Origin of the sequence: Ensifer canadensis (assembly GCF_017488845.2) — a bacterium.
GTDB classification, from domain to species: Bacteria; Pseudomonadota; Alphaproteobacteria; order Rhizobiales; family Rhizobiaceae; genus Ensifer; species Ensifer canadensis.
Genome location: NZ_CP083370.1, coordinates 3,811,747 through 3,868,170, shown reverse-complemented (window position 1 = coordinate 3,868,170; position 56,424 = coordinate 3,811,747). Strand labels below are relative to the sequence as shown.

Here is a 56,424-nt window from a genome sequence, read left to right as displayed (position 1 = left end):
GGCCGGCTGTGAGTTCGCGGGTCTTTTCGGCCTGGACGGCCTCGGCCTTGTCCTTGGCGTCCTTGTGGGCGGCGACGATCAGGTCTTCGAGGATCTCGACATCGTCTTCCTTGAACAGCGACGGGTCGATCTTCAGGCTCTTCAGAGTGCCCTTGCCATCGAGGCGGACGGTGACGAGGCCGCCACCGGAGACACCATCGACTTCGAGCGCAGCGATTTCCGCCTGCATCTTCTCCATCTTGGCCTGCATTTCCTTGACCTTGCCCATCATCCCCATGATGTCGCGCATCGTCGTCTCCTGTTCTCTAGAAATTTCCGGTCGTTCGTTCCGACCGACTATTCGATATCGTCGCCGGGGACGATATCGCCATCGGCAGATTCGGCTGTGGCCGGAGCTACGCTCTCGGCCTCTTCCTCCTCGACGGCGCGAATGCGCACGTCGGTGATCTTGGCGCCCGGGAAACGGGCGAGGATGGCAGCCACATCCGGATCCTGGCGCGCATCGCTGACACGCTTTTCCTGGGCCTGCTGTTCGGCTTCGATCATGGTCGGCTCGCCGGGGTCACGGCTGTAGCTGACGATCCAGTGAATGCCGGTCCATTCCTTGAGCTTGACGGCGAGTTCGCCGAGCAGCGTCTTCGGCGCATCATCCGGGACGTTGACGTCAAGCCGGCCGGGCTCGATGCGCACCAGCCGCACGAAGCCGCGCACCAGCGTCTTCAGCTTGATGTCTTTATTCTTGGCGCAGAGGTCGGCGATGTCGCTGACCGAATTGACCGGCACCGACGGCTGAGCCTTTGCTGAAGGCGCGGCTGCCGGCCGCTCCTCGGTGTGTCCGACGCTGATCGGCTGCGGGCTGACATCGGGAACCGCGCGCAACATCGTCGCGCCGTTGCCGGTCGGCCGTCCCATCGATGTCGACTGGGCCGCCTGCGCCTGCACGGGCGCGCCGACTGACGCCAGCATGCCGCCGCCACTTCCACCACCGGGCGCCGGACGGACGCTGCCATTGTCGCTGCCGGACAGTTCGAGCACGCGTCTCGCCGCGTCTTCGGGCGACGGAAGATGGGCCGCATGGGCAAGCCGGATCAGCACCATTTCGGCAGCACCGGCCGGGCGCGACGAACTTTCGGCTTCAGGAATGCCCTTCAGCAGCATCTGCCAGATGCGCGACAGCGTGCTGACGGCGACATTGCCGGCAAACTCCGCTCCGCGCGTCCGCTCGATCTCGCTCAGGGACTGATCGCTGGCCGCATCCGGCACGTATTTCAGCCGGGTGACGAGATGGGTGAAATCGGCAAGGTCGGTCAGAACCACCGTCGGGTTGGCGCCGGCCTCGTATTGTGCCGAAAATTCTGCGAGGGCTGCGGCAACGTCGCCCCTGACGATATGTTCGAACAGATCGACGATGCGGGCGCGATCGGCAAGTCCGAGCATCGAACGCACCGTCTCGACCTCGACGGAACCGCCGCCATGGGCGATCGCCTGATCGAGCAGCGACAGGCCGTCACGGGCAGAGCCTTCGGCCGCACGCGCGACCATCGCCAGCGCTTCGGGATCGAAGGAAACGCCTTCCTTGCCGAGAATGGTCGAAAACAGGCCGACGAGGTCGGAGCCGCTGATGCGCCGAAGATCGAACCGCTGACAGCGCGACAGCACCGTGATCGGAACCTTGCGGATTTCGGTGGTGGCGAAGATGAACTTCACATGTTCCGGCGGCTCTTCCAGCGTCTTCAACAGACCGTTGAAGGCCTGCGTCGACAGCATGTGCACTTCGTCGATGATGTAGACTTTGTAGCGCGCCGAAACCGGGCGGTAGCGCACCTGCTCGATGATCTCTCTGATATCGTCGATGCCGGTATGGGAAGCGGCGTCCATCTCGATGACATCGACATGGCGGCCGTCCATGATCGCCTGGCAATGCTCGCCGAGAGCACGCAGGTCGATCGTCGGCCGATCGATTTCGGGTGTCTTGTAGTTCAGCGCACGGGCGAGAATGCGGGCGGTGGTGGTCTTGCCGACCCCGCGCACGCCGGTCAGCATATAGGCTTGAGCGATGCGGCCGGTTTCGAACGCGTTGGTCAGCGTGCGCACCATCGGCTCCTGGCCGACCATCAGGTCGGAGAAATCCTTGGGGCGATACTTGCGCGCCAGAACGCGGTAGGCGGCTGGTTTCTGTTCGGATGAAATGGACGTTTCGTCGCTCATCGACCCTGCCGCTGCTTGAACTCGTGTCCCGACAGGACGGATTTACGGCACCGCGCGTCGCATGGGATGCGTCTGGACGCCGCAACATTCTGTGATGCTGCCTGATTGCTGAGAGCTATCTCGATCTCAGCAATCAGGCAGGTGGGAGGCTGGCACGATGACCCGTGCCGGGCTCGTTAGGGCTGCTTCCTTCCGGACCTGACCCGGTTGGCGAGTGGCTCGTCCACCACCAACCTCCCGGCTCCCATATCGGCAATATCGCAACCAAATGCAAGCCAAGCCATCAAAAAACTGATATCGATATGCAAAACAAGGCGAATCCGCTCCCGGCACAAGGAGACCTTCTTGACGACATTCACCCTTGACGAGCGGCTTGAACGCGACGGCATCCCGATCGCCTCGATCGGCCTCTGCCAGATGCGCCTGATGAACGATCGCCGCTGGCCCTGGCTGGTCCTCATTCCCCAACGCGGGGACATTTCCGAGATCTTCGATCTCACGCCGCTCGACCAGACGATGCTGACTTTCGAAACCAATATGGTGGCGACCGCCTTGAAAAAGGTCACCGGTGCCGAGAAGATCAATATCGGCGCGCTCGGCAACATCGTCCGGCAGCTCCATGTGCATATCATCGCCCGCAGTGACGGCGACCCGAACTGGCCCGGACCCGTCTGGGGCTTCGGCAAGTCGGAGCCTTGGGGCGAGCAAGACCATCAGGCATTTGCAGCCCGCATTCTGGAAAATCTCTGAACATGACGAAATCGATCTTTGACCTTCGAAGCCCTCATCCGGAGCCGAGCACTCTCGTCGCCTTTTCCGAGAACCACCTGGATCGCCAGTCCGAGCACCGGGCCGACGACTGCATCGAAGTCGCGCTCAAACATCCGGGCGCCCATTTCCTCGCCTTTTCCGGACCGAAGCTGATCGTCAAACACGACGAGAAGATCATCGACCCGCTGTTTGCACCCTATGAGCTCGACGGGCTTGAGCCGGTGCTCGACGACACCATCCTGCTCGGCTACCTGCCGAACGGCGAGCCGCGGCTCGCCGTGCCGACCGGCCTTACCGAAGACAACATGGCCGAGCCGTTCAAGATCGCCGACGGACGCACGCTCTACCGCCAGCAGATGCTGCCGGAAGAACTTCTCGGCCAGTTCGCCCAAGGCTCGAGCCTCATCACATGGAACGCCAACAACCGCTTCTGCGGCCGTTGCGCCGGGCCGATGGAAGGCAAGGCCGGTGGCTATCGCCGCGTCTGCACAGCCTGCGGCCATATGGTTTTCCCGCGCACCGATCCCGTCGTCATCATGCTGACCATCGATCTGGAGCGTGATCTCTGCCTGCTCGGCCGCAGCCCGCATTTCACGGCCGGAATGTATTCGTGCCTCGCCGGCTTCGTCGAGCCGGGCGAAACCATCGAAAACGCCGTGCGCCGCGAAACCCACGAGGAATCCGGCATCCACATCGGCCGCGTGCGCTACCACGCCTCGCAGCCGTGGCCGCTGCCGCACTCGCTGATGATCGGCTGCTATGCCGAGGCGAAATCGACGGCGATCAAGCGCGACGAACAGGAGCTCGAGGATGTCCGCTGGTTCACCCGCGCCGAAACGGCAGCAATGCTGGAACGCACGACCGGCGTGGCCGATACCGGCGACGAGCATATTCCGCCGCCGAAGGGCGCCATTGCCCACCGGCTGATGCGCGACTGGCTGGCCTGGGACGAGCACGGCTGAGCACAGACCTGCCGATACGAGGAGACTTAAGGTGTCCCGCTCCGAACGGCTTCTCGACCTGCTGCAGGTTCTCAGACGCTACCGCCAGCCCGTCAGCGGACGGCGTCTGGCGGAGGAGACCGGCGTCAGCCTCAGAACGCTCTACCGCGATATCGCCAGCCTGCAGGCGCAGGGCGCCCATATCGAAGGCGAGCCGGGGCTCGGCTACATCCTGAAACCCGGCTTCATGCTGCCGCCAATGATGTTCTCGCAGGAGGAGATCGAGGCGCTGGTGCTCGGCTCACGCTGGGTGGCAAAACGCGCCGACACCCATCTGGCGGCGGCCGCCGCCGATGCGCTCGCCAAGATCGCCGCGGTGCTGCCGGCGGATCTGCGCGACGAGCTCGACGCCTCGACACTGCTCGTCGGGCCAAGCCCGCCGGTGGCCGACGGCATCGACATTGCATTGTTGCGCAAGGCGATACGCCACGAGCGCAAGCTCGACCTCGTCTATATCGACAACGACGGCAGCGAGACCCGCCGCACGGTCTGGCCGTTTGCCCTCGGCTTCTTCGAGAATGTTCGAGTTCTGGTTGCCTGGTGCGAGCTGCGCCAGGGCTTCAGGCATTTCCGGACCGACCGCATCAGGCAGGCTGACATGAGCGAGAGCCGCTATGCGCGCCGGCGGCAGGTGTTGCTTCGGGAATGGCGCACGACGCAGAATATTGCTGCGCCTGAAGGCAGGCGGGTCGGTTCGGCATAAGGCATAAAAACCGGAAATCGATGCTGACAGAAATTGGCAGTGGTGCGCGCTAATCTGCAACTCCCAAACAAGGAGACGGATTATGGCCAAGGCAAATCTCACTATTCTCTATGTCGAAGATCCGCTCGCAAGCGTCGAATTCTATCGCAAGCTGCTCGGCAAGGAGCCGCTCGTCTCCTTCCCGACCTTTTCGTCCTTCGAGCTGCAGGGCGGCTTCGTGCTCGGGCTTTGGGCACAGGATAAGGTGGCGCCACCACCGCCGTCGAAGACCGGCAGCCGCTCGGAATTGGCATTCATGGTGGAAAATGAGGAGGCGGTTCGCGCGCACTATGAAAAATGGAAGGACGCTGGCCTGCCGATTGCGCAGGAACTGACGAAGATGGATTTCGGACCGACCTTCGTGGCGCTTGACCCGGATGGACACCGCCTGCGCGTGTGCCTTTTTGACGAGTAGCGCCAGTTTGACGCGCGGCGCTGTAGTGCATTGCGCGTATCCCGCCAGCTTGGGTGGCGGGATACGGCGAATTGTGCTGATTAGCGGCCGTAAACGGCGGCCTGGATCTGCGAACGGGAAATACCGATATCGCTCAGGGCGTGGTCATCCAGCGAATTCAGCTCGCGGATCGCACGGCGCATTTTTGCATATTCAACGATCTTCTGACGGATCTTCATTTTTAACACTCCATATGTGAACGAGTGTCAAATAGGCATTTGCACATTGTTTAGGTACCGCCGCGATTGCAGATTAGGCATGCACCAGACGCGTAGCGAGTTAACGCATTGGTAAGCCTGATCTGCAGTGCGGCCGGAGCCGCCAGAGCGTCTCCGGTTTAGACGGGTCGTAGAAACGCTCTGTCTCTGAGATGCTTAAAGCACACCACGCATCGGATGCGCCTTGTAGGTGCCGAGAATGCGGACCTTCTCCGAGAAGAAGCGCAGCTCCTCCATCGCATGGCGCACCGACGTGTCGTCCGGATGACCTTCGATGTCGGCGTAGAACTGCGTGGCCACGAACTTGCCGCCGAGCTGGTAGCTCTCGAGCTTCGTCATGTTGATGCCGTTGGTGGCAAAGCCGCCCATCGCCTTGTAGAGCGCGGCCGGAATGTTGCGCACGTTGAACACAAAGGTGGTGATGATCAGTTCGTCATCGGCGCTGCGGGAGAGCATCTGCTCGTCACGCGACAGCACGACGAAGCGAGTCACGTTGCTTTCGGTGTCCTCGACATTTTCGGCAACGATCTCGAGGCCGTAGAGGTCGGCGGCAAGCCGCGGCGCGAGCGCCGCCATCGAGCGATCACCCTGCTCCGACACCAGCTTGGCGGCTCCTGCGGTATCGCCGGCAACCACCGGCTTCCAGCCATTGGCGCGCACGATCTTGCGGCACTGACCGAGCGCATGGATGTGGCTGTGAACGGTGCGGATTTCGTCGCGCGTCACGCCCGGCAGCACCATCAGCTGGAAGCGGATCGGCATGAAATATTCGCCGACGATATGCAGCCGCGATTCGGGTAGCAGGTGGTGGATGTCGGCAACACGGCCGGCGATGGTGTTTTCGATCGGGATCATCGCGAGATCCGCCTCGCCATTCTCGACCGCCACGAAGGCGTCTTCGAAGGTCTGGCAGGGAAGCGGCTCCATCGACGGAAACATGTCGCGGCAGGCCATGTCGGAATTGGCGCCGTAATCGCCCTGGAAGGAGATCCTGTTGGTCTTCGTGGTCACACTGTCTTCCTTCTCAGGCTTTTTCGGAAAGGATGCGGCGGGCTTTTTCGAGCTCGACCGGAGTGTCGACGCCGAGCGGTACGGTGTCGACGATTTCGACATCGATGCGCATGCCAGCTTCAAGCGCGCGCAATTGCTCAAGCGATTCGCGCTTTTCCAGCGTCGACGGCTTCAGAGCGACGAATTTTTCGAGCGCCTGGCGGCGGTAGGCATAAAGCCCGATGTGGTGGTAGAGCGGGCCCTGTCCGTAGGGCGCGGTCGCGCGGGTAAAATAGAGAGCGCGCAGGCGCGTCGCCGACAGCGGCGAGCCGACGATCTTGACGATGTTGGGGCTCTTCTTCTCTTCCTCGTCGGTGATCGCCACCGTCAAGGTGGCGATATCGGTCGAGGCATTTTCGACAAGCGGCCTCAGCGAGGCACGGATAGGAGCCGGCTCGATCGTCGGCAGATCGCCCTGCACGTTGATGACGAACTGCGCCTCACTGTCCGGATCGGCCTTCGACAGCGCCTCATAGATCCGGTCGGAACCGGACTGATGGTCGACCCGCGTCATGATCGCCTCGAAACCGGCGTCGCGCACGACATCGAAAACACGCGGGTCGTCGACGGCGACGACGACCCGTCCGACATCGGCTTCCGCCGCGCGCTTGGCAACCTGGACGATCATCGGCAGGCCGCAGATATCGGCGAGCGGCTTGCCCGGCAGACGCGTGGAGGCCATGCGCGCCGGAATGAGCACGATGGCTTTGCCTGAATTTTCGCGATTCATGATGTGGCCTTCAAAAACCCCGCCCAAAGTGTCAAAAAGTCTCAGTTGGGGGCCCATAATCTCTGTTGCAACGCAGAGCCAAAAGACATAGGTTCCGCGCGATTTCAAGATGGGCCGGGTTTTTGTTTACGCCGGTGGCAAAGGGAGCGTTTGCAGATGAACTCATATGTGAACATGGGCGTGGGTGCCTTTCTGGGTACGGTTTTCGTTCTGATGTCCGTATCCATTGCGTCGGAAGGCATTTTCCATTCCGAGGCTCCCGAGAAGGAAGGCTTCGCGATCGTTGCCGAAGAAGGCACGGCCGAAGCTGGCGGCGGCGCCCAGGAAGCGGCTGAAGTCGACATCAAGCCCTTGCTCCTCAAGGCAGACGCTGCAGCCGGCGGAACCGTGTTCAAGAAATGCGCAAGCTGTCACACCGTGGATAAGGGAGGGGCCAACAAGGTCGGCCCCAACCTGTGGGGTGTCGTCAACCGCCCGATCGCCTCGCACGAAGGTTTCAGCTACTCGGCTGGCATGAAGACCTTCTCCGAAGGCAGCAAGGTCGTCTGGGACTACGACCACCTCAGCTTCTTCATCGAAGCGCCGAAGAAGCACGTTCCGGGCACCGCTATGGGCTTTGCCGGCGTGAAGAAGCCTGACGAACGCGCCAACCTGATCGCATATCTCCGCGAACAGGCCGATGCTCCGGCCGCTCTCCCGGATGCAGCGGCCGCAGAAGCTGCTCCGGCTGCCGCTACCGAAGGTGCTGCCGAGAAGCCGGCCGAAGCGCCCGCAACGGAAGCCAAGCCGGCCGAAGGCCAGGCTGCGCCGGCTCAATAAGCCCCAAGCTCCGTTACGATCGAATTTCGCAAAGCCCGGCCATCGCGCCGGGCTTTTTGCTGTCTTCACCGGACCCGCCGGTCACATCAGGATGTAGGCCCAGACCGAAACGCTGGCGACACCCAGCGCTGTGGTCAGCGTGATGGTCGAGGACGCCAGCGCATGGCCGACGTTGAAATGATTGGCGATCAGCCATGCGTTGACGCCGGTCGGCACCGCCGAGGTCAGCACAAGCGCGGTCGTCCAGTTGTCGTTGAGGCCGAGCAGGTGGCAGGCGGCAAAGACGACGCCCGGCAGAACCACAAGCTTCAACAGGCTCGTCACCGTCGCCAGCCCGAGATTGCCGACAAGACCATATTTGTCGAGCGCCATGCCGATCGAAACCAGCGCCGCCGGCGCGGCAATGGCGGCAAGCTGATCGACGACGCTCTTGACCGGACCGTCGAGCGGCTGGCCAAGCAGATGGAAAGCGGCACCGAAGGCAAGGCCTATGACCAGCGGATTGCGCAGCAGGTTGCGGGCAACGCCGCCCAGGAGCTTCAGCGGGCTTTGGCCCGGCTTGCCGCTTACCCTGCGTTCGGCGCGCTCCATCAGCACGGTGCCCGCGATCATCATCACCGGCAGGTGCACCGACAGCAGGATCGACAGCGCGACGATCCCCTCCTCGCCGACGATGCGCGAGACCAGCGGCAAGCCGATGAAGACGGTGTTGGCGAAGGCCGAGGAAACACCGGCCAGCACGCCCATGCGCGCATCGCGGCCAAAGGCGAGCGTCGCCGCCAGATGGCCGATGGTCCAGGTGACGGCGACGCCTGAGAAATAGGCAACCCAGAGCGGCCAGGGCGAGCCGTCCTTGAAATCCGCCTCGGCGATTGTGCGAAACAGGAGAACAGGCACCGCGACGCGGAAAACGAAATCACCGAGCGCGTCGCCAACGGTCGGTTTCAGGTAGCCGAGCCTGACGATCAGCCAACCGGTGAGGATCAGGATGAAGATGGGCAGAACATTCTGGAAAATATCGGACATGCGTGAGCCTTGGGAACGGTCCGATAGAGATAGACCCGTTCCGGCGACCGCCGCAAGGTTGCAGGACCGGATCCACGCCCCTGACGAAGCCGTCGACCAAGGTAAAAAAGACCGGAACATTCGCTTGTCCGGGGCGTTCCCGAACAGCAGTGGGAAAACGACCATGCCAACAGAAAAGCCCATCTACTCCCATAAGGACGACGATCCTCATCTGAAGGATGACGATCTGGCGGGCAAGGTTCTGCGCTTCATCCGCTACGCCACCTTCGTCGACACCACCGATATCTCAGTGATCGTGCTCGGCGAAATGGTCGTGCTGTCGGGCCAGGTCCCAAGCGATTCCGATGTTGCCTGCGCCGGCGACGCGGCGAGATCGGTAATCGGCGTCACCAGCGTCGAGAACCGCCTGACGGTGAAGCCGGGCAAACATTCATGATCTGCTTGCTTGACCGCAAGCGGTTGTTGTTGGCAGCTTGGGCTGGTAAATGGAGACGGCGCCAACCACAACGCGCGCGATTTCCTATGGAGACCGGAATGGGGACGCCTGAGTCAGCAACCAAGTAAGCCGCAACAACACTCCCAATCGTTGTTGCGGCGTCTGTCCGGTCATTTCACACTACCGATAAGAAGGCAGAGCGCCGCTGAATGTCATTCATTTGAGCGGATGTTCAATCGTGCCCAATCATAAATCATCAACCTGGAACTATTCAGTGCCGGCAGCGCTGTTGCTGATGGCCCCCTTCGACATTCTCGCCTCCCTGGCGATGGATATCTATCTGCCGGTCGTGCCTGTCATGCCGGGCATTCTCGCCACGACGCCAGCGATCATCCAGCTGACGTTAAGCCTCTACATGACCATTCTCGGCGTCGGCCAGATCGTCTTCGGGCCCATCTCCGATCGCATCGGTCGGCGTCCGGTCGTCATCTGTGGGGCGCTGCTGTTTGCGGTCGCATCGCTGCTGATGGCCGCCACCGTGTCGGCCCCCGCCTTCCTCGCCCTTCGCCTGCTGCAGGCGATCGGCGCCTCGGCAGCGCTCGTTGCCACCTTTGCCACTGTCCGCGATGTCTATGCAGACCGGCCCGAAGGCGTGACCATCTACGGCCTCTTCAGCGCGATGCTCGCCTTCGTGCCGGCCCTCGGCCCGATCGCCGGCGCGCTGCTTGCCGATCGCTTCGGCTGGCGGGCGATCTTCCTGGCACTCGGCCTACTCGCCATCGCGGCCATGGCGAATGCGATACCGCGATGGCGGGAAACCAGGCCAACCGGCACCGAAGGCGAGAGAAGATCCTTCGGCCCGATCCTGCGCAACGGAGCGTTCTGGACCTACACGCTCGGCTTCAGCGCCGCGATGGCCTCGTTCTTCGTGTTCTTCTCGACAGCACCACGCGTGCTCATCGATCGAGCTGATTATTCCGAACTCGCCTTCAGCCTGGTCTTTGCGACGGCGGCCCTTGTGATGATCGTCACGACCCGTTTTGCCAAACGCTTCGTGGCGCTCTGGGGCATCACCGGCAGCCTTGCCCGCGGGATGGCGCTGCTCATCCTCGGCGCGGTGCTGCTCGTCGTCGGCCAGAGCGTCGCCGCACCGTCGTTCTGGACCTTCATCCTGCCGATGTGGGTCATCGCCGTCGGCATCGTCTTCACCGGTTCGGTCACCCCCAATGGAGCCCTCCAGGCTTTCGGCCATGTGGCAGGAACGGCGGTCGCGCTCTACTTCTGCATTCAGAGCCTGATTGTCGGGGTGCTCGGCACCCTGGCTGTGGTTCTGCTTGGTGGAGATACCGCATTTCCATTAGCCGGCTATTCAATGACAATGGCGATCGTCACGCTGGTCGCGCTCGGTGTGCTGGCGAGGCAACGCCCGGCGGAAGCCTGATCCGATGAACCTGCCACAGGGCGTATCGACCATCTCGGCACGCCCTGCGGCACCCCTTGTTTACCCCCCGACAGCGCTGGCAAAGCGAATGCGAGTACAAGGCGTGCACATCGACAACGATTGCCTCTTGACCTCGCCCCAGGGGCAAGCCTCACAGTCAGATCCATGAGCGAATCTTATCTCCTTGCGGGCCGTTTTGGCGCCGCCACACGACTGTCACCAAAGGCGGCGGCTTTATGCCGAGCAGGGCCTGCTGGTGCCCGCCTATACCGATCCGACGACGGGCTATCGCTACTATGCGCCGGAGCAGGCCGCCCGGGCACGGCTTATCGCGCGCCTTCGACGCCTTGGCCTGTCGGTGGCGCGCGTCGCGCAATTGGTGGAACTGGATGCGCAGAGCCGCCTTATCGAATTGCGGTCCTGGCTGGACGCTCAAAACGAGCGGCTGAGCGAGCAGACCGAGCTGGTGGAGGCGATCGCGCGGCAGACGGACGGCGGTGATGCCGACCTAATCTCGGCGATTGCCGTACGCGAGGTGGCAGCCTGCAAGCTGATCTCCTGCCAACGTCAGCTCGATATCGAGGCGCTTGATGCATTCCTGGCAACCGCCCAGGCGGAGATCCGTGGTTACCTGCGCCATTGCGGGATTGCCAGCGACGGCGCCATGACCGTGCATTTCCATGAAACCGTTAGCCGCGACAGCGAGGGACTGGTGGAAGTCGCCATCGCCTATGAAGGCGGCATCGAGCCGGTCGACGACCTGCGCATCCGCCTTCAGGCCGCGCGGCGAGAGGTCTTTCTGCCGGTGCCGGCGGCTTGTGAAAACTTCCCGCTGATCTTGCGCGTCTACGACGCCATCGAAACCTGGCTGGATGCGCGAACCGACATCAACAGCAGCGGCAGCCCCTACGAAATCTACCCCGGCAGCAACGGCGCGTCCTTCGATGTCGCCTACCCCATAATGTTTCCGTCTTAGGCGGAATCAGAACCACTCTATCTCTTTGTTTTATCCGCATTTCCTGACGGAAGACCGCTCCGTACTTTTCCTGGAAATGCTCTAACAGGACAGACGATCATGATGCATTTCGCCTATACGGGCTCCGGCCCCTATTGCTACGCCAACTCTTTCGCAATGATGTTCGGCGCGCAGGCCCCCTCCACCGCGGTGATCGAATTTGCCACCAGCAGTCCGTTCGGCATGCAACTGCTCGGCGGCACCCTGCCGTTCTTCGACCCCTATGGCTGGGATCCGGAAGCCGGCTCTGAAGGCGCGCTTGCGGCGCTCGGCTGGACATCGACGCTCAGCAAGGGCGGCGATGCGGACGACGCGCTTTCCCGCCTGCGCGCAGCCCTCAAGGACGGACCGGTCTGGATCGGCCCCATCGAGATGGGGCATCTGCGCCACCAGCCGGGCATGAACGGACCGATCGACGCCGACCATTACGTCGTGGTGCTCGACATGGACGAGGACAGCGTGCTGATGCACGACCCGCAGGGCTACCCCTATGCGCGCCTGCCGCTCGCCAACTTCATGGCCGCCTGGCGCGCAGACACGCTGAGTTATGGTGACGCCTACACCATGCGGACCGACTTTGTCCGTATCGCCGAGATATCGGAAATCGAGACGATACGGGCGTCGATCCCGGCCGCCATCCACTGGCTGTCGATGGAGACGGACCTGCCCGTTCCTCCCGGAACCCTCGGCAATGCCGAAGCAGCCGAAACGCTCGCCGCGCGCGTCGCGACCGGTTGCGACAAGAACTTGCGCGCGCATCTGGTCCACTTCGCCATCCGGACCGGCGCCCGCCGCGCGGCCGACGCGGCCGCCTGCCTCGCACGGGCGGGTTACAACGAGGCGGCCCGCATTGCCGATGAACAGGCACGGCTCATCGGAGCGCTGCAGTATCCGCTGGTGGTGCGCAAGGACGCAGTCGCGGCGGCCACCTTGCGGGCACTCGCCCCGACCTATGACCGGATGAAGACCGCGCTGGAGCACGGTTGCTGATCTGCGATCGACCGCCGCTCGGGCCGTCGGCGCGGCCGGAGCGGCGGGACACGCGGTTATACGAGCAGTTCGGAAAAACTGCTTGCCCGTTCCGCGTTCTCACGCTTGAGCGGTTCGTAGTGCAGGCCGACCACGCCATTCTCGTAGGTGTCCGTGCCCATCAGCCGCAGATCATATCTGTCGGGAAGCTCATCGAACCAGGCGGCACCCGGGGACGTGACGGGATAGACGAAGAAGTGGAAGATATCGACGAGGCCGAGACCGATGACCGTCTGGGCCAGGCTGGCGCCGCCGGAAAGGTGAATATCGCCACCGGCGCGCGCCTTCAGATCCAGGAGATAGGCTGCCAGCAATTCGTCATCGTGGGCAACGACCTGCTCGACATTGTTCCATTCGGTCAGCGTCTGGCGTCCCGAGCGCGAGAAGACCAGTTTGCGATAGTCGTGCATCCTCCGCGCCATCTTGCGGTTGGTTTCGGTTCCCACGTCCTCCGACAGGGCGCCCGGCCAGTAGGATGCCATTTCCTCGTAGGTCACGCGGCCGACGAGTACGGTGTCATAGGTGGCGTAGAGCCGGTCGATCGCCCGATATTGGTCGTCGCCGACGCTACCGAGCCAGGCCAGCGGATCGTCGAGGCGACCGTTGAGCGTCGTCATCATCTGCAGGACAATCTTGCGCATGTCGACCTCCTCTACTGGGTTCTGCCCTCCACGAGCCGGGCAAGCTGCGCGATGACCGTGCCCCAGCCATCGTGAAAACCCATCTCCTCGTGCATGTTTCGGTCGGCGTTGCTCTTGTGCATGACGTGGGCGGCATAGTCCGTGCCCTCAGGATGATCCTTGAGTGTGATGATCGCCGTCATGAAAGGGTTTTCGGCCGGGCGCCACCCCGCGACCAGCGAATTGGTAAAGACAATGCGCTGGATGTCGTCGACCGCCAGAAAGCACGCATCCAGATGCGGCGTGAACGCACCGCCGCCTTCGCTGATCCTTGTGACGAAGGCGCCGCCCGGCCGCAGGCCCATATCGACCACCTGGCATCTGGCCGGCGCCGGAACCCACCATTGCTCGAAGCTGGCGGGATCGGTCCATGCATTCCAGATCGTCGGCCGCGGCGCCTTGATCAGGCGCGATATCGTCAGGTCGAGATCGGGGTTGTGAGATCGGATCATGTCATTTCTCCTTGTTCTCAGCTGATATCACGAACTGTTCAAGCCGATCGGTGCGGCCTTCCCAAAGGGCGCGCTGCTCCGACATCCACGCTTCGATGGCGGCAAACCGGCTCTTCTCGATGGTGCAGGTGCGCACCCGGCCCTGCTTCTCGGTGCGGATCAGGCCGCTGCCTTCGAGAAAATGGATGTGTTTCATGAACGACGGTAGCGCCATGTCGAACGGCTCTGCCAGATCGCTGATGCTGGCTGGCCCTCGACCGAGCCTCGCCAGCACGGAGCGCCTCGTGGGGTCGGCCAGGGCCTGAAAAATTCCGTCCAAAGGGCTCGAATACTGTTCCATAAGGCTAAGTATCATGACGAAACACTTAGCGCAACGGCTAACTGTTTGCCCTCCGCCGGCGACGCACCAACACCCGCGCAAGCTCCGCGCACATCAATGATCTGGGTCAGCGCACAAGGTTGCGACTAGCGACGGCTGAGTACGATGAAAAATTAACCCTTGGTGAAGAAATGGCGGACAGAGAGGGATTCGAACCCTCGATACGCTTTCACGTATACACGCGTTCCAGGCGTGCGCCTTCAACCACTCGGCCACCTGTCCATCCGTCAACAGCCGATGGTCATGCGGCTGGATGGGAAGGGCAAGGCCCTTCGTGTCATCCGGCGCGAACCGGCGGACGGGCGGGATATATACCGATGATTTGCGCGGGATCAACTGCTTTCTGACAGATTGTTGACATCTTATGAAACTTGGCAGCGAACGGCTGCCATTGCGCTTGTCGAACACGGGGCCTATCTCTTGCGGCAGAGTTGTTCGGCGCCTCCTTTCGAAGGCCGCCGGAACGTTGCACCATCCCGGATTGCCACGTTCTCCCCTCGCGCCGGCTTTGCCCTCAAGCAGGGGAACTGATGCCGTAAGACGGGAGCGACGGTTCGATCTGGGGCGATAGAGTTTGAGAAATGAGGGACCGATGCGCTTCGTGCTGCGACTGGCGAGCTTTGTGGTGCTGCTTGCGGCCGTCCTTGCGGGGGCTGTCGATGCCATCCAGTCCGTCGCAGCCTCCGAGCTGGTGATGACGTCGCTCGGCGACGATCTCGAAGCGCTTGGCCCCGACACCGCTAGCTGGGTGCTGTTCGCGCAGCGGACGGATACCGGGCCGATCCTCTGGCACACGGTGCTGCACTGGTTCTTTACGCAGCCGGCGTTTGCGGTGCTCGCCCTTCTCGCCCTCCTCCTGTGGATGGCCGGATACAAGAAGCGGCCGGCGGCCGGCCGTTTCGCTGCCTGATCATCGCGGGGTGCTCATCCCGCGTCGACCGACAAGGAGTTTCGTGATGTTCCTGATCGACATGTTCAACAAGAAGACCATCATGCCCGACGCGCAGACGGCACTGCGCGGGCGCGAGGACGCCATTCCGACCGCCGCCACGCATTTCGTCTCGGGACACCCGCTGAAGGGCCCCTACCCGGAAGGCATGGAAAAGATCCTGCTCGGCATGGGATGCTTCTGGGGCGCGGAGCGGCTGCTCTGGAATAAGCCGGGCGTGTATGTCACCGCGGCCGGCTATTCCGGCGGCATGACGCCGAACCCGACCTACCAGGAAACCACCACGGGACTGACCGGCCACACCGAGGTGGTGCTGGTGGTCTACGATCCGGAGGTGGTTCCGTTGTCGAGCCTGCTCAAGACCTTTTTCGAGGAACACGACCCGACCCAGGGCATGCGTCAGGGCAACGATATCGGCACGACCTATCGCTCCGCCATCTATGTCTATGACGACGCGCAGCTGAAGGAAGCGAAGGCCGCGCGCGATGCCTTCCAGGCGGCGCTGAAGAGATCGGGCCACACCGGCAAGATCACCACCGAGATCGCGAAGGCCGGCCCGTTGTATTTTGCCGAGGACTACCACCAGCAGTATCTGGCGAAGAACCCTGTTGGTTATTGCGCCCTGCGTGGCACCGGCGTCAGCTGCCCGATCGGCGCCTAGGGCCTATCGCGATCAGCGGGATCCGCCTGCTGCGTTTCAGGCTTTCGCTTTTGCGCATGTCGCGCACAACCCACTGTATACTCTTGCGCGATATGCTCTTGGCCTTTTACATGCTGCTGGTGTCCACCCCCCGCGCTAAAAGGTCAAGCGAACCGGCATTTTAACCCTGCTTGTGAATGCCGGTCGACATTTTTACCATCCGAAAAATTTTGAGTGTTTTTTTGCCGTGACCGTGCAAGGATGCGGCCACCCTAGCCCCCACGAGAGGGGTGGGTTCCGCAGACAGGTTCCATCCGGGGCCCGCGGGAGGACCCGATAAAGATCAATAGCGACAACAGGGCTGCACGATGAAAAAAACCATTCTCGGTCTCTTTGCCTTTTCCATGATGTCCGCGACGGCTCTGGCCGCCGACATCAAGCCGGCCATCATTTACGATCTGGGCGGCAAGTTCGACAAATCGTTCAACGAAGCCGCTTATAACGGCGCCGAAAAGTTCAAAACCGAATCGGGCGTCGAATACCGCGAATTCGAAATCGCCAACGATGCACAGCGCGAGCAGGCCCTGCGCCGCTTCGCCAGCGACGGCAACAACCCGATCGTCATGGCCGGCTTCAACTGGGCGGCACCGCTCGAAAAGATTGCCGGCGAATATCCGGACACCAAGTTCGCGATCATCGACATGGTGCTCGACAAGCCGAACGTGAAGTCGATCGTGTTCAAGGAACAGGAAGGCTCCTACCTCGTCGGCGTGCTCGCTGGTCTCGCTTCGAAGTCGAAGACCGTCAGCTTCGTCGGTGGCATGGACGTGCCGCTCATCCACAAGTTCGCCTGCGGCTATGTCGGCGGCGCGAAGTCGACCGGCGCTGACGTGAAGGTTCTCGAAGCCTACACCGGCACGACACCGGACGCCTGGAACGACCCGGTCAAGGGCGGCGAAATTGCCAAGTCGCAGATGGACCAGGGTTCGGACGTGGTCTACCACGCAGCCGGCGGCACGGGCGTTGGCGTCCTGCAGGCCGCTGCAGATGCCGGAAAGCTCGGCATCGGCGTCGACTCCAACCAGAACGGACTGCAGCCGGGCAAGGTTCTGACCTCGATGCTGAAGCGCGTCGACGTCGCCGTCTACGAAGCCTTCACTGCTGCCAAGAACGACAAGTTCGAGTTCGGCATCTCCAATCTCGGCCTCAAGGAAGATGGCGTCGGCTACTCGCTCGACGACAACAACAAGGCTCTGATCACCCCGGAAATGCTCGATGCGGTCGAGAAGGTGAAAGCCGAGATCATCGCCGGCAAGGTCCAGGTGCACGACTACATGAGCGACGAAGCCTGCCCCTACTAAGGGCTTCCGCCTGAAAATGAGAAAGGCCGCCGTTCGCTAGAACCGGCGGCCTTTTTATTTCCCTGTCCTGCGGAGCCATTGAGCCGCGCCATCTCCCTGGCTTTGCGCATTTCCTGACGCAAAGCCGCTTCGCACTTTTCCTGGAAAAGCTCTAGTAATGCGGCGGCCGGGTGATCGGAGGCGCATCGATCGATTGCTCCTCGAGGCTGAGGAAGCGTTCCGTCAGCCGGTCGAGCTTTGCTCGGGTCTGTTCGACCACTTTCCATTGCTCGGCAAGTTGGTCGGAAAGCTCTTCGATCGTCTTGGCCTGGTGAGCCACCGTCTCTTCAAGGCGGGTGACCCGGTCTTCGGCGTTGTTCATTTCAGCTGCTCCGTCCTGTCGCGGCCATCCCGGCGGGCGACGCCTGCAGCGCCGTACGTCTTCAGACGCACAAAGGTCGCTGTATCACTCTGAATAGCTGCATGTCGGTATTCCTAAATCGAACAAGATTAAGGAAACATGCAGCGGGGGATTTGCCGGCAGATTGGCCAGCGGATGTCCGCTGTCAAGCAGATTGCGTCTCAGGGCCTGGCCGTGGCCCCTCGCGTCAGCGAAAATCCCGGATCGCTTGCCGACAGCCTCTTGTGCAGGTGCACCATCATGCCGGCGGCAAAGAGCGGCGTCAGCAGGTTGAGCAGCGGTACGGCGAGAAACGCCGCAAGGATCAACCCGGCCAGGAACACGGTCGAGCGGTGCTTGGCGCGGAAAAGCCGCGCCTCCGCCGGCGACCGGTAGCGCATGGCGGCAAACTCGAAGAACTCCCGCCCCAGCAGGTAACCGTTGACGAGGAAGAAGGCGATCAGGTTGACGCCGGGCACGAGCAGCAGGAACAGCGCCAATATGTTGCCGAGAATGACGACGCCGAGGAACTTGGCGGAGCCGGCAATCGCCTCTCCGAGCGGCAAGGGCCTGCCCGCCGGCTCGCTCGGATAGTCGCGCGCCTCGACCACGTCCGCGACATCGTCAAGGAAGAAGCCGGCGATCAGCGCCGTCACCGGCGCTAGCAGCAGGGCCAGGGCCAGCGCCAGCCCGAGGCTCGCGAAGATGCCGAGCACGAAGGTGAGCCAACCCGCCCAGGCGGGCGTGCCAGGCATCAACGCATCGAGCCATGGCAAAGCAAGCCAGATGAAGAGTTCGCGCAGGCCGAACCACAGTGCTGCGAGCGCCAGAAGCGTCAGGCCGAGCACTTTCCAGAACACCGAACGGGTCTCCGGTGCAAAGAGATTGGCAAAAGAAAGCCGCGCCGCGTCCAATATCATCAAATCTCTCCAGTGCCGGGCAGGGTTCGATGAGGCATGTAGGCAAACGCCTTCGTATCGACAAGGCAGGACGGCCGGCATCATCTGCTTTCGGCAAAATTCCTGCGGCGAAGACGGACGAACCATGGCAAACGCCACGGGGAGCGATATGGTAGAGCTTGTTGCACAAAACTGTGCAGGGGTTTTGCGCGACATGCGCAAGAACAACGACTTAATGCGCAGTCAGCGAATCCTGGAGATCGCGACACGCTTTAGATCAAAAGCCTGCCCACGCGGGCCAACGGAAGGACGAGCTGCCGCTGGCGGCAGGCGGACAAGGGGAGACCATGACCAGACAGAAAACGCTCGCCGGGCTTTCGGTACTCGTCCAGGAAGGCAAGCTCGACCCGGTCACGCTTGCAGAGCAAACACTTGCCGGCATCGCGGCGCACGGCGATCAGTCGATCTTTGTCGGCATCACCCGCGAACGCGCGCTTAAGGAGGCCTCGGCGGCCTCCGCCCGGCTTCGTGCGGGCCGATCGCTCGGCCTGCTCGATGGTCTTCCGGTCGCCTGGAAGGATCTCTTCGACGTCAAGGGCAGCGTGACGACCGCGGGTTCCGCGGTCCTGCGGGACACCCCGCCTGCTGGCAGTGACGCCGCCGTGGTCGGCGCGGTTGCCGGTGCCGGCATGGTCAGCGTCGGGCGAACCAACATGAGCGAGTTCGCCTTCTCCGGCCTCGGCATCAATCCGCATTACGGCACGCCGCACAACCCGGCCTCGACCGATGTCGAGCGCATCCCCGGCGGCTCCTCGTCGGGCGCGGCGGCGGCGGTCGCGGCCGGTCTCGTGCCCGCGGCAATCGGTACCGATACTGGCGGCTCCGTCCGAATCCCGGCGGCCATGACCGGCATCATCGGCTACAAAGCGACGCGCGGCCGCTATTCGATGAAGGGCGTCTTCCCGCTCGCCGAAAGCCTCGATTCGCTCGGGCCTCTCTGTCATACGGTGCAGGATGCGGTCTGGCTCGACGCCGCCATGCATGGACTGACCGCACCGGTGGTTCGCCGCGGCGCGATCGCCGGCCTCTCGATCGTCATCCCCGAAACCATCGTCTTCGACGAGGCGGAAAACGAAGTCGTCGAAGCCTTCGAGGATGCGGTCAAGCGGCTGGAAAAGGCCGGCGCCACGGTCACCCGCCGCGCCTTTCCGACGTTCAAGGCGGTGTTCGATCTGATGGCGCGCCACGGCGCGCTCGTCACCGCCGAAGCCTTCGCACTTCACCGGGAGCGCCTGGCAGGCTCCGAGGCCGAACGCATCGATCCGCGTGTCGTCGCGCGCACCAGGCTCGGCGAGAAGATCACCATGCCTGACTATATCGCGCTTCTCGATGCGCGCGACCAGCTGATCCATGAAACGGTCGAGAGCCTGAAGCCGGGCGAACTCATCGTCCATCCGACATTGCCGCATGTCGCGCCGCCGTTGGCGCCGTTGCTGGCCGACGACGAGCTGTTCTTCAAGACCAACGCCACGACGCTGCGCAACACGCTCATCGGCAACTTCCTCGATTTCTGCGGCATCTCGATCCCCTGCGGCACCGGTGCCGGCGAAATGCCCGTGGGCCTGCAGTTGGCTGCACCGCACCATCAGGACGACCGGTTGCTCTCGATCGCACTTGCCGCCGAAGCCGTGATCCGGGGAGAGGCATGATCGTCTGTTTCGATATCGGCGGATCGGCGATCAAGGGGGCGATCGTGCATTCGCGCGAACGGATCTTTCCGCTGCCGCGCCGCACGACGCCGCTCAACAATTTCCGCCAGTTCGTCCAAACGCTCGAATCCGTGCTCGACGAAGCCGGCGGCCACCCGGAATGCGTGGCGATCTCGATTACCGGCGTCATCGACCCGGAGACGCGCCGGATCAAATGCGCCAACATCCCCTGCATCGACGGCCGCGAACTGGTGGCCGAGCTCGAGCGCGAGCTGCACCTGCCGATCAAGATCGCCAATGACGCCGACTGTTTCGCCCTTGCCGAAGCGGGCGCCGGCGCCGGCCGGGGTCACCGCATCGTCTTCGGGGCGATCCTCGGCACCGGTGTCGGCGGCGGCTTGGTGGTCGACGGCCAGTTGATCAACGCCGACGGCGGCTTTGCCGGCGAATGGGGACATGGACCGGCACTTGCCGCGGAAGCGGGTGAACCGCCGATCGCCATCCCCGCCTATGCCTGCGGCTGCGGCCAGCGGCGCTGCGTCGACACGGTCGGCGGCGCGCGCGGGCTCGAACGACTGCACGACACCGTGCACGGCAAGACCATGTCGAGCCATGAGATCATCGAGGCGTGGCTCAAGGGCGACACGGAAGCGAAACGCACCGTCGAGATTCTTGTCGATCTCGTCAGCTCACCGCTGGCGCTCGTCATCAACACCACGGGAGCGACGATCGTACCTGTCGGCGGCGGTCTTTCCAACGTTGAACCGCTGCTTGAGGGGATCGATCTGGCGGTTCGTAGCCGGATTCTGCGGCAGTTCAAACGGCCGCTCGTCGTGCGCGGCGAGTGTCAGGTCGAGCCCGGCCTGATCGGCGCAGCCCTGCTCGGCCTTGGAGGAGAAAAGGCATGAATGGCATCGGACTTGAGGTTTGCGTCGACGACGCCGACGGGCTTGCCGCGGCGATCGAGGGCGGGGCGGACCGGATCGAACTCTGCGCAGCACTTTCCGTCGGCGGGCTGACGCCGACCGCCGGGTTGATGGCACTCGCCGGGCCGCCACGGGTACCCGTCTATGTCATGGTCCGGCCGCGGCCGGGCGACTTCGTCTTTGGCGCCGCCGATCTCGACATGATGCGCCGCGATATCGATGCGGTGCGCGATGCCGGACTTGCCGGCGTCGTTCTCGGTGCGTCGCTTACCGATGGCCAGCTCGATGCGCCCATGCTCCGAAAACTGACGGGCCATGCCGCAGGCCTCGGCCTCACCTTGCACCGCGCCTTCGACCTGGTGCCAGATTTCAAGGACGCAATCGAACTTGCGGTTGAACTCGGCTTTGAGCGGATCCTGACATCCGGAGGCGCGAGGAGCGCGCCACAGGCCATCGAGAAGCTGGCGGAGCTTGTCGAGCTGGCAGGTGGGCGGCTTTCGATCATGCCTGGTTCCGGCGTGACGCTTGAAACCGTCGATGCGCTGCTTGCCCGACTGCCCGTCACGGAAGTGCATTCATCCTGCTCGATCCGTGAGCCGGCTCATGATCGGCGACTGGTCGAGATGGGCTTCGTGACCGAGGATCGGCGCCGCACGGATGTGGCGACCGTTCAGGCGATGAAAGCGCGGCTTTCGGCGGGGTAGGACGTTCGCGCGTCGGATCTTCGCCACGCTTTCAGTTCACGCTAAAGAAAGGCCCGACGATCACTCCGATCGTCGGGCCTCAATTTTTCGATAGATCGGTGATCAGGCTGCGTAGACCTGGTTGCCGCCAATCCAAGTCGATCCCATGGCGAGTTCTGATGTCAGAAGCACGAAATCCGCATCTGCCCCGGGCAGAACACGGCCCTTGTGCGAGGAGATGCCCATGGCGTCGGCGGGATAGGCCGATGCCATGCGAAGGGCTTCCTCGACCGGTAGGCCGAGCTTTTCGTGCACGAAGCGCACCGACGAGAGCATGTCGATATCGGCGCCGGCAAGCGTGCCGTCGGCGAGCGTCAGACGACCGCCGTGGCGCAGGATCTCGCGGCCATTGAGCTCGAAGCTCGTCATGTCCGTTCCAATCGGCGACATCGCGTCGGTCACCAGGAAGATCTGGCCCGGGCCGGTCTTGGCCCGCAGCGCCACACCCATCGAGGCGGGGTCGACATGGTAGCCGTCGGCGATCAGGCCCGCGTGCAGGGTGCCTGTCGCAAGGGCTGCACCGACGACGCCAGGCTCGCGATGACCGAGACCGCTCATGGCGTTGAACAGATGCGTCACCGTCTTCGCCCCTGCCTTGGCATAGGACACGGCGGTCTCATAGCCGACATCCGTATGGCCGAGGCTGACGATGGCGCCGGCGTCGGCAAGGGCTCGAACCTGCTCTTTGGTCGCATTTTCCGGTGCGACCGTGACCATGAGGGTGCCGAGCGCCCTGGCGCAGTCGAGCATCTCCTTGAGGTCGGCGTCATCCATCGGTCGGATCAGCGCTGGATCGTGCGCGCCCTTTCGTGCGACCGAAAGATGCGGACCTTCCAGATGCAGGCCGAGGAAGCCGGGCACGCCGGCCGCCTTGGCCTGAAGGCCGGCGGCGATCGTTGCCGTGCGGACTTCGCGCGTATCGGTGATCAGCGTCGGCAGAAGTGCGGTCGTACCGAACTTCGCATGGGCCGAACAGATCTGGCGGATGCTTTCCAGCGTCGGCTGCGCGTTGAGAAGCGCCCCGCCGCCGCCGTTGACCTGCAGGTCGATGAAGCCGGGCACCAGCAGCAGGCCGTGGGCATCGACGATCGTGGCACCGGCCGGCAGATCGCCGGCTGCCACGATGGCCTTGACACGACCCGCCTCGATCAAGAGAGCGGCGCCGTCATGCCATTCGATACCATCGAACAGGCGGGCGCCGATGATTGCCTTCTTCTCGGTCATCTCGTCTCCGTTACCTTCTTGAGGCTTGCCGGTGCGTCGGGATTGAGACCGCGCGAGCGCGACCAGGCTTCGACGAAGCCATAGAACGGCAGGATCAGGGTCAGCGCGTCGGTGATCGGGTGTCCCGTCTCGACGAACGGCAGGCGCTTGGCCTTGCCGGCGCGGTTCGACGTCACATGGACCACGGCGCCCTTCTCGGCCATGCCGTCGGCGATCTCGGCGACGGACCCTTCGGCCGCATCGCGCGCCGCAAGCGTCAGCACCGGGAACTTGGCGCCGACAAGCGCCACCGGTCCATGCAGCACTTCGGCGGCCGAATAGGCTTCCGCATGCATGCCCGAAGTTTCCTTGAACTTCAGCGCCGCTTCGCTGGCGATCGCCAGCGCCGGGCCACGGCCAAGCACGTAGAGCGATTCGGCCTCGCCGAGATCGGCGGCGAACTCATGCCAATCCAGCTTCACCGCCTTGGCGAACTGGTTCGGCAGATCGGCCACGGCGCGCTGCAACGCCGCGTCGCCGGTCCATTCGCCGAGAACGGCAAGGCCGGCGACGATGGAGTTGACATAGGACTTGGTTGCAGCAACGGCGATTTCCGGGCCGGCGAGAATGTCGAGCGGATGGGTGCATGCCTTCGAGATCGGTGACGGCAGGGTGTTGGTAAGTGCGATTGATACGGCGCCGGCATCGGTTGCGGCCTGGGCCATCGCGACGATATCCGGGCTCTTGCCCGATTGCGAAATCGCAATTGCCGCCGCGCCACCGAGCTTCAGCTTGGCGCCATAGATCGACGCGAGCGACGGCCCGAGCGAAGCGACCGGTCGACCGGCCTGCAGCTCGATCGCATATTTCAGGAACAGGGCGGCATGGTCCGAAGAACCGCGCGCGATCGTCACCAGGAAAGCCGGGTCCTTGGCGCGCAGCGCTGCGCCGGCCTGCTTCAGGGCCTCGGAAGAATGCTCGAGCAGTCGGGCCGCCGCTTCGGGGATCTCGTCGATTTCTCGGCGCATGTTGGTCTGCATGGTCAATTCCTTTCTTGCGGAGCGACGGTCAGGATTCCGACAGGGTCAGTTCCGCGACAAAATCATAGGCGTCGCCCCGATAGAGCGAGCGGGTGAATTCGACGACGCGTCCCGATGCGAGATAGGAGACGCGTTCGATGGAAAGGCCGGCAGAGCCGACGGCGACGCCGAGCATGGAGGCGTCCGGATCCTTGATGTTGCAGGCGGAGATGCGCTGCACGGCGCGCACCGGCCGGGAACGGGTCTTGTCGAGCGCGGTATAGAGCGACGAGGTGACAGCCTGCGGATCCGGCAGGAATTCGGCCGAGATGCTGGCGCGCTCGATCGCGAGCGGCATGTCGTCAGCGATGCGCAGACGCCCGAGCCTGGCCACCAACGCGTCGGCCGGCAGGCCGAGCGCCATCATCTCATCCGGCGACGGATGATACAGGCCTCGCTCCAGCCAGCGGGCATGAGTGTTGAGACCACGGCGCGCCATGTCCTCGGTAAACGAGGTCAGCCGCGACAGCGATTGCTGCACCTTGGAGACCGGCTTGACGACAAAAGTGCCGGAGCCGTGGCGCCGCACCAGCAAGCCGTCGCGCACGAGATCGTCGACGGCCTTGCGCACGGTCACGCGGCTGATATTGGCGTAATCGGCCAAATCGCGCTCCGGCGGCAGGGCGTCGCCATGATTGAGCTTGCCCGACTGGATCGCGTCTTCCAGCGATTGCCGCAGTTTCAGATAGAGCGGACCGGATCCACCGGCCTGCAGGCCTTCGAGCGGCAGAATGGCAGCGAGATGATCGGTCATGCGCCGACCTCCGAGCGGGAGCCGAAGCGCTGTGCGGCGAGTGCGACGGCGCCGGTGAGCGCGTCGGCCTCGGCTTCGACAAAAAACGGCTGGTGGCGCTCGGCAAGCCAGGGACGATAGAGCGGCGCGAGGCCACCGAGCAGGCAGAGCTTGCGCCCGCCCCGGGCGACCACGACGTCTAGCGCCTCGTCGACCGTGATCGCCGCAGTCTTGAGCAGACGCACGGCGACGGGATCGCCCGCCTGCGCCGCTTCGAAGACACGCGGGGCATAGCGGCCGAACTCACCCGGCTTTGCCAGGCGCGCGAAATCGACGACAGCACTCGGATCGTTCCTGAACTCGGCCATGACGGAATCGGTTATCGGCGACGCCTCATGGATGCCATCGAAGGCAAGCAGGCTTTCCTGCAAAAGCGCATGGCCGATGCGTGCGCCACTGCCATGATCGCCGATCGTGAAGCCCCAGCCGCCGACATAGCTGACGATGTCGGCCTGCCGCAGGATATAGATGCTGCCGGTGCCGAGAATGGCGACGGCGCCGTCCTCGTCGCCGAGCGCGCCCTGCAGGGCAATCAGACCATCCGATTCGATATCGGCTGCGGCAAACGGCAGGCGTCGCTTCACATAATGCACGGCATCGCCGACATTGTGCCCGGCGACGCCGACAATTGCGCGCGCCTCGGCGATACCAGAGGGATCAAGACCGGCTTCTTCAAATGCCGCCCGCGCAGCGTCGCCAATATGGGCGAGCGCCGTTTCAGGATCCGTCAGAATGTTGGCTGCACCAGCCTTGCCGCGGCCGAGAATACGTCCATCCCCCGCAGCCACAGCCGCCCGGCAGCTTGTTCCGCCGCCATCGATTCCTATTAGGTAGTTTGGCATGAGCACCTCCGCCCATAGAGGATACCAAAAAAATACCAATAACCAAGTCCGAATTGGTCTCGATATCCAATTTTGAAATAATGCATTGAATAACAACGGATAATTTCAGAGATTGGTTTTTTTTGACGCCAAAATGTAATTTCTCCTAGACAATTGGTATTTTTTTGGCATTAATTCACCCAGAGGAGACACAACCTATGCCTTCAGTGAAGACCGAAGAGCGTCACGACAACGCCAAAGGCCTGGATGTCATGCATCCGGCGCTGGCGCTTCGGCTGCTCGCATCCGGACAACAGGCGGCAGCAAAGGTCGTGGACGCCGCGATTGAGCAGATTTCCGCTGCTGCGTCCCTGGCTGCAGAAACGCTCGCCTCCGGCAAGCGTCTCGCCTATGCCGGCGCCGGCAGCTCAGGCCTGATGGCCATGGCCGATGCGCTGGAACTTCCCGGCACCTACGGCATCCCCCAGGACCAGATCGTCATTCTGCTTGCAGGCGGCGCCGCCAGTCTCAATGACCTCGCCGGCGGCTACGAAGACGACATGGATCTGGCGCGCGAAGACGTCCGCAAGGCCGGCATCACCGCGGGCGACTGTCTGGTTTCAGTGTCGGCCAGCGGCTCGACACCCTATGCGCTGGCCGCAGCCGACGAAGCGCGCAAGCTCGGCGCAAAAGTCATCGCCGTTGCCAACAATCCGGGCGCAGCTCTTTTCAACGACGCGGATGTCGCCATTCTGCTGCAGACGCCGCCGGAAGTCGTTTCCGGCTCGACGCGCATGGGTGCCGGCACGGCACAGAAGATCGCCTTCAACATGTTCTCGACGCTGGTCGGCATCCATCTCGGCCACGTGCTCGACGGCCACATGGTCAATCTGCGCGCCGACAACATCAAGCTGCACGGCCGCGCCGTTCGCATCGTCACCGACATTACCGGTGTTGGCGCATCCGAGGCCGGCCGGCTGATCAATGCCGCATCCGGCTCGGTCAAGATCGCCATCCTGCTGGCATCGGGCGCGAAGGACGTGGCGGCAGCCGAAGCGGCGCTCAACCAGACCAAGCAGAACCTGCGCCGGGCGATCGATATCGTTTCGGCCTGAGATAAACCTGGGATTCAAACCGCGCCAAAACGGCGCATATAAGAGGGAGAAGCTAAATGACCCGTACGACACTCAAGGGCCTGCTGCTTGCGTCGAGCATTCTCGGCTCGGCCGGCCTGGCCCACGCGGAGGACGTCACGCTGACGATCGAAAGCTGGCGCAACGACGACCTGGCGATCTGGCAGGAAAAGCTGATCCCGGCTTTCGAAGCCAAGAACCCCGGCATCAAGGTCAAGTTCGCCCCGATGGCGCCGACCGAGTACAACGCGGCGCTGAACGCCAAACTCGACGCCGGCTCCGCGGGCGACCTCATCACCTGCCGTCCGTTCGATGTCTCGCTCGAACTCTACAACAAGAAGCACCTTGCCGACCTGACGGCGCTGCCGGGTATGGAAAATTTCTCCCCGGTCGCCAAGTCCGCCTGGACGACAGACGATGGCTCGGCCACCTTCTGCGTGCCGATGGCTTCGGTCATCCACGGCTTCATCTACAACAAGGACGCCTTCGACCAGCTCGGCATCCAGATCCCGACGACGGAAGCCGAATTCTTCGCAGCTCTCGACAAGATCAAGGCCGACGGCAACTACATCCCGATGGCGATGGGCACCAAGGATCTCTGGGAAGCCGCGACCATGGGCTACCAGAACATCGGCCCGACCTACTGGAAGGGTGAAGAAGGCCGCGCTGCGCTGATCAAGGGCGAGCAGAAGCTGACCGATGAACCGTGGGTCGAGCCCTATCGCGTTCTCGCCAAGTGGAAGGACTATCTCGGCGACGGCTTCGAGGCCCAGACCTATCCGGACAGCCAGAACCTGTTCACGCTCGGCCGCGCCGCGATCTATCCGGCCGGCTCGTGGGAAATCGGCCTGTTCAACACCCAGGCCCAGTTCAAGATGGGCGCCTTCCCGCCTCCGGTTAAGAACGCCGGCGACGCTTGCTACATCTCCGACCACAACGACATCGGCGTCGGTCTGAACGCCAAGAGTGCGCACGCCGAGCAAGCCAAGACCTTCCTTACCTGGGTCGCTTCGCCGGAATTCGCCGAGATTTACGCCAATTCGCTGCCGGGCTTCTTCAGCCTCAATTCGACCCCGGTGAAGATGACCGATCCGCTCGCTCAGGAATTCGTTTCCTGGCGCGAAAAGTGCAAGCCGACGATCCGCTCGACCTACCAGATCCTGGCGCGCGGTACGCCGAGCCTCGAGAACGAAACCTGGGTTGAATCGGCCAACGTCATCAACGGCACGGATACGCCTGAGGTTGCGGCCGAAAAGCTGCAGAAGGGTCTCGACGGCTGGTACAAGCCGGCGAAGTAAGCGCAACTGGTTCCCTCCCCTTCGGGGGAGGGTCGGCCCTACAGCGCCGCGCGTCTTGTCGGACGCACAAAGGTCGCTGTAGCACTTTGAATTGCTGAATGTTTTTGTCCTCAAATCGGATAGGATTGAGGAAACATGCAGCAAGGGCCGGGCGGGAGGACATTGCCCAAGGAGGCACTCCCCCAGCCGCAGCGTCCTCGACCTCCCCTTGATGGGGAGGTCCCCGACGCAGTCGTTTGCAAAAGAACGCGATAGCCTTAACCTTCGTCATGAGCCCGGATCGGGGCAGGCGTTATGCGGCAAGACCGGCCGTGTGGCGTCGACGTGCATCATGACGCCCTGGGGAACCGGTCGAACAAGCGGGTACGATCAATGAGCAACGTCACTTCACTGCAAGAGGGACAGCCGACCGTGAGACGGCCGAAACGCTGGCACATCCTCATCTTTCTGCTGCCGGCCCTTCTGGTCTACACGGCGGTGATGATCCTGCCGTTGATCGAGACGCTGCGTCTCTCGCTATACAACACGGTCGACGGCCAGCCGACCTTCGTTGGTCTCGCAAACTTCCAGGTCCTGTTCGGCGAGGAGCGCTGGGCGCACGACTTCTGGAACGCGCTGAAGAACAACGTCATCTTCTTCATCATTCACATGTGCGTGCAGAATCCGATCGGCGTTGCGCTGGCGGCCATGCTGTCCATTCCGAAGCTGCGTTTCGTCACGTTCTACCGCACGGCGATCTTCCTGCCGACGCTGCTTTCCTTCGTTATCGTCGGCTTCATCTGGAAGCTGATCCTGTCGCCGATCTGGGGTGTCGCGCCCTGGATGCTCGATCTCGTCGGCCTCAAGTCGATGTTTGCGCCCTGGCTCGGCAGGCCAGGCTCGGCCCTGATCGCCGTGTCGTTGATCTCGGTCTGGCAATATGTCGGCATCCCGATGATGCTGATCTACGCCGCCCTGCTCAACATTCCCGATGAAGTGATCGAAGCCGCCGAATGCGACGGCGTCACCGGCTGGAGCCAGTTCTGGAAGATCAAGCTGCCGCTGATCCTGCCCGCGATCGGCATCATCTCGATCCTGACCTTCGTCGGCAACTTCAACGCCTTCGACCTGGTCTACACCGTGCAGGGCGCGCTTGCCGGTCCTGATGGCTCGACCGACATTCTCGGCACGCTGCTCTACCGCACCTTCTTCGGCTTCCAGCTGCAGCTGGGCGACCGCTCGATGGGCGCGACGATCGCAACGGTGATGTTCCTGATCATCCTCGCCGGCGTCTCGCTCTACCTCTTCGTCATCCAGCGCCGCATGCGCCGCTATCAGTTCTAAGGGAGGCCGAGATGTCGCAAGCACGCCACTCCATTTTCCGCACCGGCTTCGTCCACATCGCGCTGATCGCCTATACGCTCATCTCGCTGTTTCCGGTGTTCCTGACGATCATCAACTCGTTCAAGGATCGCAACGCGATCTTCCGGGCGCCGTTGACGGTCCCGACGCCCGAGACCTTCAGCCTGATCGGCTACCAGACGGTGCTCGGCCAGGGCGATTTCGCGACCTACTTCCAGAACAGCTTCATCGTCACGGTCGTCGCGATCGCGCTGGTGCTGTTGTTCGGCGCCATGGCCGCGTTCGCGCTGTCGGAATACCGCTTCCGCGGCAATACGCTGATGGGGCTCTATCTCGCGATCGGCATCATGATCCCGATCCGGCTCGGCACCGTCGCCATCCTTCAGGGCATGGTCGCTGCCAACCTCGTCAACACGCTGACGGCGCTGATCCTCGTCTATACCGCACAGGGGCTACCGCTCGCGGTGTTCATCCTGTCGGAGTTCATGCGCACGGTTTCGGATGACCTGAAGAATGCCGGCCGCATCGACGGGCTGTCGGAATACTCGATCTTCTTCCGCCTCGTGCTGCCGCTGATCCGGCCGGCGATGGCAACGGTTGCCGTGTTCACGATGATCCCGATCTGGAACGATCTGTGGTTCCCATTGATCCTGGCGCCGGCAGAAGCAACCAAGACGGTCACGCTCGGCTCGCAGATCTTCATCGGCCAGTTCGTCACCAACTGGAACGCCGTGCTTGCGGCCCTGTCGCTCGCCATCCTTCCGGTTCTCGTCCTCTATGTCATTTTCTCGCGGCAGCTGATCCGCGGCATCACCGCAGGAGCAGTCAAGTGAGTTCAAACAGCAAACCGGTCCGGGTCCTCGTCGCGGGTCTCGGCAATATGGGCCGCAGCCATTCGCTGGCCTATCACAACAATCCCGGCTTCGAGATCGTCGGGCTGGTCAACCGCTCCAAGGTGGAGCTTCCGGAGGAACTGCGCGGCTACGAGATCCATCCTGACTTCAAGACGGCGCTTGAGGAACTGAAACCCGAACTCTGCTCGGTCTGTACCTATTCCGACAGCCATGCCGACTATGCGGTTGCCGCCTTCGAAGCCGGCTGCGACGTGTTCGTGGAGAAGCCGCTGGCAACGACGGTCGCAGACGCCGAACGGGTCGTTGCTGCCGCCAGGAAGCATGGCCGCAAGCTGATCATCGGCTACATCCTGCGCCACCACCCCTCGTGGATCCGGCTGATCGCCGAAGCCCGCAAACTCGGCGGTCCTTACGTCTTCCGCATGAACTTGAACCAGCAGTCGAGCGGTCCGACCTGGGAGACCCACAAGTCGCTGATGCAGACGACCCCGCCGATCGTCGACTGCGGCGTGCATTATGTCGACGTCATGTGCCAGATCACCGACGCCAAGCCGGTGGAGGTGCGCGGCATGGGCCTGCGTCTTTCCGACGAAATCGCTTCGGACATGTACAATTACGGCCACCTGCAGGTGATCTTCGAAGACGGGTCGGCCGGCTGGTACGAGGCCGGCTGGGGTCCGATGATTTCGGAGACCGCCTTCTTCGTGAAGGACGTCATGTCGCCAAAGGGCTCCGTGTCGATCGTCATGGATCCGAATGCCAAGTCGGACGATATCGACACACACACCAAGACCTCGGTCATTCGCGTGCACAATGCGGAAACTGGTCCCAACGGTCGCTTTCTCAAGCCGGACGAGGACCTGACAATGGACGGAGAGCCCGGCCATCAGGAACTCTGCGATCGTGAGCAGGCCTATGTGCTGAAGGCCATTCGCGAAGATATCAATCTCGACCGCCACATGAACGACGCCGTCCAGTCGCTGCGCATCTGCCTTGCGGCTGATGAAAGCGTCCGCACCGGTCAGCCGGTCAAACTTTAAGAGGGGCAATTAGGTGGGATCACTTCAACTCAAATCCATCCGCAAGGCCTACGGAAACCATGAGGTTCTCAAGGGCATCGACCTGGAAGTGAAGGACGGCGAGTTCGTCATCTTCGTGGGTCCTTCCGGCTGCGGCAAGTCGACATTGCTGCGCACCATTGCCGGCCTTGAGGACGCGACCTCCGGCAGCGTCCAGATCGACGGCGTCGAAGTCGGACACGTGGCCCCCGCCAAGCGCGGCATCGCCATGGTATTCCAGTCCTATGCGCTCTATCCGCACCTGACGGTGAAGGACAATATGGGCCTGGGCCTGAAGCAGGCCGGCAAGCCGAAAGCTGAAATCGAGGACAAGGTCGGCAAGGCCGCCAGCATGCTGTCGCTCGACCCCTATCTCGCCCGGCGCCCGGCGGAACTTTCCGGCGGCCAGCGCCAGCGTGTCGCCATCGGCCGCGCCATCGTGCGCGAACCGAAGCTGTTCCTGTTCGACGAGCCCTTGTCGAACCTCGATGCGGCCTTGCGCGTCAACACCCGGCTCGAGATCGCCCGGCTGCATCGCAGCCTGAAGGCCACGATGATCTACGTGACCCATGATCAGGTCGAAGCGATGACGCTGGCCGACAAGATCGTGGTGCTGAACGCCGGCCAGATCGAGCAGATCGGCTCGCCGATGGATCTCTACAACCGGCCGGCCAATGTCTTCGTCGGTGGCTTCATCGGCTCGCCGCAGATGAACTTCGTCGACGGCGCCCGCCTCGGCGATCCCGGCGCCAAGACGATCGGCATCCGGCCGGAACATATCGGTCTGTCGCGCGAGAGTGGCGACTGGAAGGGCAAGGTCATCCACGTCGAGCATCTGGGCGCCGACACGATTGTCTATATCGAGTCCGACCAGGTCGGTCTGATCACCGTTCGGCTGTTTGGCGAACACCGCTACGCGCCTGATGACATTGTCTTTGCGACGCCGATGGTCGGCAGCATGCACCGCTTCGGTGCCGACGACCGCGTCCTCGCCTGAGACGATAATCCGGCGACAAACCCGGATCACACCTTAGTGATATCAAGCCGCCGTGGTGCCGAAAGCACTGCGGCGGCTGATTTTTTTGATCGATTCAACGCGCTGCATCACGGTGTTGCACTGCGGCGCAAATTAACATACATTTGTGTTTGTATATTAGCGTTCCGGTATTTTCCCATCCCGATACTGGTAATTGCTTCCCTTCACTTCCGGACCGCGCAGCCCTGCGATACGCACTGGCTGCGCACGGTCACCGAATATGGACATCGCTATGCGCATGAACCGACCGACACTGGCCGCCGCCTTGGCAACCGTGATTCTCCTTTCCGGCTGCCAGAAAGACGAAGAACAGGCCGCTCCCGCCTTCCCGCCATCGGCCGTCGCTGTCTTCACGACCGCATCCGAGACGCTGCCGATCACCAATGAACTGCCGGGCCGCATCACCGCGACGCGCGTCGCCGAAGTTCGTCCGCGCGTTTCCGGCATCGTCGTCGAACGCGTCTTCCAGCAGGGCTCGAAGGTCAAGGAAGGTGACGTGCTCTACCGCATCGACCCTGCTCCCTTCCAGGTCCAGGTCGAAAAGGCCGAAGCGACCCTGCGCCGCGCCCAGGCCGTGCATCTCCAGGCCGAACAGAAGGCTGCCCGACAGGAAGCTCTGAAGAAGGCAAACGTCGTCGCCGCCCAGCAGTTCGACGATGCAAACGGCCTGCTGGCTGCAGCAAACGCCGACGTCGCCATCGCCCAGGCGGGCTTGGCCGCTGCCAAGCTCGACCTGCAATACGCCAACGTGACCGCCCCGATCAGCGGCCAGATCGGACGCGCTCTCATCACCGAGGGTGCGCTCGTCAGCGCCAACAGCTCGGAAAACCTCGCCACGATCCAGCAACTCGATCCGCTCTATGCCGACTTTACCCAGTCGGCGACCGATCTCATCCGCCTGCGCAAGGCGCTTGAAGCCGGCCAGATGATGAGCGGTGACCAGGAGGCCGAGGTTCAACTGATCCTCGACGACGGCACGCCTTATGAACACAAGGGCAAGCTCCTGTTCTCGGAAGCGGCCGTTGACGCGACGACCGGCCAGGTAACGCTGCGCGGCGAGTTCCCCAATCCCGACGGCGACCTATTGCCGGGCATGTATGTCCGCGTGCTGGTCCAGCAGGGTGTCGAGAAGGACGCGATCACCGTGCCGCAGCAGGCTGTCCAGCGCAACAATGCCGGCCAGTCGCAGGTCTATGTCGTGGCCGCCGACAAGAAGGTCGAGTTCCGCAACGTCACACTTGGACGCACGGTCGGAACCCGCTGGCAGGTGGCCTCGGGGCTGAAGCCCGGCGAAAAGGTCATCGTCGAAGGCTTCCAGAAGATCGGCCCCGGCGCGCCGGTGGAGCCGACCGACTGGGATCCGAATGCAAAGCCGGCGGCCGAAGCAGCCCAGACGACCGCGGCGACCGACGCAAAGCCCGCTGAAGCCACAGAGTGAGTGCTGATTAATGCCTAGTTTTTTCATCGACAGGCCTATTTTTGCCTGGGTGGTGGCGATCTTCATCATGCTCGCCGGCATCATCGCGATACCGCTGTTGCCGGTATCGCAATATCCTGATGTTGCGCCGCCGCAGATCTCCATCAACACGAGCTACCCCGGCGCTTCGTCGCAGGACACCTATCAGAGCGTCACCCGGCTGATCGAAAACGAGCTGAACGGCGTCGAAGGCCTGCTCTATTTCGAATCGACCTCCAGCGCTGCCGGCTCGGTCGACATCAGCGCCACCTTTGCACCCGGTACAGATCCGGGACAGGCGGCCGTCGACATTCAGAACCGCGTTCGCCGCGTCGAACCGCGCCTGCCCGATTCGGTCAAGCGCCAGGGCGTACAGGTCGACGAAGCCGGTTCCGGCTTCCTGATGATCGTCGCGCTCACCTCGACCGACGGCTCTATGGACGCCATCGGTCTCGGCGACTATCTCAGCCGCAACGTGCTGAACGAAGTCCAGCGCGTGCCCGGCGTCGGCCGTGCGCAGCTGTTTGCGACCGAACGCTCGATGCGCATCTGGCTCGATCCGGACAAGATGCTCGGCCTCAACCTGACCGCCGGCGACGTGACGAATGCCATCCAGGCCCAGAACGCCCAGATCGCATCCGGCTCGATCGGCGCACAGCCGAACCCGATCACGCAGCAGATCAGTGCTCCTGTTGTCGTCAAGGGTCAGCTGTCGAGCGCCGAGGAATTCGGAGCGATCGTGCTTCGCGCCAATCCGGACGGCTCCTCCGTTCGTCTGCGCGACGTTGCCCGCGTCGAGATCGGCGGCGAAAGCTACGCGTTTTCGACCCGCCTGAACGGCAAGCCGTCCGCGGCTATCGCCATACAGCTGTCGCCAAGCGGCAACGCGATGTCGACCTCGACGGCGATCAAGGAGCGCATGGACGAACTGTCGAAGTTCTTCCCGGAGGGCCTGGAATATTCGGTTCCCTACGACACCTCGCCGTTCGTTGCCGTTTCCATCGAGAAGGTGCTTTCGACGCTGGTCGAAGCGGTCGCGCTCGTCTTCATCGTGATGTTCCTGTTCCTGCAGAACATCCGCTACACCATCATCCCGACACTCGTCGTGCCGGTCGCTCTTCTGGGCACCTGCGCGGTGATGCTGGCGATGGGCTTCTCGATCAACGTTCTGACCATGTTCGGCATGGTGCTGGCGATCGGCATCCTGGTCGACGATGCGATCATCGTCGTCGAGAACGTCGAACGCATCATGTCCGAAGAGGGGCTGACACCGAAGGACGCCACCCGCAAGGCAATGAAGCAGATCACCGGCGCCGTCATCGGCATCACGCTGGTGCTGGCTTCGGTGTTCATTCCGATGGCCTTCTTCCCGGGCGCCGTCGGCGTGATCTATCGCCAGTTCTCGCTGACCATGGTCGTGTCGATCCTGTTCTCGGCACTGCTCGCGCTGTCGCTGACGCCGGCGCTGTGCGCCAGCTTCCTGAAGCAGGTTCCGAAGGGCCACCACCACGCCAAGCGCGGCTTCTTCGGCTGGTTCAACCGCAGCTTCGACAAGACCTCGCACGGCTATAGCGGCATCGTGAAGCGCCTGGTCCACCGCACCGGTCGCTACATGATCGTCTACATCGCCGTCTTGGCCGGCCTCGGCTGGCTGTTCATGAAGCTGCCGTCGTCGTTCCTTCCGGACGAAGACCAGGGCTTCGTGATCGTCATGATGCAGCTCCCCTCCGAAGCGACGGGCAACCGTACGACCGAGGTGGTGGAACAGGCGGAGAAGATCTTCGGCCAGGAGCCGGCTGTCGAACGCATCATCGCGATCAACGGCTTCTCCTTCTTCGGCACCGGACAGAACGCAGCGCTCGCCTTCGTGACGCTGAAGGACTGGAAGGAACGCGACGCCGACAACGCCGCTCAATCGATCGCCATGCGGGCCACCATGGCCATGAGCCAGATCAAGGATGCGATCAGCTTCGCGCTGTCGCCGCCGGCGATCCAGGGCCTCGGCACCACCGGGGGCTTCTCCTTCCGCCTGCAGGATCGTGGCGGTCTCGGCGAAGCGGCTTTGTCCCAGGCACGCGACCAGCTTCTCGGCCTTGCGGCTCAGAGCAAGATCGTGACCGGGGTTCGCTTCGAAGGCATGCCCGATGCGGCTCAGGTCAGCGTGGCCATCGACCGCGAAAAGGCCAATACCTTCGGCGTGACCTTTGCGGACATCAACTCGACGATCTCGACCAACCTTGGCTCGTCTTATGTCAACGACTTCCCGAATGCCGGCCGCATGCAGCGCGTGACGGTGCAGGCGGACGAGGGTCAGCGCATGCAGACGGCGGATCTGTTGAACCTCAACGTCCGCAACGCCAATGGCGGCATGGTCCCGCTCTCCGCCTTCGCGACGGTGGAGTGGGTCAAGGCCTCGACCCAGACGATCGGCTACAACGGCTACCCGTCGGTACGCATCAGCGGCGAAGCGGCTCCGGGTTACTCCTCCGGTGACGCGATCAACGAAATGCAGCGGCTTGCGGGCGAACTGTCGGCAGGCTTCGGTTACGAATGGACCGGCCAGTCCCTGCAGGAAATCCAGTCGGGTACCCAGGCGCCTCTCTTGATCGCGCTGTCGTGCCTGCTCGTCTTCCTGTGCCTGGCTGCGCTCTATGAGAGCTGGTCGATCCCGGTGGCGGTCATCATGGTGGTTCCGCTCGGCGTCATCGGTTCGGTGCTTGCCGTGACCATGCGCGAGATGCCGAACGACGTGTACTTCAAGGTCGGCCTGATCGCGATCATCGGCCTGTCGGCGAAGAACGCCATCCTGATCATCGAGTTCGCCAAGGAACTGCGTGAACAGGGCAAATCGCTGATCGATGCGACGCTGGAGGCAGCACACTTACGCTTCCGCCCGATCCTGATGACGTCGCTCGCCTTCACGCTCGGCGTTCTGCCGCTGGCGATTGCCACCGGCGCAAGCTCTGGCAGCCAGCGCGCCATCGGTACCGGCGTGATGGGTGGTATGATCTCGGCAACGGTGCTGGCGATCTTCTTCGTTCCGGTGTTCTTCGTGTTCGTCACGAAGCTGTTCGGACGCAAGAAGGTAGAAGCCACACCGGCTGCAGCCGAGACCCCAACACCCGCCGAATAACACTGCTATCGACGGCCCGCCCTCTCGGCGGGCCGTTCTGCAAGGAGGAATGAATGCGCAGAACGAAAGCCGATGCGGAGGCAACCCGGCAGAAGATCCTGAGCGCCGCTGAACGTGTGTTCTACGAAAAGGGTGTTTCAAACACCACGCTTGAGGAAGTGGCCAAGGAAGCGGGCGTGACCCGCGGCGCCATCTACTGGCACTTCGCCAACAAGACCGATCTTTTCCTGGCCCTGCACGATGCCGTGCCGCTGCCCCAGGAAGACATGATCGCCCAGGAAATCGAGGCCGAGGCCGCCGATACGCTGGCAATCGTCGAGGACGCCATGGGCGCCTGGATCGATATCCTGGCCGCCGACGAGCAGCGCCAGCGCATTCTCACCATCATGCTGCGCACCAACTACGACGGCGACATGAGCGAGGTCCTGACCCGCCACAAGGAACTCGACGAACATCATAATGCCCTGCTCGAACTGGCCTTTTCCCGCGCCCTTGCCAAGGGCTACATGCAGGACAGCTGGACGCCCACGTCGGCGACCCGCACGCTTCACTGGATGATGCTTGGGCTTTGCACCCAGTGGCTGCTCTTTGGTCGCCCGTTCGACATCGTCGCCGAAGGGCGTGACGGGCTGAGGCGGCTGTTTTCGAGCTTCCGCACGCCCTCCGCCGCCCGTTCTGCACTATCCACCGTCAGCTGAAGACGACGGTCTTATGGCCGTTGAGCATCACCCGCCGTTCCAGGTGCAGCTTGACGGCACGGGCCAGCACGCGGCTTTCGATGTCACGGCCGCTGGCGACGAAGTCCTCCGCCGTCAGCGCGTGGCTGACACGTTCGGTTTCCTGCTCGATGATCGGCCCCTCGTCGAGATCCGGGGTGACGTAGTGGGCCGTGGCGCCAATCAGCTTGACGCCGCGTTCGTGGGCCTGGTGGTAGGGCCTGGCCCCCTTGAACGACGGCAGGAACGAGTGATGGATGTTGATCGCCTTGCCGTAGAGGCGCTTTGACAGATTGTCCGAAAACACCTGCATGTACCGCGCCAGGATCACCAGATCGGCGCCGGTCTCCTGCGTCAGGCGCAACAGCTTTTCCTCCTGCTCTTCCCTGTTGGTCTTCGATACCGTCCAATGATGAAACGGGATCGCCTCGAGTTCCGCCGTGCGCCGGCTGTCCTCGTGATTGGAAACGATGGCGGCGACCTCGGCGTTCAGCCAGCCGACGCGGATCTGGTAGAGCAGACGCAGGAGCGCATGGTCGAACTTCGACACCAGGATGACGATCTTCGGCTTGCGTGCGGCTTCCGTCAGCGCGGTGCGCATCTGGAACCGGTCGACCGCCGGCCGCAACGCCCGCTCGACGTCGTCCCGCGTCATGCCATCGGGCGCCTGGAAGGCGATGCGCATGAAGAAGCTGTTGGTGTGCCGATCCCAGAACTGGCTGCTCTCGGCGATATTCGCGCCAAGGCCGGCCAGCTCCGTCGTCACTGCGGCAACGATGCCCGGCTTGTCGTCACAGGACAGCACAAGGATGAATGTGTTGGTGGCCATGGTCTCCTCCGATCGGCGGCTCTGCCGGGCGCGCTAGCGCCCTCCCCGATCGCTGCCTAGGGGGAGACGAGGACGACCGCAACCGCTGAGACGGCGGCGGCATGCGCTTTCTATCATCGTGATACGCCGACAGGCAGAAGGCGGCCGTCGTGGCCGCCTTCTGCAAGAATAACCGCAGCTGTCGATGCAAGGTCGCTGATGGAATCCCTCAGGGAAACCTCAGTGCGCCTCGTCCCAGTTCATCGCGGCGCGGGCATCGACCTTGAGCGGTACCCGCATGTCGAGCGCCGGCATCGCGGCATTTTCCATCACCGACACGACGATCGGGATGGTCCGCTCGACGTCGGCATCCTCGACCTCGAAGATCAGTTCGTCGTGCACCTGCAGCAGCATGCGGGCGGAAAGCTTCGCCTCACTCAGCGCCGGCTCGATTTTCACCATGGCACGACGGATGATATCAGCTGCGGACCCCTGGATCGGCGCGTTGATCGAAGCGCGCTCGTTGAAGGCGCGATGCGAGGGGATCGACGAGCGAATGTCGGGGTAATGTGCACGCCGCCCGAAGATCGTTTCGACATAGCCGTGCTCGCGGGCAAAGGCCTTGGTGTTTTCCATGTAGTCGCGAATGCCGGGGAAACGCTCGAAATACTTCTTGATGTAGTCGCTGGCTTCCGAGCGCTCGATCGACAACTGGTTGGCAAGGCCGAAAGCGGAGATACCGTAGATGATGCCGAAGTTGATGGCCTTCGCCCGCCGGCGGATTTCGCTCGGCATGCCCGCGACAGGAACGCCGAACATCTCCGAAGCCGTCATCGCGTGAATGTCGACGCCATCGGCAAAGGCCTGGCGAAGCTGCGGGATGTCGGCGACATGGGCAAGCACGCGCAGTTCGATCTGGCTGTAGTCGGCCGAAACCAGCTTGTGACCTGATGTGGCAATGAAGGCCGTGCGGATCTTGCGGCCTTCGGCGGTGCGCACCGGGATGTTCTGCAGGTTCGGGTCGGACGAGGACAGGCGTCCCGTCGTCGTCGCCGCCAGCGCATAGGAGGTGTGGACGCGTTTGGTTTCCGGATGGACGAAACCCGGCAAGGCGTCCGTATAGGTCGACTTCAACTTGGTCATCTGGCGCCAGTCGACGATCTTGCGCGGCAGTTCGTGGCCCTCCGCCGCGAGATCCTCGAGCACCTGCGCCGAGGTCGACCATTGGCCGGTCTTGGTCTTCGAACCGCCGGGCAGCCCCATCTTGCCGAAGAGGATATCGCCGAGCTGCTTGGGCGAGCCGACGGTAAATGTTTCGCCGGCTAACTTGTAGATCTCGTCTTCGAGCGCCGCTGCCCCTTGCGCCAGTTCGCCGGAGAGGCGCGACAGGATCTGGCGATCGATGGTGATACCGCGCTCTTCCATGTGGGCCAGCACCGGCACGAGCGGGCGCTCCAGCCGCTCATAGACGCGCACCAGCCCCTTGGCCACCAGCCGCGGCTTCAGCACGTGCCAGAGGCGCAGGGTGACTTCGGCATCCTCGGCGGCATAGGCGGTGGCGCGGTCGATATCGACATAATCGAAGGTCACCGACGATTTGCCGCTGCCGGTCATGTCCTTGTAGGCGAGCGGCTTGTGACCGAGCCAGCGCTCCGACAGCGCATCCATCCCGTGCGTGCCGTTGCCGGCATCAACGACGTAGGACATCAGCATGGTGTCGTCGAAGCCCTGGACGGTGATGCCGTGTCGCTTCATGAGGAGGTAGTCGTATTTGAGGTTCTGTGCGACTTTCAACACCGAAGGATCTTCAAGCAGCACCTTCAGCCGGCTGAGCGCCTCGCGCACCGGAATCTGGTTTTCAGCATGGCCGCCGCCGAGAAGATCGCCCACTCCTGTTTTATGGATCAGCGGCACATAGGCGGCGCGGATCACCGTTCCCGAAGGGTCCTTGCCATAGTCAGCAAGCGCCAGCGAGAAGCCGACGAGCTCGGCCTGCATGGCATCGAGCGACGTCGTTTCGGTGTCGAAGGCGACGAGGCCCGCGTCCTTGGCGTCGGCAATCCAGGCGTCGAGCGTCGGCAGATCGCGGATCGCGACATACCGCGAGTGGTCGATGGTAGCGCTGGCGAAAAGGGCTGCGCGCGATTGTGCGAGCGCCTCTGGTGTGGCGTCAGTGGCCTCGCCCGTGGAGGCTACCTGGCTCACGGCCGCAGGCGCGGCCTCGCCGGCACTCGACGACGCCGGGGCAGCCGCAGCCTTGTCGAGATCCGGTCCGCGCGCATCCGCGCCCCACTCGACCGGCACCGCGGCCGGTTCGACCACATCGGCGTCCGTATCGGTGGCGGCGGCCACGCGACGGGTGAGCGTGGTGAATTCCATCGCCTTCAGGAAGGCGACGAGGCGCGGCCCATCCTGCGGTTCGAGATGCAGCTCCTCGAGAGGGACGTCGAGCGGCGTGTCGGTGCGCAGCGTCACCAACTGGCGTGACAGGCGGGCAAGGTCGGCATTGGCGATGATGTTTTCGCGGCGCTTGGCCTGCTTGATTTCGCCCGCACGCGCCAGCAGCGTATCGAGATCGCCGTATTCCTCCAGCAATTGCGCCGCGGTCTTGGGGCCGATGCCGGGGATGCCAGGCACGTTGTCGGTCGAGTCGCCGGTCATCGCCTGAAGATCGATCATCTTTTCCGGCGGCACACCCCATTTCTCGATCACTTCCGGGATCGAGATCTGCTTGTCCTTCATGCTGTCGTACATCGAGACGTTCGGCGTCACGAGTTGCATCAGGTCCTTGTCGGAGGAGATGATGGTGACGCTGGCGCCCGCCTTTTCGGCAAGGCGCGTATAGGTGGCGATCAGGTCATCGGCCTCAAACCCTTCCTTCTCGATGCAAGGCAGGTTGAAGGCGCGCGTGGCGTGGCGGATCAGCCCGAACTGCGGGATCAGATCCTCAGGCGGCGCCGAGCGATTGGCCTTGTAGAGATCGTAGAGTTCGTTTCGGAACGTTTTCGAGGAATAGTCGAAAATGACGGCGAAATGCGTCGGCGTCACGCCGACGGAGGTGTCGCGCGCATCGGTGAGCAACTTCCACAACATGTTGCAGAAACCGGACACCGCATTGACCGGAAGGCCATCGGATTTGCGGTTGAGCGGCGGGATGGCGTGGAACGCCCGGAAGATGAATCCGGAGCCGTCGACGAGGAAGAGGTGATCACCGTTTTTCATGGGCAATGGATAGCGCGGGGTGAGCCAAACGTCCATTGCGGTTTTCTCGTCGAACACTACAATGTCCAGCTGTCACAGAGGAGCAAGCGATGCCGCATGACGTGCAATATGCACTGAGACAGTACCTTGTTCTTTCAGGGTTTGCCGGAGTCTGTTTCGTCATTTCCTGGCTGTTGAGCGATCCGGCATTCCTTGTCGTCATCAAGACCGTCTTTGCGCCGATCTATCTGCTTGCGACGACGGGGCTCGATGCCCATTTCAGACGGGCGGACGCCGCGCCGTGGCCACTGTGGCAGAAGGTCGAATACGCGATCGCTCGGGCCGCACTTTTCGTCGCCTTCATTATCGTCATGTGCATCAGGCCGGATCAATCGGCCCGCGATGTGGCGAAATCAGCGTTGGCGACTGCAATCGCGATCGGCGCCGTGGAGGTCATTTTTGCCTTGCGGAACCGGCGCTCGAAGGGCGCTTGAGCAATGTCCGGCTTTCACAGAAACGTTACGCATTTGTAATGTGCGATTCATTGGCCCAATCCTTGAAAAGCCACATTTGAATCCTCAAATCTTAGTCAACGGCACCGAGTGATGCCGTCTTCTGGTGATTGGCCTGTCCCCCGCCCGCACCAGATGAGGACAAAGGCCTTATCCCCCTCTCCGGGCCTTTGTCCCGTTTTCAGAGAACCGCCACGGCGCCGCCTCCGCGCCGTGGCGGTTTCTCGTTGGTTGGGTCAAGTCCTTGTCAAATCCTTGTGAGATAAGGCTTTCTCAAGTCCATCGCCTGCTTTGTAACTTGTCTTCGCGCCGCTTCGAGCGTACCCATTGGAGCATGGCCTTCAACCGTATGGAATCTGCGACTTACCTGGCCAGCCTGCTGGCCAAAAGCTTCTCGCGTGCACTTCAGGAGCGCGGTCAGAAGCTCGGCTTCGCGCCCGGGCAGTTTCCCGTCCTGTTGGAACTATGGGCCGAGGAGGGTCTGACCCAGAAACAGCTTCTCGACAGGCTCGACATCGAACAGGCGACCATGGCCAACACGCTGGCGAGAATGGAACGCGACGGGCTCATCGTCAGGCGCAAACATCCGCAGGACAAGCGTTCGCAGCAAATCTTCCTGACCGAGAGGGCGAGGGAAATCGAGGCGGCGGCCAAGGAGGCAGCGCTTGCCGCCGATCAGTCGCTGTTATCAGGCCTCAGGCAATTCGAGCGCGAACTCATGCTCGAATACATGCGCATGGCGCTTGCCCATGCCGCGCGTGACGGCGGTGCCGCGTGACAGGCAACACGTCTCCCTAATCGTTCCATCAAAAAATTTGGCTTAAATCCACCCGCATGAGGTTCTAAACAACCTGAGCGGGTTCGTTCGGACACGCCAAAATCGCTGCCGCCCGTCGAACGGCCGCATGATTTCGCTGCTGAAATCGATTCCGATTTGCGGCGTCATGCAGTAGGTTCCGGCAAAACTTGAAGCAAGGATATGCATGATGGCAGATATCACCCCCATTCTCGAGCGCGCAGACGCAAACCTGCCGAAGAGCCTGGACAGGCTTTTCGACCTCGTGCGCATCAAGTCGATCTCGACCGATCCGGCCTTCAAGGCCGATTGCCGCAAGGCCGCCGAATGGCTGGTCGCGGAACTGAACGGCCTCGGCTTCGACGCCTCGATCCGCGACACTCCCGGACATCCGATGGTAGTTGCCCATCACGCCGGCGCCACCGCCGATGCCCCGCATGTGCTGTTCTACGGGCATTACGACGTCCAGCCGGTCGATCCCCTGAACCTGTGGGACACCGATCCGTTCGAACCCGGCGTCAAGGAGCTGGAGCCCGGCCGCAAGGTCATCACCGGCCGAGGCACCGCCGACGACAAGGGCCAGCTCTTGACCTTCGTCGAAGCCGCCCGCGCCTACAAGGAAGTCCACGGTTCGCTGCCCTGCCGCGTCACGATCCTGTTCGAAGGTGAGGAAGAGTCCGGCTCGCCGTCGCTAAAACCTTTCCTCGAAGCCAATGCGGCCGAACTCAAAGCCGACTATGCACTTGTCTGCGATACCAGCATGTGGGACCGGGACACGCCTGCGATCTCGGCGGGCTTGCGCGGGCTCGTCGGCGAGGAAGTCATCATCAAGGCGGCCGACCGCGACCTGCATTCGGGCTATTTCGGTGGTGCTGCCGCCAACCCGATCCGCATCCTGACCGGCATCCTCGCCGGGCTTCATGACGAAAACAGCCGCGTGACGCTCGAAGGCTTCTACGAAGGCGTCGAGGAAACCCCGGCCCAGATCAAGGCTGCATGGGAGACGCTTGGCCAGACCGCGGAAAAATTCCTCGGCGAAATCGGCCTGTCGATCCCGTCTGGTGAAAAGAACCGTTCGGTCCTCGAACTCACCTGGGCCCGCCCGACCGCCGAGATCAACGGCATCACCGGCGGCTACACCGGCGAAGGCTTCAAGACGGTGATTGCCGCGCAGGCTTCCGCCAAGGTCTCCTTCCGCCTGGTCGGCAACCAGAACCCGGAGAAGATCCGCGAAGCTTTCCGCGCCTATGTGCGCTCGAAGGTGCCGGCGGACTGCACGGTCGAATTTCACGCCCATGGCGGTTCGCCGGCAATCCAGCTGCCCTACGATTCGAACCTGCTCAACACGGCAAAGCTCGCCCTTTCCGACGAATGGCCGAAGCCGGCCGTGGTCATCGGCATGGGCGGCTCGATCCCGATCGTCGGCGACTTCCAGAAGATGCTCGGCATGGAATCGCTGCTCGTCGGCTTCGGCCTTTCGGACGACCGCATCCATTCGCCGAACGAGAAATACGAGCTGCAATCCTATCACAAGGGCATTCGTTCCTGGATCCGCATCCTGAACGCGCTTGCCGCCTGATATCGAACGACGTCGTGGCGGGTCAGCCCGCCACGACCATCACCCCGCTTTCGAGATCATCACGACAAAGTCGGCGACAAGCGCTGCAAACACGCCGCTGCCGGTAACCACTACGCCGATGAAGAAGATGCGCGTCGCCTGACCGTAGACCTTTGGCTGCAGCGACCGCAGCTGCAGAAAGTCCCAGAGCGCATGCATCTGCAAAAGGATGCCGATCGCCAACAGGATGACGGCGGGAAGATCGCCCATATTCCATGGCACCGGATTGGCTGCCCACTGGGTGAGAAAGCCCAGCGAAAACGACAGCACCACGCCGACGACCGTCACCGTTCCATTGCGAAAAACCGGCTCGATCGGCTTTTCCTCATCGTTCTGCATCCGCCCGCCTCCGCTTTACCGTGTCGTGTTCGCGATTTCTTGACCAAACACCAGATGCTTCCCTTTTGCAAAACAAATCAGAATGGGAAATTGGATCGTTGGCAAGTGTGAGGACCGAGACGTCGCGTTCCGGACGCGAAACTGTGACGGGCTGGAGCCGCGATCGCGGCTGCTTTCATGAACAGATGCGTCCCGAGATAAAGGCGACGCCGTCGAAAGGGCCTTCGGCCAAGATTGTTGCAGCGATCGCGACACCGGTATGAGCAGGCTGCGCGCGTATTTCTGGCCCGTCGTCGGGCTGGCGGCGATCATCTTTTCGGTGCATGCGCTCTATCACGAGCTGAGCGGCCTCTCGCTGGACGAATTCATCGCCAGCTTCAAGGCGATTTCCCTGAGAAGCTGGCTGCTGGCGATCGGCGCAACGCTGGTCGCCTATGCAGCACTTGCCGGCTACGACAAGCTGGCGCTCGATCACCTCGGCCATCGTATCTCGCTGTGGTTCATCACCGTCTGCTCGTTCACCACCTATGCGCTCTCGCACAATCTTGGCGCCTCCGTCTTTTCGGGCGCTGTCGTGCGCTACCGGGCCTACCGATCGAAAGGGCTGACGCCGGGCGAAGTCGGCGTGCTCGTCGCCTTCTGCTCGTTCACCTTTACGCTCGGCACCCTGATGCTCTCGGCGATCGTGCTTCTGGTCAAACCGGAGATCATCGAGCGGTTCGCCGAGTTCCTGCCGGTCGAAATGTCGCTGACGACGGGCGTGCTGATCCTGGTCGTGATCGCGCTCTATGTGATCGGCAGCCTCGTCGGCCTGCCGTCGATCCGCACACGCTGGTTCCAGCTGCATTATCCCAAGCCCTCGATCGTGCTGCGGCAGCTGGTGATCGCGCCGGTCGAGCTGATCGGTGCCGCCGGGATCATCTATTTCGCCCTGCCGGAAGCCGGCAATCCGGGTTTCATCGTCATTCTCGGGATCTTTCTGGCGTCGTTTTCGGCAGCACTCTTGTCGCACGCGCCGGGCGGACTTGGCGTTCTTGAGCTCGTCTTCATCGCCGCCCTGCCGGAAATGGATCCGGCCGACGTGCTGGCGGCGCTGGCGATCTTCCGGATCCTCTATCTCGTCATCCCGTTCATCATGGCGCTCGCCGTAATCCTGGTGTTCGAACGGTCAAGATTCCTTGCGGAGCGGCGCGGACCTATTCAGTAGAGGTCGTCGTCACGGGGCGTTGCAGACGGTCGGAAGGGCCGCCTCCAGCGGTCCCTTCACTTCCTTGAGGCGCGCCGCTTCGATCTGATAGGGCGTGAACGGCGGCACCTGCAGCGAAGGATTGATGATCCGCGTCACGTAGCAGCCGGCGAAGAAGCGTACCCGCGAACGTTTTTCGATCGACTTCACCGCCACCGGAACAGCCGAATAGATGCTGCCGGCGCCGGCCTCGGTCTTCACCTTGCCGAGCTTTATTTCGACCGAAACGGTGCGGTCGTAACCGCGCGTGAAAGTCCTGTAACCGCCAACCGGTTTCGATTCGCCGAAATAACCGTAGGCGCGCGCATATTCCTTGCGATTGATGGCGTTGTAGAGCGAGCGAACGACTGCTGCACCATCCGATCGGTCGTCGATATAGGCGACGTTGTCCTGCGCCAGAGCTTCGGAATTCACGGCAGCGAGCGTCGAAAACACCAGCACGGCGGCGGACGGAAACGTCATGGCACTCCTCCTGATCGGCTTTTGGGGCAGCCAACCGAGCACAACATCAAGGCGAAGCCATAGCAAGATTCGCCAAAATATCGATATCGCGTCAGGTCGACGGCAGGCCCGCCTTGCGGCGGGCAACGACGCGCTCGCGCCAGACGGTGAAGATGCCGGCCGCAACCACGAGCACCGAGCCGGCAACCATGTTGGTGGTCAGCGTCTCACCGAAGAGGCTGACGCCCATGATCGACGCGAAGACCAGCTGCAGATAGGTCAGAGGCTGGACGGCGACCGCGTCCAGCACGTCATAGGCACGGATGAGGAAATAATGGCTCGTGGTTCCCGTGAGGCACAAGAGCAGCATCCAACCCCAATCGGGTGGCGACAGCGTCGTCCAGAAGAATGGGCCGACAAGGCTGATCGCCACGGCGCCGACGATGCCGGTGTAGAAGAAGCTCGTCATCGCCGGATCGTCGCGGCTGACCAGCCGCGTGACGATGACATAGAGGGCAAAGACAAGTGCTGCGGCCAAGGGCAACAGGAATGTGAGTTCGAACGCGCCTTCGGCCGGTTTCAGGATCAGAAGTACGCCGATGAGCCCAACCGAGATTGCCAGCCATCGGCGCCAGCCGACACGCTCGCCCAGAAGCGGCATCGACAGAAGCGCTACGAACAGCGGTGTCGCTGAAAGGATCGCCTGCGAATGCGCCAGCCCAACCATCGTGAAAGAGGTAATGATCATGACGATCTGCAGCGGCAGCAGCAGCCCGCGCAGTACCTGAAGCAATGGCTGTTTCGTCGTCGCCGTCAGCTTGAGCCCTCCCGTTGCGCGGGCGGCCAGCGCCACGGCGAACAGGGCAAAGGCCCAATAGCGGATCATCGCCACGAAGACCGGCGGATAGACACTGCCCAGATGTTTGGAGATGCCGTCCTGGATCGCAAAGATAACGATGGCGAGGAGCGCGTAGATATAGCCGTTTGCCTTGGAGCCCATGAACCGCGCCGATACACCCGCAACACCGACAGGACCAGCAAAATCTGCGTCGCCGTTCAGGTGCTTTCGTTACGAGCGCGGGGGTCCAGACATGAAAAGAGCCCCGCGCGGGAGGAGGTGCACGGGGCTCTCAAACTTGACCGGTGACTGGGAGGAGGAGTGCCACCGATCCGCATCGGGCGCCGCGGGAGGAGGTGCAGCGCTTCGATAAGTGTTACAATAATCATGCGTCGCAATATTTTCAAGGGCGGATTTGTTGCATCGCACAATTTTCACCCAAAATCATGTCCGCAATCTATTACCGGTTGCGTATATGAGTGGCGATTGGCGTTAAAGGTTGCAAACCACAACTGGAGATAGCCGATATGACGGCGCACATCTTCCTAGACATGCGGGCGTTTTTGGTTCCTTAGATGCCATTGCACCTAGGAATTGCAGGCTCTTTCTTGAAGTTATTGCTCCAGGTCCCGACCGCGATCATCGTTCTCCTGATTCTGACGACCTGGCTTGCCAGCCTGCGCCTCGTTGTTGTGCCGCCCGGTTCGTACCGGTTGACCGCGATGACCACACTGGTCTTTCAAGGTCACGGCTACCGCCTGGTCGACAGTCCGCAAGCGATGTGTACCCGCCAGGCCTACCCGGCGCGCGACTGCGATGCGATGGCTACCAACAAGCTGGCAAAGACCGTCCTGCTGCGACTGCCTTTCAGCCAATGGCTTTACGAGTACACCGAACCAGACCGCAGCAAGCAGGCGAAGCTCGTCGGCGAAACACCGCTCAGGAGTTCGATCGAGTAGAGCAACGACGTTCGATCTACCTCCATAACCCTGGCGCAGCCTCCGCCGGAACAAAATCGTGATTTCGAGCGGCTCGCGTTGCAGGTTAGGATTTCACGCGTGAGCGAGAAGGAGAAGATCATGAAGATCATTCTGGTGACTGTGGCCACCGTCGGCCTGTCCGCCTCCGCGGCATTTGCCGAATGCGCCTATCACGCCAAGACCAATGCAGCGGTCGATACGACAACAACCACCGCCAGCATCACGACGGAAAGCCAGCCGACGTCCGAAGAAATTGTGCTCCTGAAAAAGACCGATCGCGTGGTTCAGGACGAAAAGGCCGCCGAATAGGGCCGGCATCGACACAGACACAATGCCGGATCGTGCACGTCGGCGGCAACTGCGGCCAATTCCTCCGCTGTTGATGATGGCGCGTGCGCGTGGCTCCGCGCGATTGATGCTGGCAGGCGTGCGCGAACGAAGCGGCAAGGCCTGGGGCTTCAAATCCGGCAAGCTGTTGAAGACCATGCATATTTTACAATTCGGTTTTTAACCCCCCCTTAAATTGCCGCATTTAAAGTTCACCGCATCGCCATGGCGGGTCGAGCGATCAATTTTTCCCCGCCTTTAGGATTGCGTTCGCTGCTGGGGCGGACGACTGGGCGCCCGCAATGCGGCATGAGGGGTAAATCCAAACGGCATGGCAGCAAGCGGCAAGTCAGGACAACGGATCGAGCCCTCGTTCGGCGGCAACGCCGAAGACGATGACGATTTTCGCATCGAGGCCAGCGATCGCGTGACCGGCGGCAGCCGCAAACCTGCGCGTGGCAAATCGGCTCCTGCGCCCAAGAAGAAGGCTCAGCGCAGCAAGCGCGGCGGAACGCGCCGCGGCTCGGGCGGAGGCGGCGGTTTCATCGGTCTCGTGCGCACGCTGTTTTACTGGTGCATTGTGCTCGGCATCTGGGGCGCGATGGGCGTCGGCGGCCTGGTGCTCTATTACGGCGCGCGCATGCCGAGTGCTGAAAGCTGGTCGATCCCCGAGCGTCCGCCCAACGTCAAGATTCTCTCCGTCAATGGCGACATCATCGCCAATCGCGGCACGACCGGCGGCGAAGCGCTGTCGCTCGAAAACATGTCACCCTATATCCCGCAGGCGGTGATCGCCATCGAAGATCGCCGGTTCTATTCGCATTTCGGCGTCGACCCTCTGGGCCTGGCGCGCGCCATGCTGACGAACGTCACCACCGGCCGAATGGTCCAGGGCGGCTCGACACTGACCCAGCAGCTTGCCAAGAACCTGTTCCTGTCGCCGGAGCGGACCCTGGAACGAAAGGTTCAGGAGGTGCTACTCGCCTTCTGGCTGGAGCAGAAATATTCCAAGGACCAGATCCTGGCGATGTACCTCAATCGGGTGTTCTACGGCTCGAACGCCTACGGCGTTGAGGCGGCGTCGAGGCGCTACTTCAACAAATCGGCGCGCGACGTGAACCTCGGCGAGGCGGCGCTGCTGGCCGGCCTGTTGAAGGCGCCTTCCCGCCTGTCGCCCGCCCGTGACCCGAAGGCCGCGGAAGAGCGCGCCCAGGTCGTGCTCGGCGCCATGCGCGAGGAAGGCTTCGTTACCGACAGCGAGATCAAGACGGCGATGTCGCAGACGCCGACCAAGGCCAAGAGCTATTGGTCGGGTGCCGAACACTATGTCGCCGACATGGTGATGGACCAGCTTCCCGGCATGATCGGCGACGTCAAGGAAGACCTGATCGTCGACACCACCATCGACCTCAATCTGGAAAAGCAGGCGGAGGAGGCGATCAGCGCCACGCTTGCGGGCGACGGCGCCAAGCTCGACGCCTCGCAGGCAGCCCTCGTTTCGATCGACGGCACCGGCGCCATCCGCGCGCTGGTCGGTGGCAAGGACTACGCCGAGAGCCAGTTCGACCGCGCCTCCAAGGCCAAGCGCCAGCCGGGCTCGGCCTTCAAGCCCTTCGTCTACGCGGCAGCGCTTGAGATCGGCCGCACGCCGATGTCGATCCGCAACGACGGCCCGGTCAGAATCGGCAACTGGACGCCCGAGAATTACGACCAGAAATACCGCGGCGAAGTTACGCTCGCCGACGCGCTCGCCAACTCGCTAAACACCATCGCCGCGCAGCTGGTGATGGAGGTCGGCCCACAGAACGTGGTGAAGGTGGCGCATCGCCTGGGGATCGATTCCGAGATGCAAGCCAACGCCTCGATCGCGCTCGGCACCTCGGAAGTGAGCCTGGTCGAACTGACCTCGGCCTATGCCCCGTTCATGAACGGTGGCTTCAAGGCGACGCCGCATGTCATTCGCCGGATTTCGAAGGCCGATGGCACGGTGCTTTACGAAAACACCTACGACAACCCGCCGCGCGTGCTCGATCCGGCCATCGTCAGCGAAATGAACCAGATGATGGTGCGGGTGCTGACCAACGGCACCGGCAAGAAGGCGCGTCTGAAGGGCTGGGAGGCGGCCGGCAAGACCGGTACCACTCAATCCTTCCGCGATGCGCTTTTTGTCGGCTACACCTCGAACCTCACCACCGGCGTCTGGTTCGGCAATGACGACGGCAAGTCGATGAAGAAGGTCACCGGCGGCGGCCTTCCGGCCAAGGCCTGGCACGACTTCATGGTGGCCGCACATGATGGCCTTTCGCCCTCGCCGCTGTTCGGCACAACCGGGGTGCAGCCGGTCTTCGATGACGGAGGTGCGCCTGCCGCGGCGGGCGACATGCTTTCCGGCGACCCGAACGCGTTTCCTGAGCCGCCTGTAGGCGTCGACGGCTCGGCCGCCGTGCAGCAGACCCGGCCTTTGCCTGAGGGCAGTGGCGGCATGGTGCCGCCGGCAGACGTCGGCGAGACCACCGGCGCCACCAAGCGCACGACGCTTTTCGATATCCTGACGGGCGGCTGAGGCGGCGCAAACGGCGCCGTCCTGGCAGTTTGCAGCCGCCCCTGCCGCGGGTCGAGCATCTATTGTAGGCCGCACGCCAATCGCAGGCTTGCTTTTGCCCCCAATCGCCCCGCAGAATGCCTTGCAGTCCGAAACGCCGGTCCTTATATACGCCGCATCGGCGCAGCCACCGCTGCGAAGAAATCCAAAGACCATCCCGTTAGGGACTGTCTCACGAATGCCTGACCGGGTTCCGACAGTCCGCTGCAAGGAGAGAACGACATGGCTAAAGTTATTGGTATTGACTTGGGAACGACCAACTCCTGCGTCGCCGTCATGGACGGAAAAGATGCGAAGGTCATCGAAAATGCCGAGGGTGCGCGCACGACCCCCTCGATGGTGGCGTTCAGCGAAGACGGCGAACGTCTCGTTGGCCAGCCGGCAAAGCGCCAGGCCGTCACCAACCCGGAAAACACGCTTTTTGCGATCAAGCGCCTGATCGGCCGGACCTTCCAGGATCCGACCACGCAAAAAGACAAGGACATGGTTCCTTACAAGATCACCAAGGCTGACAATGGCGACGCCTGGGTCGAAGCGCATGGCAAGGATTACTCGCCGTCGCAGATCTCCGCCATGATCCTTCAGAAAATGAAGGAAACCGCCGAATCCTACCTCGGTGAAAAGGTCGAAAAGGCCGTCATCACCGTTCCGGCCTACTTCAACGACGCCCAGCGCCAGGCAACCAAGGATGCCGGCAAGATCGCGGGCCTCGAAGTGCTGCGCATCATTAACGAGCCGACCGCTGCCGCGCTCGCCTATGGCCTCGACAAGAAGGACGGCAAGACGATCGCTGTCTACGACCTTGGCGGCGGCACCTTCGATATCTCGGTTCTCGAAATCGGCGATGGCGTCTTCGAAGTGAAGTCGACAAACGGCGACACCTTCCTCGGCGGCGAAGACTTCGACATGCGTCTCGTCCAGTATCTCGCCGGCGAGTTCAAGAAGGAACAGGGCATCGACCTGAAGAACGACAAGCTCGCTCTTCAGCGCCTCAAGGAAGCGGCCGAAAAGGCCAAGATCGAGCTGTCTTCGTCGCAGCAGACCGAAATCAACCTGCCGTTCATCACGGCGGATGCCTCCGGTCCGAAGCACCTGACCATGAAGCTGACCCGCGCCAAGTTCGAAGCGCTTGTCGACGACCTGATCCAGCGCACCGTTGCTCCGTGCAAGGCCGCGCTGAAGGATGCCGGCGTTTCGGCTGCCGAGATCGACGAAGTCGTTCTCGTCGGTGGCATGAGCCGCATGCCGAAGGTCCAGGAAACCGTAAAGCAGCTGTTCGGCAAGGAGCCGCACAAGGGCGTGAACCCGGATGAAGTCGTGGCCATGGGTGCTGCGATCCAGGCCGGCGTTCTGCAGGGCGACGTCAAGGACGTTCTGCTGCTCGACGTGACCCCGCTGTCGCTCGGCATCGAAACGCTCGGTGGCGTCTTCACCCGCCTGATCGAACGCAACACGACGATCCCGACCAAGAAGTCGCAGACCTTCTCGACCGCCGACGACAACCAGTCGGCCGTGACGATCCGCGTCTCCCAGGGCGAACGTGAAATGGCAGCCGACAACAAGCTGCTCGGCCAGTTCGACCTCGTCGGCATTCCGCCGGCACCGCGCGGCATGCCGCAGATCGAAGTGACCTTCGACATCGACGCCAACGGCATCGTGCAGGTATCGGCCAAGGACAAGGGTACGGGCAAGGAACACCAGATCCGCATCCAGGCATCCGGTGGCCTGTCCGACGCAGACATCGAGAAGATGGTCAAGGACGCCGAAGCCAATGCCGAAACCGACAAGAAGCGCCGCGAAGGCGTGGAAGCGAAGAACCAGGCAGAAAGCCTGATCCATTCTTCGGAAAAGTCGCTGAAGGACTACGGCGACAAGGTTTCGGAAACCGACCGCAACGCGATCTCCGACGCCATTGCCGCGCTGAAGACCGCCGTCGAGGCTTCCGAGCCGGACGCCGAAGACATCAAGGCCAAGACCAACACGCTGATGGAAGTCTCCATGAAGCTTGGTCAGGCGATCTACGAGGCCCAGCAGACGGACGCCGCCCATGCGGATGCCGCCGCTGACGCCGCGCGCGACGGCGATGTCGTCGACGCGGACTATGAAGAAGTCAACGACGAAGACGATCGCAAGCGGTCGGCCTAAGTCGCCCTCTCCTAGAGACGGAAAAGCCCGGGGCGACCCGGGCTTTTTTGTTGCCTTTTTACCCCTCAGGCGCCTGCGCCAGACAGCCTCTGAAGGACGTCGGGCCCGTGAGGCCCGCGCCGCTGAAACCGCCGCTACAGAGCATCCCTGGGGGCAGGAGTGCCACCCAAAGCGGGTCTACCGGGCGCGAGACCGGCAGAAACGTCATTTTTCCGACAAAAAACCGCATCCGCGGCCCGATGGGCTATGGTATCGCGCTTCAAGGTTTACTAAATCCTGTGGCAAGGTAACCAGGCAGCCGCCGGGCCCCCGCGCTGGCACGCCTTGTCAACAGGACAATCTTTGAAGAATGAAACGTGATCTTTACGAAACGCTTGGCGTTGCCAAAAACGCGGATGAGAAGGAGCTGAAGAGCGCCTTCCGCAAACTGGCGATGCAGTATCATCCGGACAAGAACCCCGGCGACGCCGCCTCGGAAAAGACCTTCAAGGAAATCAACCAAGCCTACGAGACGCTCAAGGACCCGCAGAAGCGCGCGGCCTATGATCGTTACGGCCACGCAGCCTTCGAGCAGGGCGGCATGGGCAACGGCTTTGGCGGTAGCGCCGGTGGCGCAGGCGGTTTCTCCGACATCTTCGAAGACATCTTCGGCGAGATGATGGGTGGCGGGCGCCAGCGGCGTTCATCGGGTGGCCGCGAGCGCGGCGCCGATCTGCGCTACAACATGGAAATCTCGCTGGAAGAGGCCTATTCCGGCAAGACCGCGCAGATCCGGGTGCCGACCTCGATCACCTGCGACGTCTGCACCGGGTCCGGTGCCAAGCCTGGCACCAGCCCGAAGACCTGCGGAACCTGTCAAGGCTCGGGCCGCGTACGCGCCGCCCAGGGATTCTTCTCGATCGAGCGCACTTGCCCGACCTGCGGCGGCCGCGGCCAGACGATCACCGATCCCTGCACCAAGTGCCACGGCCAGGGCCGCGTCACCGAGGAGCGCACGCTCTCCGTCAACATTCCGGCCGGCATCGAAGACGGCACTCGCATTCGCCTCTCCGGCGAAGGGGAAGCGGGCCTGCGCGGTGGACCAGCGGGCGATCTCTACATCTTCCTCTCGGTCAAGCCGCACGAGTTCTACCAGCGCGATGGCGCCGATCTCTATTGCAGCGTGCCGATCTCGATGACGACGGCGGCGCTTGGCGGCAAGTTCGACGTCACCACGCTCGACGGCACCAAGTCGCGCGTGACCGTGCCGGAAGGCACCCAGGCCGGCAAGCAGTTCCGCCTGAAGGGCAAGGGCATGCCGGTGCTACGTTCCAGCCAGACCGGCGATCTCTACATCCAGATGCAGATCGAGACGCCGCAGAAGCTGACCAAGCGTCAGCGCGAGCTGCTACAGGAATTCGAGCAGATCTCGTCGAAGGACAACAATCCGGAATCCGCCGGCTTCTTCGCCCGGATGAAGGATTTCTTCGACACGCTGAGCGACTGACGCTCAGCGGTTGCCCCTACTGCATGTTTCCTTAGATCCTATCCGATCTAAGGATAAAAACATGCAGCAATTCAAAGTGCTACAGCGACCTTTGCGCGTCCAATAAGACGCGCGGCGCTGTAGGATCACGTCATGGCCGCAAGCTGCCACAGCCCGGCCATGACGACCGCGGCTCCCGCGACGCGGGACAGCATCCGGCCGCCGGGCACCACCTTTTCGGCGAGCACGAAAATCGCGATCACCGCGATCCACAGGACGTTCATCACGCCGCCGATGAACAGGAGCGCCATCAGCGCCCAGCAGCAGCCGACACAATAAAGGCCGTGAAGAAGACCGAACTGGTAGGCGCCGCCGGCATCGCGGCGAAAGCCGCCATGGCTCTGGATGAACATGAGCGGCGCCTGGCACTGCCTTAGGCAGGCGTCCTTCAACGCCGTCCATTGAAACAGTCCGACCGAAATCAGGATGATGCCGCTGAGAATACGGCTGCCGCTCGCCAGCATCGGCGTCAGCAGCAGAGCAGACTCCAGCAGCCATTGCCCGAGCGTCGCCAGAGCCGCAAACAGGACCCAGGCGGTGAGATAGCCGCCGGCAAAAAAGCCGGTCGCGGCAAACGGCCTGTCGTCGAGCGCCGCCTGCCGCCCGACACGGGCAAAGAGCAGGATCATCGGCGTTGCCGAAGGCGTCATCATGCCGACCATCATCACCGCCCACATGACAAAGGCATAGGCGAAGGTCGACACACTCCAGGGACGGAAGGCGACGTCGGCCATCGACGCCATGGCACCCGGCGACATGTCCATGGCCATGCCCTCGTCTGTGCCCATCGCCATGTCGCCGCTCATGCCATCGCCAGAGGCCGGCACGTGCGCCATGGCCTCCATGCCGACTGCCAGCCAGAGAATATAGAGCCAGGTAATTCCGGTCAGCGCCAACAGCGAGACCACGACGATGAGCCGGTCGCGCCTTAAAAGCGTTTCGAGCGCAGTGTCGGCCATGGGCGTCAGTGAACCACGCCGCTTTCAGACAGATGCATGCTGGCGAAATGGGCGTGCGAATCCGGAATGGACAGCGTCAGCGGCCCCTTCGTGTCGGCCCACCCGCGTC

Annotated in this window: 55 protein-coding genes, 1 tRNA gene and 1 other RNA gene (2 of these 57 cut by a window edge); 33 read left to right on the top strand and 24 right to left on the bottom strand. The window is 62.5% G+C overall.

Translation table 11 applies throughout. The annotated features are described in order from the left end of the window. The 3 genes from J3R84_RS18675 to ffs all read right to left on the bottom strand — a co-directional run. A protein-coding gene (locus tag J3R84_RS18675) for a YbaB/EbfC family nucleoid-associated protein (RefSeq protein ID WP_025425480.1) crosses the window boundary here: on the bottom strand, positions 1–289 show its 5' portion. The gene continues 35 nt to the left of window position 1, outside the view; 289 of the gene's 324 nt are visible here — the first part of the coding sequence; it begins with the start codon at positions 287–289; its stop codon lies beyond the left edge, outside the window. A 47-nt stretch (positions 290–336) separates the two neighbouring features. Next, the gene (locus J3R84_RS18670) at positions 337–2,208 is read right to left on the bottom strand and encodes a DNA polymerase III subunit gamma/tau (protein WP_025425479.1); all 1,872 of its coding nucleotides are present in this window, start codon (positions 2,206–2,208) and stop codon (positions 337–339) included. Between the two features lie 141 nt (positions 2,209–2,349). Next, positions 2,350–2,446: signal recognition particle sRNA small type (gene ffs / locus J3R84_RS18665), an RNA gene on the bottom strand. 107 nt (positions 2,447–2,553) lie between these two features. Between ffs and J3R84_RS18660 the strand changes: the two genes are divergently transcribed. The 4 genes from J3R84_RS18660 (at position 2,554) to J3R84_RS18645 (ending at position 5,137) form a co-directional block, all read left to right on the top strand. After that, positions 2,554–2,958: an HIT domain-containing protein gene (locus tag J3R84_RS18660; protein ID WP_025425478.1), complete on the top strand. Its 405-nt coding sequence runs from the start codon at positions 2,554–2,556 to the stop codon at positions 2,956–2,958. Between the two features lie 2 nt (positions 2,959–2,960). After that, positions 2,961–3,941: an NAD(+) diphosphatase gene (gene nudC / locus J3R84_RS18655; RefSeq protein ID WP_025425477.1), complete on the top strand. Its 981-nt coding sequence runs from the start codon at positions 2,961–2,963 to the stop codon at positions 3,939–3,941. 31 nt (positions 3,942–3,972) lie between these two features. After that, positions 3,973–4,683 (top strand): helix-turn-helix transcriptional regulator, encoded by a 711-nt coding sequence (locus J3R84_RS18650; protein WP_025425476.1) that lies wholly within the window; start codon positions 3,973–3,975, stop codon positions 4,681–4,683. A gap of 82 nt (positions 4,684–4,765) precedes the next feature. Beyond that, positions 4,766–5,137 carry a VOC family protein gene (locus tag J3R84_RS18645; protein ID WP_025425475.1) on the top strand — a complete coding sequence of 124 codons (372 nt, stop codon included), beginning with the start codon at positions 4,766–4,768 and terminating at the stop codon, positions 5,135–5,137. 80 nt (positions 5,138–5,217) lie between these two features. Here the strand turns inward: J3R84_RS18645 and J3R84_RS18640 are convergent, their stop codons facing one another. From J3R84_RS18640 to J3R84_RS18630, 3 genes are all read right to left on the bottom strand, one after another. Beyond that, positions 5,218–5,355, bottom strand: coding sequence for a DUF1127 domain-containing protein (locus tag J3R84_RS18640; RefSeq protein WP_065784874.1), 138 nt, complete (start codon positions 5,353–5,355; stop codon positions 5,218–5,220). Positions 5,356–5,550: 195 nt separating this feature from the next. After that, positions 5,551–6,405 carry a prephenate dehydratase gene (locus tag J3R84_RS18635; protein WP_025425474.1) on the bottom strand — a complete coding sequence of 285 codons (855 nt, stop codon included), beginning with the start codon at positions 6,403–6,405 and terminating at the stop codon, positions 5,551–5,553. A 13-nt stretch (positions 6,406–6,418) separates the two neighbouring features. Continuing rightward, positions 6,419–7,174, bottom strand: a complete 756-nt coding sequence (locus J3R84_RS18630) for a 3-deoxy-manno-octulosonate cytidylyltransferase (protein WP_025425473.1) — start codon at positions 7,172–7,174, stop codon at positions 6,419–6,421. Positions 7,175–7,330: 156 nt separating this feature from the next. Here J3R84_RS18630 and J3R84_RS18625 point away from each other — a divergent pair, with 156 nt between their 5' ends. Continuing rightward, a complete protein-coding gene (locus J3R84_RS18625) occupies positions 7,331–7,993 on the top strand; it encodes a c-type cytochrome (RefSeq protein ID WP_038575793.1) in 663 nt (220 codons plus the stop codon). 81 nt (positions 7,994–8,074) lie between these two features. Here the strand turns inward: J3R84_RS18625 and J3R84_RS18620 are convergent, their stop codons facing one another. Continuing rightward, entirely contained in the window at positions 8,075–9,019 is a 945-nt protein-coding gene (locus tag J3R84_RS18620; RefSeq protein WP_025425472.1) for an AEC family transporter, read from the bottom strand. A 163-nt stretch (positions 9,020–9,182) separates the two neighbouring features. Between J3R84_RS18620 and J3R84_RS18615 the strand changes: the two genes are divergently transcribed. The 4 genes from J3R84_RS18615 to J3R84_RS18600 all read left to right on the top strand — a co-directional run bounded on the left by J3R84_RS18615 (position 9,183) and on the right by J3R84_RS18600 (position 12,901). Beyond that, positions 9,183–9,455 carry a BON domain-containing protein gene (locus J3R84_RS18615; RefSeq protein ID WP_025425471.1) on the top strand — a complete coding sequence of 91 codons (273 nt, stop codon included), beginning with the start codon at positions 9,183–9,185 and terminating at the stop codon, positions 9,453–9,455. A gap of 295 nt (positions 9,456–9,750) precedes the next feature. Beyond that, positions 9,751–10,896 carry a CmlA/FloR family chloramphenicol efflux MFS transporter gene (cml, locus tag J3R84_RS18610; protein WP_064742367.1) on the top strand — a complete coding sequence of 382 codons (1,146 nt, stop codon included), beginning with the start codon at positions 9,751–9,753 and terminating at the stop codon, positions 10,894–10,896. Between the two features lie 184 nt (positions 10,897–11,080). Next, complete coding sequence (locus J3R84_RS18605) at positions 11,081–11,872, top strand: MerR family transcriptional regulator (RefSeq protein ID WP_203527308.1); 792 nt, start codon at positions 11,081–11,083, stop codon at positions 11,870–11,872. Positions 11,873–11,971: 99 nt separating this feature from the next. Further along, on the top strand, positions 11,972–12,901 hold the full coding sequence (locus J3R84_RS18600; protein WP_025425468.1) for a YobF C-terminal domain-containing protein: 930 nt from the start codon (positions 11,972–11,974) through the stop codon (positions 12,899–12,901). Positions 12,902–12,957: 56 nt separating this feature from the next. Here the strand turns inward: J3R84_RS18600 and J3R84_RS18595 are convergent, their stop codons facing one another. From J3R84_RS18595 to J3R84_RS18580, 4 genes are all read right to left on the bottom strand, one after another. Next, the gene (locus tag J3R84_RS18595) at positions 12,958–13,581 is read right to left on the bottom strand and encodes a dihydrofolate reductase family protein (RefSeq protein ID WP_025425467.1); all 624 of its coding nucleotides are present in this window, start codon (positions 13,579–13,581) and stop codon (positions 12,958–12,960) included. A gap of 11 nt (positions 13,582–13,592) precedes the next feature. Further along, a complete protein-coding gene (locus tag J3R84_RS18590) occupies positions 13,593–14,072 on the bottom strand; it encodes an SRPBCC family protein (protein ID WP_025425466.1) in 480 nt (159 codons plus the stop codon). Position 14,073: 1 nt separating this feature from the next. Further along, on the bottom strand, positions 14,074–14,412 hold the full coding sequence (locus tag J3R84_RS18585) for an ArsR/SmtB family transcription factor (protein ID WP_038576608.1): 339 nt from the start codon (positions 14,410–14,412) through the stop codon (positions 14,074–14,076). Positions 14,413–14,583: 171 nt separating this feature from the next. Then, positions 14,584–14,673, bottom strand: a tRNA-Ser gene (locus J3R84_RS18580). Positions 14,674–15,043: 370 nt separating this feature from the next. On the opposite strand from J3R84_RS18580, the gene J3R84_RS18575 reads away from it, so the two are divergent. From J3R84_RS18575 to J3R84_RS18565, 3 genes are all read left to right on the top strand, one after another. After that, entirely contained in the window at positions 15,044–15,361 is a 318-nt protein-coding gene (locus tag J3R84_RS18575) for a hypothetical protein (protein ID WP_025425464.1), read from the top strand. Positions 15,362–15,407: 46 nt separating this feature from the next. Further along, on the top strand, positions 15,408–16,061 hold the full coding sequence (msrA, locus tag J3R84_RS18570) for a peptide-methionine (S)-S-oxide reductase MsrA (protein ID WP_025425463.1): 654 nt from the start codon (positions 15,408–15,410) through the stop codon (positions 16,059–16,061). 347 nt (positions 16,062–16,408) lie between these two features. Beyond that, positions 16,409–17,401, top strand: coding sequence for a BMP family lipoprotein (locus J3R84_RS18565; protein WP_025425462.1), 993 nt, complete (start codon positions 16,409–16,411; stop codon positions 17,399–17,401). 151 nt (positions 17,402–17,552) lie between these two features. On the opposite strand, the gene J3R84_RS18560 is transcribed toward J3R84_RS18565, so the two are convergent. Together J3R84_RS18560 and J3R84_RS18555 are read right to left on the bottom strand one after the other, a co-directional pair. Continuing rightward, complete coding sequence (locus J3R84_RS18560; protein ID WP_025425461.1) at positions 17,553–17,762, bottom strand: SlyX family protein; 210 nt, start codon at positions 17,760–17,762, stop codon at positions 17,553–17,555. A gap of 200 nt (positions 17,763–17,962) precedes the next feature. Further along, entirely contained in the window at positions 17,963–18,700 is a 738-nt protein-coding gene (locus J3R84_RS18555) for a sulfate transporter family protein (RefSeq protein ID WP_057204371.1), read from the bottom strand. 326 nt (positions 18,701–19,026) lie between these two features. On the opposite strand from J3R84_RS18555, the gene J3R84_RS18550 reads away from it, so the two are divergent. From J3R84_RS18550 to J3R84_RS18540, 3 genes are read left to right on the top strand one after another with little or no spacing between them, the layout of a single operon-like run. Further along, positions 19,027–20,388 carry an amidase gene (locus J3R84_RS18550; RefSeq protein WP_025425459.1) on the top strand — a complete coding sequence of 454 codons (1,362 nt, stop codon included), beginning with the start codon at positions 19,027–19,029 and terminating at the stop codon, positions 20,386–20,388. Beyond that, entirely contained in the window at positions 20,385–21,296 is a 912-nt protein-coding gene (locus J3R84_RS18545) for an ROK family protein (protein ID WP_025425458.1), read from the top strand. The genes J3R84_RS18550 and J3R84_RS18545 overlap by 4 nt, the downstream gene beginning before the upstream one ends. Further along, the gene (locus J3R84_RS18540; RefSeq protein ID WP_057204376.1) at positions 21,293–22,018 is read left to right on the top strand and encodes a copper homeostasis protein CutC; all 726 of its coding nucleotides are present in this window, start codon (positions 21,293–21,295) and stop codon (positions 22,016–22,018) included. The genes J3R84_RS18545 and J3R84_RS18540 overlap by 4 nt, the downstream gene beginning before the upstream one ends. A 102-nt stretch (positions 22,019–22,120) precedes the next feature. On the opposite strand, the gene nagA is transcribed toward J3R84_RS18540, so the two are convergent. Genes nagA through J3R84_RS18520 form a run of 4 tightly spaced genes read right to left on the bottom strand, consistent with a single transcriptional unit; the run spans position 22,121 to position 25,974 of the window. After that, positions 22,121–23,281 (bottom strand): N-acetylglucosamine-6-phosphate deacetylase, encoded by a 1,161-nt coding sequence (gene nagA, locus J3R84_RS18535; RefSeq protein ID WP_025425456.1) that lies wholly within the window; start codon positions 23,279–23,281, stop codon positions 22,121–22,123. Then, the gene (locus J3R84_RS18530; protein WP_025425455.1) at positions 23,278–24,300 is read right to left on the bottom strand and encodes an SIS domain-containing protein; all 1,023 of its coding nucleotides are present in this window, start codon (positions 24,298–24,300) and stop codon (positions 23,278–23,280) included. The genes nagA and J3R84_RS18530 overlap by 4 nt, the downstream gene beginning before the upstream one ends. A gap of 28 nt (positions 24,301–24,328) precedes the next feature. Then, a complete protein-coding gene (locus J3R84_RS18525) occupies positions 24,329–25,093 on the bottom strand; it encodes a GntR family transcriptional regulator (protein WP_025425454.1) in 765 nt (254 codons plus the stop codon). Next, positions 25,090–25,974 (bottom strand): glucosamine kinase nucleotide-binding domain-containing protein, encoded by an 885-nt coding sequence (locus J3R84_RS18520; protein ID WP_025425453.1) that lies wholly within the window; start codon positions 25,972–25,974, stop codon positions 25,090–25,092. Before J3R84_RS18520 ends, J3R84_RS18525 begins: the two co-directional genes overlap by 4 nt. A 197-nt stretch (positions 25,975–26,171) precedes the next feature. On the opposite strand from J3R84_RS18520, the gene J3R84_RS18515 reads away from it, so the two are divergent. From J3R84_RS18515 to J3R84_RS18475, 9 genes are all read left to right on the top strand, one after another. Further along, positions 26,172–27,068, top strand: a complete 897-nt coding sequence (locus tag J3R84_RS18515; protein ID WP_025425452.1) for an N-acetylmuramic acid 6-phosphate etherase — start codon at positions 26,172–26,174, stop codon at positions 27,066–27,068. A gap of 56 nt (positions 27,069–27,124) precedes the next feature. Then, a complete protein-coding gene (locus J3R84_RS18510) occupies positions 27,125–28,384 on the top strand; it encodes an ABC transporter substrate-binding protein (protein ID WP_025425451.1) in 1,260 nt (419 codons plus the stop codon). A gap of 372 nt (positions 28,385–28,756) precedes the next feature. Then, entirely contained in the window at positions 28,757–29,707 is a 951-nt protein-coding gene (locus J3R84_RS18505) for a carbohydrate ABC transporter permease (protein ID WP_025425450.1), read from the top strand. Positions 29,708–29,718: 11 nt separating this feature from the next. Further along, a complete protein-coding gene (locus J3R84_RS18500) occupies positions 29,719–30,558 on the top strand; it encodes a carbohydrate ABC transporter permease (protein ID WP_025425449.1) in 840 nt (279 codons plus the stop codon). After that, entirely contained in the window at positions 30,555–31,619 is a 1,065-nt protein-coding gene (locus J3R84_RS18495; RefSeq protein WP_025425448.1) for a Gfo/Idh/MocA family protein, read from the top strand. Before J3R84_RS18500 ends, J3R84_RS18495 begins: the two co-directional genes overlap by 4 nt. Positions 31,620–31,632: 13 nt before the next feature. Further along, positions 31,633–32,634: an ABC transporter ATP-binding protein gene (locus tag J3R84_RS18490; RefSeq protein ID WP_025425447.1), complete on the top strand. Its 1,002-nt coding sequence runs from the start codon at positions 31,633–31,635 to the stop codon at positions 32,632–32,634. A gap of 271 nt (positions 32,635–32,905) precedes the next feature. Further along, positions 32,906–34,111: an efflux RND transporter periplasmic adaptor subunit gene (locus tag J3R84_RS18485; RefSeq protein WP_234907899.1), complete on the top strand. Its 1,206-nt coding sequence runs from the start codon at positions 32,906–32,908 to the stop codon at positions 34,109–34,111. A gap of 10 nt (positions 34,112–34,121) precedes the next feature. Then, positions 34,122–37,262 (top strand): multidrug efflux RND transporter permease subunit, encoded by a 3,141-nt coding sequence (locus J3R84_RS18480; RefSeq protein WP_025425445.1) that lies wholly within the window; start codon positions 34,122–34,124, stop codon positions 37,260–37,262. A 53-nt stretch (positions 37,263–37,315) separates the two neighbouring features. Continuing rightward, entirely contained in the window at positions 37,316–37,960 is a 645-nt protein-coding gene (locus tag J3R84_RS18475) for a TetR family transcriptional regulator (protein ID WP_025425444.1), read from the top strand. Here J3R84_RS18475 and purU read toward each other — a convergent pair. Both purU and polA read right to left on the bottom strand, forming a co-directional pair. Then, on the bottom strand, positions 37,953–38,807 hold the full coding sequence (gene purU, locus J3R84_RS18470) for a formyltetrahydrofolate deformylase (RefSeq protein ID WP_057219983.1): 855 nt from the start codon (positions 38,805–38,807) through the stop codon (positions 37,953–37,955). The genes J3R84_RS18475 and purU overlap by 8 nt on opposite strands. A 219-nt stretch (positions 38,808–39,026) precedes the next feature. Further along, positions 39,027–42,008, bottom strand: coding sequence for a DNA polymerase I (polA, locus tag J3R84_RS18465; RefSeq protein WP_025425442.1), 2,982 nt, complete (start codon positions 42,006–42,008; stop codon positions 39,027–39,029). A gap of 89 nt (positions 42,009–42,097) precedes the next feature. Between polA and J3R84_RS18460 the strand changes: the two genes are divergently transcribed. From J3R84_RS18460 to J3R84_RS18450, 3 genes are all read left to right on the top strand, one after another. Next, positions 42,098–42,481 (top strand): hypothetical protein, encoded by a 384-nt coding sequence (locus J3R84_RS18460; RefSeq protein WP_025425441.1) that lies wholly within the window; start codon positions 42,098–42,100, stop codon positions 42,479–42,481. 352 nt (positions 42,482–42,833) lie between these two features. Further along, positions 42,834–43,277: a MarR family winged helix-turn-helix transcriptional regulator gene (locus tag J3R84_RS18455; protein WP_025425440.1), complete on the top strand. Its 444-nt coding sequence runs from the start codon at positions 42,834–42,836 to the stop codon at positions 43,275–43,277. Between the two features lie 205 nt (positions 43,278–43,482). Beyond that, complete coding sequence (locus J3R84_RS18450) at positions 43,483–44,874, top strand: M20/M25/M40 family metallo-hydrolase (RefSeq protein WP_025425439.1); 1,392 nt, start codon at positions 43,483–43,485, stop codon at positions 44,872–44,874. Positions 44,875–44,913: 39 nt separating this feature from the next. Here the strand turns inward: J3R84_RS18450 and J3R84_RS18445 are convergent, their stop codons facing one another. Continuing rightward, positions 44,914–45,252 (bottom strand): hypothetical protein, encoded by a 339-nt coding sequence (locus tag J3R84_RS18445; RefSeq protein WP_025425438.1) that lies wholly within the window; start codon positions 45,250–45,252, stop codon positions 44,914–44,916. A gap of 259 nt (positions 45,253–45,511) precedes the next feature. Here J3R84_RS18445 and J3R84_RS18440 point away from each other — a divergent pair, with 259 nt between their 5' ends. Next, positions 45,512–46,459, top strand: a complete 948-nt coding sequence (locus J3R84_RS18440) for a lysylphosphatidylglycerol synthase transmembrane domain-containing protein (protein WP_025425437.1) — start codon at positions 45,512–45,514, stop codon at positions 46,457–46,459. Positions 46,460–46,468: 9 nt separating this feature from the next. On the opposite strand, the gene J3R84_RS18435 is transcribed toward J3R84_RS18440, so the two are convergent. Continuing rightward, positions 46,469–46,960 carry a hypothetical protein gene (locus J3R84_RS18435; protein WP_025425436.1) on the bottom strand — a complete coding sequence of 164 codons (492 nt, stop codon included), beginning with the start codon at positions 46,958–46,960 and terminating at the stop codon, positions 46,469–46,471. Between the two features lie 91 nt (positions 46,961–47,051). Then, positions 47,052–47,939 (bottom strand): DMT family transporter, encoded by an 888-nt coding sequence (locus J3R84_RS18430; RefSeq protein ID WP_025425435.1) that lies wholly within the window; start codon positions 47,937–47,939, stop codon positions 47,052–47,054. 446 nt (positions 47,940–48,385) lie between these two features. On the opposite strand from J3R84_RS18430, the gene J3R84_RS18425 reads away from it, so the two are divergent. The 5 genes from J3R84_RS18425 to dnaJ all read left to right on the top strand — a co-directional run bounded on the left by J3R84_RS18425 (position 48,386) and on the right by dnaJ (position 55,317). Further along, the gene (locus tag J3R84_RS18425; protein WP_144239129.1) at positions 48,386–48,736 is read left to right on the top strand and encodes a hypothetical protein; all 351 of its coding nucleotides are present in this window, start codon (positions 48,386–48,388) and stop codon (positions 48,734–48,736) included. A 99-nt stretch (positions 48,737–48,835) separates the two neighbouring features. After that, complete coding sequence (locus J3R84_RS18420) at positions 48,836–49,066, top strand: hypothetical protein (protein ID WP_239637561.1); 231 nt, start codon at positions 48,836–48,838, stop codon at positions 49,064–49,066. Positions 49,067–49,415: 349 nt separating this feature from the next. Next, positions 49,416–51,647, top strand: a complete 2,232-nt coding sequence (locus J3R84_RS18415; protein WP_025425432.1) for a transglycosylase domain-containing protein — start codon at positions 49,416–49,418, stop codon at positions 51,645–51,647. 261 nt (positions 51,648–51,908) lie between these two features. After that, the gene (gene dnaK / locus J3R84_RS18410) at positions 51,909–53,831 is read left to right on the top strand and encodes a molecular chaperone DnaK (RefSeq protein WP_025425431.1); all 1,923 of its coding nucleotides are present in this window, start codon (positions 51,909–51,911) and stop codon (positions 53,829–53,831) included. 349 nt (positions 53,832–54,180) lie between these two features. Continuing rightward, positions 54,181–55,317: a molecular chaperone DnaJ gene (dnaJ, locus tag J3R84_RS18405; protein WP_025425430.1), complete on the top strand. Its 1,137-nt coding sequence runs from the start codon at positions 54,181–54,183 to the stop codon at positions 55,315–55,317. A 125-nt stretch (positions 55,318–55,442) separates the two neighbouring features. Here dnaJ and J3R84_RS18400 read toward each other — a convergent pair whose 3' ends face one another. Together J3R84_RS18400 and J3R84_RS18395 are read right to left on the bottom strand one after the other, a co-directional pair. After that, entirely contained in the window at positions 55,443–56,315 is an 873-nt protein-coding gene (locus J3R84_RS18400; RefSeq protein WP_107026809.1) for a DUF2182 domain-containing protein, read from the bottom strand. Between the two features lie 5 nt (positions 56,316–56,320). Beyond that, on the bottom strand, positions 56,321–56,424 hold the 3' portion of the coding sequence (locus J3R84_RS18395) for a DUF1326 domain-containing protein (RefSeq protein WP_025425428.1). The gene runs 532 nt beyond the window's last position; only the last 104 of its 636 coding nucleotides appear in the window; its start codon lies beyond the right edge, outside the window; the stop codon is at positions 56,321–56,323.

Bases quoted from the DNA above. Each gene is read 5' to 3' on its own strand.
- J3R84_RS18670 (WP_025425479.1), bottom strand. From the start codon at position 2,208: ATGAGCGACGAAACGTCCATTTCATCCGAACAGAAACCAGCCGCCTAC.
- nudC (WP_025425477.1), top strand. From the start codon at position 2,961: ATGACGAAATCGATCTTTGACCTTCGAAGCCCTCATCCGGAGCCGAGC.
- J3R84_RS18645 (WP_025425475.1), top strand. From the start codon at position 4,766: ATGGCCAAGGCAAATCTCACTATTCTCTATGTCGAAGATCCGCTCGCA.
- J3R84_RS18640 (WP_065784874.1), bottom strand. From the start codon at position 5,355: ATGAAGATCCGTCAGAAGATCGTTGAATATGCAAAAATGCGCCGTGCG.
- J3R84_RS18630 (WP_025425473.1), bottom strand. From the start codon at position 7,174: ATGAATCGCGAAAATTCAGGCAAAGCCATCGTGCTCATTCCGGCGCGC.
- J3R84_RS18625 (WP_038575793.1), top strand. From the start codon at position 7,331: ATGAACTCATATGTGAACATGGGCGTGGGTGCCTTTCTGGGTACGGTT.
- J3R84_RS18620 (WP_025425472.1), bottom strand. From the start codon at position 9,019: ATGTCCGATATTTTCCAGAATGTTCTGCCCATCTTCATCCTGATCCTC.
- J3R84_RS18615 (WP_025425471.1), top strand. From the start codon at position 9,183: ATGCCAACAGAAAAGCCCATCTACTCCCATAAGGACGACGATCCTCAT.
- cml (WP_064742367.1), top strand. From the start codon at position 9,751: ATGGCCCCCTTCGACATTCTCGCCTCCCTGGCGATGGATATCTATCTG.
- J3R84_RS18600 (WP_025425468.1), top strand. From the start codon at position 11,972: ATGATGCATTTCGCCTATACGGGCTCCGGCCCCTATTGCTACGCCAAC.
- J3R84_RS18595 (WP_025425467.1), bottom strand. From the start codon at position 13,581: ATGCGCAAGATTGTCCTGCAGATGATGACGACGCTCAACGGTCGCCTC.
- J3R84_RS18590 (WP_025425466.1), bottom strand. From the start codon at position 14,072: ATGATCCGATCTCACAACCCCGATCTCGACCTGACGATATCGCGCCTG.
- J3R84_RS18585 (WP_038576608.1), bottom strand. From the start codon at position 14,412: ATGGAACAGTATTCGAGCCCTTTGGACGGAATTTTTCAGGCCCTGGCC.
- J3R84_RS18575 (WP_025425464.1), top strand. From the start codon at position 15,044: ATGCGCTTCGTGCTGCGACTGGCGAGCTTTGTGGTGCTGCTTGCGGCC.
- msrA (WP_025425463.1), top strand. From the start codon at position 15,408: ATGTTCCTGATCGACATGTTCAACAAGAAGACCATCATGCCCGACGCG.
- J3R84_RS18565 (WP_025425462.1), top strand. From the start codon at position 16,409: ATGAAAAAAACCATTCTCGGTCTCTTTGCCTTTTCCATGATGTCCGCG.
- J3R84_RS18560 (WP_025425461.1), bottom strand. From the start codon at position 17,762: ATGAACAACGCCGAAGACCGGGTCACCCGCCTTGAAGAGACGGTGGCT.
- J3R84_RS18555 (WP_057204371.1), bottom strand. From the start codon at position 18,700: ATGATATTGGACGCGGCGCGGCTTTCTTTTGCCAATCTCTTTGCACCG.
- J3R84_RS18550 (WP_025425459.1), top strand. From the start codon at position 19,027: ATGACCAGACAGAAAACGCTCGCCGGGCTTTCGGTACTCGTCCAGGAA.
- J3R84_RS18545 (WP_025425458.1), top strand. From the start codon at position 20,385: ATGATCGTCTGTTTCGATATCGGCGGATCGGCGATCAAGGGGGCGATC.
- J3R84_RS18540 (WP_057204376.1), top strand. From the start codon at position 21,293: ATGAATGGCATCGGACTTGAGGTTTGCGTCGACGACGCCGACGGGCTT.
- nagA (WP_025425456.1), bottom strand. From the start codon at position 23,281: ATGACCGAGAAGAAGGCAATCATCGGCGCCCGCCTGTTCGATGGTATC.
- J3R84_RS18530 (WP_025425455.1), bottom strand. From the start codon at position 24,300: ATGCAGACCAACATGCGCCGAGAAATCGACGAGATCCCCGAAGCGGCG.
- J3R84_RS18525 (WP_025425454.1), bottom strand. From the start codon at position 25,093: ATGACCGATCATCTCGCTGCCATTCTGCCGCTCGAAGGCCTGCAGGCC.
- J3R84_RS18520 (WP_025425453.1), bottom strand. From the start codon at position 25,974: ATGCCAAACTACCTAATAGGAATCGATGGCGGCGGAACAAGCTGCCGG.
- J3R84_RS18515 (WP_025425452.1), top strand. From the start codon at position 26,172: ATGCCTTCAGTGAAGACCGAAGAGCGTCACGACAACGCCAAAGGCCTG.
- J3R84_RS18510 (WP_025425451.1), top strand. From the start codon at position 27,125: ATGACCCGTACGACACTCAAGGGCCTGCTGCTTGCGTCGAGCATTCTC.
- J3R84_RS18505 (WP_025425450.1), top strand. From the start codon at position 28,757: ATGAGCAACGTCACTTCACTGCAAGAGGGACAGCCGACCGTGAGACGG.
- J3R84_RS18500 (WP_025425449.1), top strand. From the start codon at position 29,719: ATGTCGCAAGCACGCCACTCCATTTTCCGCACCGGCTTCGTCCACATC.
- J3R84_RS18485 (WP_234907899.1), top strand. From the start codon at position 32,906: ATGCGCATGAACCGACCGACACTGGCCGCCGCCTTGGCAACCGTGATT.
- J3R84_RS18480 (WP_025425445.1), top strand. From the start codon at position 34,122: ATGCCTAGTTTTTTCATCGACAGGCCTATTTTTGCCTGGGTGGTGGCG.
- J3R84_RS18475 (WP_025425444.1), top strand. From the start codon at position 37,316: ATGCGCAGAACGAAAGCCGATGCGGAGGCAACCCGGCAGAAGATCCTG.
- purU (WP_057219983.1), bottom strand. From the start codon at position 38,807: ATGGCCACCAACACATTCATCCTTGTGCTGTCCTGTGACGACAAGCCG.
- polA (WP_025425442.1), bottom strand. From the start codon at position 42,008: ATGAAAAACGGTGATCACCTCTTCCTCGTCGACGGCTCCGGATTCATC.
- J3R84_RS18460 (WP_025425441.1), top strand. From the start codon at position 42,098: ATGCCGCATGACGTGCAATATGCACTGAGACAGTACCTTGTTCTTTCA.
- J3R84_RS18455 (WP_025425440.1), top strand. From the start codon at position 42,834: ATGGCCTTCAACCGTATGGAATCTGCGACTTACCTGGCCAGCCTGCTG.
- J3R84_RS18450 (WP_025425439.1), top strand. From the start codon at position 43,483: ATGATGGCAGATATCACCCCCATTCTCGAGCGCGCAGACGCAAACCTG.
- J3R84_RS18445 (WP_025425438.1), bottom strand. From the start codon at position 45,252: ATGCAGAACGATGAGGAAAAGCCGATCGAGCCGGTTTTTCGCAATGGA.
- J3R84_RS18440 (WP_025425437.1), top strand. From the start codon at position 45,512: ATGAGCAGGCTGCGCGCGTATTTCTGGCCCGTCGTCGGGCTGGCGGCG.
- J3R84_RS18435 (WP_025425436.1), bottom strand. From the start codon at position 46,960: ATGACGTTTCCGTCCGCCGCCGTGCTGGTGTTTTCGACGCTCGCTGCC.
- J3R84_RS18430 (WP_025425435.1), bottom strand. From the start codon at position 47,939: ATGGGCTCCAAGGCAAACGGCTATATCTACGCGCTCCTCGCCATCGTT.
- J3R84_RS18415 (WP_025425432.1), top strand. From the start codon at position 49,416: ATGGCAGCAAGCGGCAAGTCAGGACAACGGATCGAGCCCTCGTTCGGC.
- dnaK (WP_025425431.1), top strand. From the start codon at position 51,909: ATGGCTAAAGTTATTGGTATTGACTTGGGAACGACCAACTCCTGCGTC.
- dnaJ (WP_025425430.1), top strand. From the start codon at position 54,181: ATGAAACGTGATCTTTACGAAACGCTTGGCGTTGCCAAAAACGCGGAT.
- J3R84_RS18400 (WP_107026809.1), bottom strand. From the start codon at position 56,315: ATGGCCGACACTGCGCTCGAAACGCTTTTAAGGCGCGACCGGCTCATC.